Origin of the sequence: Ornithinibacillus caprae (assembly GCF_009728145.1) — a bacterium.
Classification (GTDB): Bacteria; Bacillota; Bacilli; order Bacillales; family Amphibacillaceae; genus Ornithinibacillus; species Ornithinibacillus caprae.
Window position 1 is genome coordinate 1 of the sequence record NZ_WOCA01000012.1, and the last position, 57671, is coordinate 57671.

General features: G+C 35.7%; 57 protein-coding genes and 1 other annotated feature (1 of these 58 running past the window's edge). Of the genes, 4 read left to right on the top strand and 53 right to left on the bottom strand.

The features are described from left to right. Positions 1-192 precede the first annotated feature (192 nt). Positions 193-1854, bottom strand: coding sequence for a DAK2 domain-containing protein (locus tag GMD78_RS14085; RefSeq protein ID WP_343042334.1), 1662 nt, complete (start codon positions 1852-1854; stop codon positions 193-195). A gap of 34 nt (positions 1855-1888) precedes the next feature. Further along, positions 1889-2251 (bottom strand): Asp23/Gls24 family envelope stress response protein, encoded by a 363-nt coding sequence (locus GMD78_RS14090; RefSeq protein ID WP_155669446.1) that lies wholly within the window; start codon positions 2249-2251, stop codon positions 1889-1891. Positions 2252-2551: 300 nt separating this feature from the next. On the opposite strand from GMD78_RS14090, the gene rpmB reads away from it, so the two are divergent. After that, positions 2552-2740: a 50S ribosomal protein L28 gene (gene rpmB, locus GMD78_RS14095; protein WP_072886868.1), complete on the top strand. Its 189-nt coding sequence runs from the start codon at positions 2552-2554 to the stop codon at positions 2738-2740. Between the two features lie 727 nt (positions 2741-3467). Here rpmB and spoVM read toward each other — a convergent pair. From spoVM to GMD78_RS14175, 15 genes are all read right to left on the bottom strand, one after another. Beyond that, positions 3468-3551, bottom strand: coding sequence for a stage V sporulation protein SpoVM (gene spoVM / locus GMD78_RS14100; protein WP_155669575.1), 84 nt, complete (start codon positions 3549-3551; stop codon positions 3468-3470). Between the two features lie 45 nt (positions 3552-3596). After that, positions 3597-4247 carry a thiamine diphosphokinase gene (locus GMD78_RS14105; protein ID WP_155669447.1) on the bottom strand — a complete coding sequence of 217 codons (651 nt, stop codon included), beginning with the start codon at positions 4245-4247 and terminating at the stop codon, positions 3597-3599. Between the two features lie 13 nt (positions 4248-4260). Next, positions 4261-4914, bottom strand: coding sequence for a ribulose-phosphate 3-epimerase (gene rpe / locus GMD78_RS14110; protein WP_155669448.1), 654 nt, complete (start codon positions 4912-4914; stop codon positions 4261-4263). 4 nt (positions 4915-4918) lie between these two features. Next, positions 4919-5800, bottom strand: coding sequence for a ribosome small subunit-dependent GTPase A (gene rsgA, locus GMD78_RS14115; protein ID WP_155669449.1), 882 nt, complete (start codon positions 5798-5800; stop codon positions 4919-4921). Continuing rightward, complete coding sequence (pknB, locus tag GMD78_RS14120; RefSeq protein WP_155669450.1) at positions 5801-7855, bottom strand: Stk1 family PASTA domain-containing Ser/Thr kinase; 2055 nt, start codon at positions 7853-7855, stop codon at positions 5801-5803. It lies immediately after the preceding gene. Then, positions 7855-8613, bottom strand: a complete 759-nt coding sequence (locus tag GMD78_RS14125) for a Stp1/IreP family PP2C-type Ser/Thr phosphatase (RefSeq protein WP_155669451.1) — start codon at positions 8611-8613, stop codon at positions 7855-7857. Before GMD78_RS14125 ends, pknB begins: the two co-directional genes overlap by 1 nt. A gap of 157 nt (positions 8614-8770) precedes the next feature. Beyond that, positions 8771-10120: a 16S rRNA (cytosine(967)-C(5))-methyltransferase RsmB gene (gene rsmB, locus GMD78_RS14130; protein WP_155669452.1), complete on the bottom strand. Its 1350-nt coding sequence runs from the start codon at positions 10118-10120 to the stop codon at positions 8771-8773. Between the two features lies 1 nt (position 10121). Beyond that, positions 10122-11063, bottom strand: coding sequence for a methionyl-tRNA formyltransferase (fmt, locus tag GMD78_RS14135; RefSeq protein WP_155669453.1), 942 nt, complete (start codon positions 11061-11063; stop codon positions 10122-10124). 14 nt (positions 11064-11077) lie between these two features. Further along, positions 11078-13486, bottom strand: a complete 2409-nt coding sequence (gene priA / locus GMD78_RS14140; protein ID WP_343042335.1) for a primosomal protein N' — start codon at positions 13484-13486, stop codon at positions 11078-11080. Next, positions 13483-14691 (bottom strand): bifunctional phosphopantothenoylcysteine decarboxylase/phosphopantothenate--cysteine ligase CoaBC, encoded by a 1209-nt coding sequence (gene coaBC / locus GMD78_RS14145; RefSeq protein ID WP_155669454.1) that lies wholly within the window; start codon positions 14689-14691, stop codon positions 13483-13485. Before coaBC ends, priA begins: the two co-directional genes overlap by 4 nt. Before the next feature lie 454 nt (positions 14692-15145). Further along, complete coding sequence (gene rpoZ / locus GMD78_RS14150) at positions 15146-15346, bottom strand: DNA-directed RNA polymerase subunit omega (RefSeq protein ID WP_155669455.1); 201 nt, start codon at positions 15344-15346, stop codon at positions 15146-15148. After that, positions 15343-15963, bottom strand: a complete 621-nt coding sequence (gene gmk / locus GMD78_RS14155; protein WP_155669456.1) for a guanylate kinase — start codon at positions 15961-15963, stop codon at positions 15343-15345. The genes rpoZ and gmk overlap by 4 nt, the downstream gene beginning before the upstream one ends. A gap of 39 nt (positions 15964-16002) precedes the next feature. After that, entirely contained in the window at positions 16003-16263 is a 261-nt protein-coding gene (gene remA / locus GMD78_RS14160; RefSeq protein WP_155669457.1) for an extracellular matrix/biofilm regulator RemA, read from the bottom strand. 93 nt (positions 16264-16356) lie between these two features. After that, positions 16357-17238, bottom strand: a complete 882-nt coding sequence (locus tag GMD78_RS14165; protein ID WP_155669577.1) for a YicC/YloC family endoribonuclease — start codon at positions 17236-17238, stop codon at positions 16357-16359. Between the two features lie 181 nt (positions 17239-17419). Next, the gene (locus GMD78_RS14175; protein ID WP_343042336.1) at positions 17420-20077 is read right to left on the bottom strand and encodes a calcium-translocating P-type ATPase, SERCA-type; all 2658 of its coding nucleotides are present in this window, start codon (positions 20075-20077) and stop codon (positions 17420-17422) included. A gap of 113 nt (positions 20078-20190) precedes the next feature. Here GMD78_RS14175 and GMD78_RS14180 point away from each other — a divergent pair, with 113 nt between their 5' ends. After that, the gene (locus tag GMD78_RS14180; protein WP_155669458.1) at positions 20191-21894 is read left to right on the top strand and encodes an Rqc2 family fibronectin-binding protein; all 1704 of its coding nucleotides are present in this window, start codon (positions 20191-20193) and stop codon (positions 21892-21894) included. 57 nt (positions 21895-21951) lie between these two features. Here the strand turns inward: GMD78_RS14180 and GMD78_RS14185 are convergent, their stop codons facing one another. The 10 genes from GMD78_RS14185 to GMD78_RS14230 form a co-directional block, all read right to left on the bottom strand. Beyond that, complete coding sequence (locus GMD78_RS14185) at positions 21952-22773, bottom strand: GNAT family N-acetyltransferase (RefSeq protein ID WP_155669459.1); 822 nt, start codon at positions 22771-22773, stop codon at positions 21952-21954. Positions 22774-22819: 46 nt separating this feature from the next. Then, positions 22820-23422: a VanZ family protein gene (locus tag GMD78_RS14190; protein WP_155669460.1), complete on the bottom strand. Its 603-nt coding sequence runs from the start codon at positions 23420-23422 to the stop codon at positions 22820-22822. 247 nt (positions 23423-23669) lie between these two features. After that, positions 23670-23948, bottom strand: a complete 279-nt coding sequence (locus tag GMD78_RS14195; protein WP_196493831.1) for a hypothetical protein — start codon at positions 23946-23948, stop codon at positions 23670-23672. A 227-nt stretch (positions 23949-24175) separates the two neighbouring features. Continuing rightward, positions 24176-24712: a GNAT family N-acetyltransferase gene (locus GMD78_RS14200; RefSeq protein WP_155669462.1), complete on the bottom strand. Its 537-nt coding sequence runs from the start codon at positions 24710-24712 to the stop codon at positions 24176-24178. Between the two features lie 32 nt (positions 24713-24744). After that, positions 24745-25446 carry a Nif3-like dinuclear metal center hexameric protein gene (locus GMD78_RS14205; protein WP_246187667.1) on the bottom strand — a complete coding sequence of 234 codons (702 nt, stop codon included), beginning with the start codon at positions 25444-25446 and terminating at the stop codon, positions 24745-24747. A gap of 87 nt (positions 25447-25533) precedes the next feature. After that, positions 25534-25830 (bottom strand): inner-membrane translocator, encoded by a 297-nt coding sequence (locus tag GMD78_RS14210; protein ID WP_155669463.1) that lies wholly within the window; start codon positions 25828-25830, stop codon positions 25534-25536. Positions 25831-25875: 45 nt separating this feature from the next. Beyond that, positions 25876-26286 (bottom strand): hypothetical protein, encoded by a 411-nt coding sequence (locus GMD78_RS14215; protein ID WP_155669464.1) that lies wholly within the window; start codon positions 26284-26286, stop codon positions 25876-25878. A gap of 60 nt (positions 26287-26346) precedes the next feature. Then, positions 26347-26889, bottom strand: coding sequence for a GNAT family N-acetyltransferase (locus GMD78_RS14220; RefSeq protein WP_155669465.1), 543 nt, complete (start codon positions 26887-26889; stop codon positions 26347-26349). A gap of 17 nt (positions 26890-26906) precedes the next feature. Further along, positions 26907-27788, bottom strand: a complete 882-nt coding sequence (locus GMD78_RS14225) for an aminoglycoside 6-adenylyltransferase (RefSeq protein WP_155669466.1) — start codon at positions 27786-27788, stop codon at positions 26907-26909. 128 nt (positions 27789-27916) lie between these two features. Continuing rightward, entirely contained in the window at positions 27917-28780 is an 864-nt protein-coding gene (locus tag GMD78_RS14230; protein ID WP_155669467.1) for a LysR family transcriptional regulator, read from the bottom strand. 121 nt (positions 28781-28901) lie between these two features. Between GMD78_RS14230 and GMD78_RS14235 the strand changes: the two genes are divergently transcribed. Further along, positions 28902-29669 carry a class I SAM-dependent methyltransferase gene (locus GMD78_RS14235; protein WP_155669468.1) on the top strand — a complete coding sequence of 256 codons (768 nt, stop codon included), beginning with the start codon at positions 28902-28904 and terminating at the stop codon, positions 29667-29669. 16 nt (positions 29670-29685) lie between these two features. Beyond that, complete coding sequence (locus GMD78_RS14240; RefSeq protein WP_155669469.1) at positions 29686-30462, top strand: class I SAM-dependent methyltransferase; 777 nt, start codon at positions 29686-29688, stop codon at positions 30460-30462. Between the two features lie 470 nt (positions 30463-30932). Here GMD78_RS14240 and pyrE read toward each other — a convergent pair whose 3' ends face one another. The 26 genes from pyrE to spoVE form a co-directional block, all read right to left on the bottom strand. Then, on the bottom strand, positions 30933-31547 hold the full coding sequence (gene pyrE / locus GMD78_RS14245) for an orotate phosphoribosyltransferase (RefSeq protein ID WP_155669470.1): 615 nt from the start codon (positions 31545-31547) through the stop codon (positions 30933-30935). Continuing rightward, complete coding sequence (pyrF, locus tag GMD78_RS14250; RefSeq protein ID WP_155669471.1) at positions 31531-32256, bottom strand: orotidine-5'-phosphate decarboxylase; 726 nt, start codon at positions 32254-32256, stop codon at positions 31531-31533. Before pyrF ends, pyrE begins: the two co-directional genes overlap by 17 nt. Beyond that, complete coding sequence (locus tag GMD78_RS14255; RefSeq protein WP_155669472.1) at positions 32253-33167, bottom strand: dihydroorotate dehydrogenase; 915 nt, start codon at positions 33165-33167, stop codon at positions 32253-32255. The genes pyrF and GMD78_RS14255 overlap by 4 nt, the downstream gene beginning before the upstream one ends. Then, positions 33164-33916 (bottom strand): dihydroorotate dehydrogenase electron transfer subunit, encoded by a 753-nt coding sequence (locus GMD78_RS14260; RefSeq protein ID WP_155669473.1) that lies wholly within the window; start codon positions 33914-33916, stop codon positions 33164-33166. The genes GMD78_RS14255 and GMD78_RS14260 overlap by 4 nt, the downstream gene beginning before the upstream one ends. Further along, positions 33916-37113 carry a carbamoyl-phosphate synthase large subunit gene (carB, locus tag GMD78_RS14265; RefSeq protein ID WP_155669474.1) on the bottom strand — a complete coding sequence of 1066 codons (3198 nt, stop codon included), beginning with the start codon at positions 37111-37113 and terminating at the stop codon, positions 33916-33918. Before carB ends, GMD78_RS14260 begins: the two co-directional genes overlap by 1 nt. Further along, a complete protein-coding gene (locus GMD78_RS14270; RefSeq protein WP_155669475.1) occupies positions 37106-38209 on the bottom strand; it encodes a carbamoyl phosphate synthase small subunit in 1104 nt (367 codons plus the stop codon). The genes carB and GMD78_RS14270 overlap by 8 nt, the downstream gene beginning before the upstream one ends. After that, positions 38199-39491, bottom strand: coding sequence for a dihydroorotase (locus tag GMD78_RS14275; RefSeq protein ID WP_155669476.1), 1293 nt, complete (start codon positions 39489-39491; stop codon positions 38199-38201). Before GMD78_RS14275 ends, GMD78_RS14270 begins: the two co-directional genes overlap by 11 nt. Then, positions 39466-40371 (bottom strand): aspartate carbamoyltransferase catalytic subunit, encoded by a 906-nt coding sequence (locus tag GMD78_RS14280; RefSeq protein ID WP_155669477.1) that lies wholly within the window; start codon positions 40369-40371, stop codon positions 39466-39468. Before GMD78_RS14280 ends, GMD78_RS14275 begins: the two co-directional genes overlap by 26 nt. Positions 40372-40515: 144 nt before the next feature. Then, positions 40516-41058, bottom strand: coding sequence for a bifunctional pyr operon transcriptional regulator/uracil phosphoribosyltransferase PyrR (gene pyrR, locus GMD78_RS14285; RefSeq protein ID WP_155669478.1), 543 nt, complete (start codon positions 41056-41058; stop codon positions 40516-40518). 164 nt (positions 41059-41222) lie between these two features. Next, positions 41223-42131, bottom strand: coding sequence for an RluA family pseudouridine synthase (locus GMD78_RS14290; RefSeq protein WP_155669479.1), 909 nt, complete (start codon positions 42129-42131; stop codon positions 41223-41225). Beyond that, positions 42132-42599: a signal peptidase II gene (lspA, locus tag GMD78_RS14295; protein WP_155669480.1), complete on the bottom strand. Its 468-nt coding sequence runs from the start codon at positions 42597-42599 to the stop codon at positions 42132-42134. Positions 42600-42873: 274 nt separating this feature from the next. After that, complete coding sequence (gene ileS, locus GMD78_RS14300; protein ID WP_155669579.1) at positions 42874-45630, bottom strand: isoleucine--tRNA ligase; 2757 nt, start codon at positions 45628-45630, stop codon at positions 42874-42876. Between the two features lie 56 nt (positions 45631-45686). After that, positions 45687-45913 (bottom strand) — a binding site (T-box leader). 57 nt (positions 45914-45970) lie between these two features. Further along, positions 45971-46474 (bottom strand): DivIVA domain-containing protein, encoded by a 504-nt coding sequence (locus GMD78_RS14305; protein WP_343042337.1) that lies wholly within the window; start codon positions 46472-46474, stop codon positions 45971-45973. Between the two features lie 137 nt (positions 46475-46611). Further along, on the bottom strand, positions 46612-47391 hold the full coding sequence (locus tag GMD78_RS14310) for a YlmH family RNA-binding protein (protein ID WP_155669482.1): 780 nt from the start codon (positions 47389-47391) through the stop codon (positions 46612-46614). Between the two features lie 12 nt (positions 47392-47403). After that, the gene (locus GMD78_RS14315) at positions 47404-47670 is read right to left on the bottom strand and encodes a YggT family protein (RefSeq protein WP_155669483.1); all 267 of its coding nucleotides are present in this window, start codon (positions 47668-47670) and stop codon (positions 47404-47406) included. Between the two features lie 3 nt (positions 47671-47673). Then, on the bottom strand, positions 47674-48093 hold the full coding sequence (locus GMD78_RS14320; protein ID WP_155669484.1) for a cell division protein SepF: 420 nt from the start codon (positions 48091-48093) through the stop codon (positions 47674-47676). A 13-nt stretch (positions 48094-48106) separates the two neighbouring features. After that, positions 48107-48784 carry a YggS family pyridoxal phosphate-dependent enzyme gene (locus GMD78_RS14325; protein ID WP_155669581.1) on the bottom strand — a complete coding sequence of 226 codons (678 nt, stop codon included), beginning with the start codon at positions 48782-48784 and terminating at the stop codon, positions 48107-48109. Positions 48785-48805: 21 nt separating this feature from the next. Further along, positions 48806-49618 (bottom strand): peptidoglycan editing factor PgeF, encoded by an 813-nt coding sequence (pgeF, locus tag GMD78_RS14330; RefSeq protein WP_155669485.1) that lies wholly within the window; start codon positions 49616-49618, stop codon positions 48806-48808. A 66-nt stretch (positions 49619-49684) separates the two neighbouring features. Next, on the bottom strand, positions 49685-49939 hold the full coding sequence (locus GMD78_RS14335; RefSeq protein ID WP_155669486.1) for a YlmC/YmxH family sporulation protein: 255 nt from the start codon (positions 49937-49939) through the stop codon (positions 49685-49687). A 592-nt stretch (positions 49940-50531) separates the two neighbouring features. Then, entirely contained in the window at positions 50532-51311 is a 780-nt protein-coding gene (sigG, locus tag GMD78_RS14340) for an RNA polymerase sporulation sigma factor SigG (protein WP_155669487.1), read from the bottom strand. A 121-nt stretch (positions 51312-51432) separates the two neighbouring features. Then, positions 51433-52152: an RNA polymerase sporulation sigma factor SigE gene (sigE, locus tag GMD78_RS14345; RefSeq protein ID WP_155669488.1), complete on the bottom strand. Its 720-nt coding sequence runs from the start codon at positions 52150-52152 to the stop codon at positions 51433-51435. A 98-nt stretch (positions 52153-52250) separates the two neighbouring features. Beyond that, positions 52251-53171, bottom strand: coding sequence for a sigma-E processing peptidase SpoIIGA (gene spoIIGA, locus GMD78_RS14350; protein WP_155669489.1), 921 nt, complete (start codon positions 53169-53171; stop codon positions 52251-52253). A gap of 755 nt (positions 53172-53926) precedes the next feature. Then, positions 53927-55057, bottom strand: coding sequence for a cell division protein FtsZ (gene ftsZ, locus GMD78_RS14355; protein WP_155669490.1), 1131 nt, complete (start codon positions 55055-55057; stop codon positions 53927-53929). 67 nt (positions 55058-55124) lie between these two features. Next, the gene (gene ftsA / locus GMD78_RS14360; RefSeq protein WP_155669491.1) at positions 55125-56414 is read right to left on the bottom strand and encodes a cell division protein FtsA; all 1290 of its coding nucleotides are present in this window, start codon (positions 56412-56414) and stop codon (positions 55125-55127) included. A 224-nt stretch (positions 56415-56638) separates the two neighbouring features. Then, positions 56639-57490 (bottom strand): cell division protein FtsQ/DivIB, encoded by an 852-nt coding sequence (locus tag GMD78_RS14365; protein WP_155669492.1) that lies wholly within the window; start codon positions 57488-57490, stop codon positions 56639-56641. A 154-nt stretch (positions 57491-57644) separates the two neighbouring features. Continuing rightward, positions 57645-57671: the 3' end of a stage V sporulation protein E gene (gene spoVE, locus GMD78_RS14370; RefSeq protein ID WP_425495059.1), read on the bottom strand. It continues 1074 nt past the right edge of the window; 27 of the gene's 1101 nt are visible here — the last part of the coding sequence; the start codon falls outside the window, past its right edge — the gene reads right to left on this strand; its stop codon occupies positions 57645-57647.

Sequence of the window (57671 nt, forward strand, 5' to 3'; positions counted from 1 at the left end):
TTCTATACTTACAAATTCCACTTCATTTTGAGTATTATTTCTAGTATGAAACACAGTTACCACCGCCTTGTATTGTTACTTATATTATAACAAATTAACGCGGTGAATTGTTAAAGTATTCTAAATAGAAACAGGCTGTCGAGGGTTTTTCGACAGCCTGAGAATCGCCTTTCACTTGAAAGGCGATTCTTTTTATTCTACTGAGAAAATATACGAGTAAATTGGTTGATTACCATTATGAACTTCAATTTCAACATCTTCAAATGTATCTTCAACATAAGCTACAAGCTCTTCCACTTCTTTATCGCTTACGTCTTCACCTTGTAGGATTGTTAAAATTTCATCATCTTCCGTAATTAATTCATTTAATAATAATTTAACAGCTTCTGCTTTATCCTGATGAGTTGCAACAATTTTCCCATCTGCAAGGCCCATGAAATTGCCATTCTCAATGGTGATACCATCAATCTGTGTATCACGTACAGCATAGGTAACTTGTCCAGTTTTCACCTGAGAGCTTGCTTCTTCCATAGTATTCTTATTAGCAGAAATGTTTTCTTCAGGATGGAATGCTAATAACGCACTAATCCCTTGTGGAATGGTTTTTGTAGGGACAACTGCAACATTTTCCTCTGAAAGCTCTGCTGCCTGTTCTGCTGCCATAATAATGTTTTTGTTATTAGGCAAGATCAAGACATTTTTCGCGTTAGCCTTTTGAACCGCTTCAGCGATATCTTGCGTACTTGGATTCATCGTTTGTCCGCCTTCAATAACAACAGAAGCACCGAGGCTCTCAAATAACGTCTTTAATCCTGAACCCATTGCAACTGTTACAATTGCATACGGGACTTTCTCATTTGGTGCAGGAGCCTTTTCTTTATCTCCAACAATTGCTGTATGCTGTTCTCGCATATTTTCTATTTTCATATTAATCAAGCTACCGAAGCGTTGGCCAATCGACAACACATCTCCTGGATACTCTGCATGTACATGAACTTTAACAATTTCATCATCAGAAACAACTAATAATGAATCTCCATGCTCACTCAATTCATTGCGAAATGCTTCTTCATCAAATGGATTTTCTTTCGTTTTTTCTTCTTCGAATTTCACCATGAATTCAGTACAATAACCAAACTCAATTTCAGATGTATCCATGAAATCTTGAGCAGATTTATGGTGTTCGGCGTTAACCATTTCTTCCATTTCTACCGTGTCAACACTTTCAGGAAGTTCTTCACCCTTTAACGCAGCCAAAAACCCTTCATAGACGGTGACAAGACCTTGTCCACCTGAATCGACTACTCCTACTTCCTTTAACACTGGAAGTAGGTCTGGTGTGCGTTTTAGGGATGCTTTAGCTTCTGCTAAAACTTTTTCCATAAGCACTATAATATCTTTTTCCGCTTTAGAAACTTCTACTGCTTCTTTTGCTGCATCTTTAGCTACGGTTAAAATCGTTCCCTCAACAGGTTTCATAACAGCTTTATACGCTGTTTGTACACCACTGTCAAAGGCAGTTGCTAAATCTTTTGCTGTTAACGATTGCTTCTTATCCATTCCCTTAGCAAAACCTCGGAAAATTTGCGATAAAATAACACCTGAGTTACCTCTTGCTCCCATAAGTAACCCTTTCGAAAAGCTTTGAGCAACTTCAGATATATTTTCAGATTTTATTTTCTTTACTTCGTTTGCACCAGATGTCATCGATAAATTCATGTTTGTTCCTGTATCACCATCGGGCACCGGAAATACATTTAATGCATCAATTTTTTTGGCATTATTCGTTAAATGGTGAGCTCCAGAGAGTACCATTTGCGAAAAAGTTATGCCATCTAACTTTTGAACCGTCACTATACTTCCTCCTCTTAACTCATGGCCAGCAATATTAGTCTTTTGCTACGCGTACTCCTTGTATGTAAATATTTACTGAATCAATGGACAATCCTAATGATTTATTTAATGTATATTTAACCTGTGATTGTACGTTATGTGCTACCTCAGATATTTTCGTACCATAACTAACAATAATATACATATCAACATGCAAATGATTATCCTCTTGTCTTACCACAACTCCACGAGAATAGTTTTCTTTTCTTAGGATCTCAGCAATCCCGTCACGAATTTGACTTTTAGAAGCCATCCCTACTATTCCATAACATTCTACTGCTGCTCCACCCGCTATGGTAGCAATCACTTCATTGGTAATTGTAACATGACCATCATTTGTATTAAGTTCTATGGACATCATAATCCTCCTTTAATACTTTTATCATATGTTTATTTTACTACAAGCTAAACAATTATGAAAGAATCCTTGCTATCTTGACGGTTAAGAAAGGAAAACTTTCTTAACTAGCATAAGTGCGAATAAGGCTTTCGACATTAAGTTCATTATTTCTATCAGACTAATTTGCCCCTTATTACAATGAACGATTCATGTTAATCTGTCAAGATATTTTTCTTTATACATATATTGCAATTACTCTCAAGTTGTGATAAATTGTATAAGTATGAAATGATACTTGTTAGAGTAGGAGTGATTAACATGGCAAGAAAATGTGTTGTAACTGGCCGTAAAACTCGCAGTGGAAACCAACGTTCTCACGCTATGAATTCCAACAAACGTAATTGGAAAGCTAATGTGCAAAAAGTTCGTATTATGGTAGATGGTAAGCCTAAACGTGTTTATGTTTCTGCACGCGCCCTTAAATCAGGTAAAGTTGAGCGCGTATAATATACCTGTAGAATTACAGCTTTACATTAGTTGAAAAGCACCCATTATAGGTGCTTTTTTTCATTTCCCACAAATACATAGTTCCTCTTGAGTATCCGTCTTTAAGAAGGTTCTTTTTGATTAGTTTGATAGACAATAGATGTAGAATGCGCAGTCACGTAATGCTCCTAACACCGCTCCAAAAATACACTTCGCTTTCCGCGGGCGGCTGGTGAGCTTCCTCGTGCTGTCGCACTGCGGGATCTCACCTATGCCTTTCCTCCCGCAGGAGTCTTCGTGTATTTTCTCCGCTATGTTGTACTGCAATTCTATAAATCTCTCTTGTTTCTTTTGATGTAAAGTACTTATCATATATATCAGGGGATTAAGCGTTACAATAATTAGAGTACCACCACCAGCGTAGGTAGAATACGTAGACTCCTCGAAAATAAAAACCAATTTTCTTCGTGCGATGTAATACTGTCGAAGCATTCCTTGTCCTGCGGGACCAGCACGTGTCCGAAGATCCCGCTGGAAGGTGGTTTTGCTTCCGAGGAAGCTGAGGCCGTGCCCGCGGAAAGCGAAGTATTCTGCTGTAGCGGTGTTATCGCAGTCGTTTCAAAGGAACGGATGTAAGATAATTTAAACGCCAAGATATGTCGCACTTTACTTCAATTATGATGCAAAACAGCTTGTATGAAAAAAAAGAGCTTCTGTCAATAATTATTGACAAAAGCATACTTTTTTACTACTTATCTTTCTTAAATACACCGATCACAACACGAACAAAACCACCGAGAAATCTTGGGAGCTTAATAGTATAAAATTTCATAAGTTCGCCCTCCTCCGTTTACAAACAAAACTACATGTGAATCGTTTATGTTAAATCACGACTCTTTATAAATAATAGTATGCCTTCACTGTACGAAAAAGTACCATTATTTAAAAGAAGCTTGTTTGAAATGCAACGAGTTGAGCCAAAGAATATTGTTTCATCAGTCAATGGATAGTAGAAACCAGTTAGTGTTAAGCCTTTTACCCGATCAGTAATTGGCAAAAAAGATATATTTGGATATTCATCATCCTTTTCCACCACATACTTTCCTGGTAATGTTAATTCCACTTGATTTTGTTGATCTATAATTACTGCATCAATCTTTCTATTTTTTATAGACATTAATAATTGTATATTTGCTAGTGTATGATCTAACCTTCCACCCGTAACTGCAAATAGCATAATTTTAGTTGGTTTTAGCTCATAAGCTTGTAATAATGCGAGTTCAATATCTGTTTCATCTTTCTCTGCTGTAAATTCCTTGAAATTGCTTGCAGCACGTCGGATTTTTTCTTTTTCATCCATGGTAATGGAATCAAAATCACCAATGGCAAAATCTATATTAATATTGTTTTCAAGTAAGGTATAAGCACCACGATCGGCACCAATCCAATAGTCTACCTTACTTTGATATTCAACAAATTTGGGTAATATGTCAGTAGGTCCACTACCTACGATTCCTACGATCGTCATAGCAAAAACTCCATTATTTGGTTGCTTCTAAAATATCCTGGATAGCTTGCTTTCTGTCCTCTTGATTGAACACGGCACTTCCAGCAACTAATACATCAGCACCTGCATCTGTACATAACTTAGCAGTCTTCATATTCACTCCACCATCTACTTCAATTTCAAAATTCAAACTTAATTCTTCACGCCATTTAGCAACTTGTTCTATTTTACCAAGTGTATTATGGATAAATGATTGACCACCAAAACCTGGATTCACTGTCATAATTAATACTAGATCTACATCGGGTAAAATATCTCGAATCATTTCTACAGGTGTAGCAGGATTAATAACAACTCCCGCTTTAACTCCAGTACTCTTAATGAGTTGAATGGTTCGATGCAAGTGTACACTTGCTTCTTGATGTACAGAAATAATAGAAGCACCAGCGCTGGCAAATGCTTCAATATAAGAATCTGGATTTTCGATCATAAGATGTACATCTAGTGGCAAATTCGTCACTGGTTTAATCGCATCAACAATTAAGGGTCCTATTGTGATGTTTGGAACAAAATGACCGTCCATAACATCGACATGAATATATTCTGCTCCTCCGCTTTCTACTTCTTTTATTTCCTGTCCAAGCTTTGCAAAATCAGCTGATAATATTGATGGTGCAATTTTCGTCATGATATTAATACCTCGGCTTTCTGGATTGAATTTCTTCTACAAAGTTTGCATAGTGTTCATATCTATAGGAGGAGATCTCTCCTGCATCAACAGCTTGTTTCACAGCACACTTAGGCTCTTTCAAATGCATACATCCACGAAACTTACATTGGTCGATTCTCTCTCTCATTTCTGGAAAACAAAGTGGAAGATCTTCTAATTCAATTTCATCAAAATCTAGCGCACTGAATCCTGGGGTGTCCGCAACTAATCCATCTCCTACTTCCACTAACTCGACATGTCGTGTAGTATGTTTCCCTCTACCCAAGCTTTTGGATATATCTGCTGTTTTCAATAGAAGTTGGGGATTTAACGTGTTTAAAAGTGAAGATTTACCAACACCTGACTGTCCCGCAATAACCGATACATTCTCTGAGAAATAATGTTTAATTCGTTCTAAATCGGTCGGCAGTTTAGTAGAGAGTAACTCTACTGTATAGCCAATCGATTCATACTCTCTTTTATAAGTTTTGATTTCCTGTAATCCCTCTTTGTCAATTGCGTCTATTTTCGTGATAAAAATAATTGGTTGGATTCCTTTTGATTCAATTAAAACTAAGAAACGATCCAATAACGTTGTACTAAAGTCTGGCATGGTGGCAGAACTAACGATAATCGCTTGATTAATATTTGCAATTGGTGGACGTACTAATTCAGTTGTCCTAGGTTTTATTTCCGAAATATAACCTTCATCGTTGTCATCAATATCAAATGTAACAAAATCACCTACTAGAGGCGTAATTTTCTTTTTTCGAAAAACGCCTCTACCTTTACATTGATAAATCCCATCATCTGTTTGTACATAGTAAAATCCACTTAAAGCCTTTATAATTCTGCCATCAGCCATTTAGTCACCCTCTTCATACGGTATTGTTTCATTAAATATCTCTTCTCCGTCACGTGTAACCCTGTAAGATGCTGAAGACCCCGGTTCTATTAAAAGCGTAATCGTAAATCGAGTATCCTGCGTGATCATTTCTTCTCTTGCTGGTGTATCCATACTGTTATCCATGTCATCGATATAAATCAACACCTGCTGTTCCTTAGGTTCGTCAGTGGATTCATCAGGATTTTCTTCATCATCTTCTCCAGTTCCTGACTCCTCGAAATAAGGAACAGTGAAAGTGACAGAATGTGATCTAGGAGGTATTTCCTCTGGTCCCGTAGATATATAAACATCCACTTCTTCACCTTTTTCTAAAGAAGCATTTGCATCTGGGCTATGACGGATAACTTGACCTTCAGGTACACTATCAGAGTTTTCTTCATGCCGCTTCATTTTGAGACCAACTGAATCTAAATAATCCTCTGCTTCTGCTTCTGTTAGGCCTCTTAAATTATTTAGCTCTACTAGTTCTGGCCCTATACTCACTTCGAAAATTACAGTTGTTTCACTTGGAACTACTTCGCTTCCTGGATAAGGATCAACATGTGCAATGATTTCACCTTCAGGTTTATCAGAATGTTTTTCTTGAGATTCTACTTCTTTGTATCCTTTTTGTTCTAATAGTCGTTTTACTTGGCTATAATCTCTTCCTACATAATCCTCGAATTCTTCTTTTTCTTTTCCTTGACTTACAAATACAGTAACAGTTGAATTTTCTAGTGCAGACCTACCAGCTCTAGGATCTGTTTTTACAACATAACCTTCTTCAATGTCCTCAGAAAAAATTTCTTCTTGTTCAACGTTTAAATTTAAACTTTCCAACTCATCAACTGCATCTTCATACTCCCACTCTGTGACATCAGGAATAGTTACTTCTTTAGGCTTCATGATTCCTGGTATAATGAACAATGCTGCTACAATTGAAGCAAGTAGAATAAATAGAATAATGGACGTAATAATCCATTTCTTTTTTCTACTTTTTTTCTTGTTCTTATCCTTTTTCTTCTTCGGCTTATTTCCTTTTTCCTTTTTATGAGGTTTTTCATCTTCTACTTTTTTCGTGTCCCCATTTGTTTGGTGTACAATTGTATCTTGATGCTCATGATTGAGTAGTTGATTATCAGTAATAATTGGAATAGCCTTTGTTTCTTCTCCAACTTCAGAAGGAGGAGCATATCGGTCTTCGTTAAGTTTACTTGGATCTAATGCAGACTCTAGACTGGTTTCCATGTCGTAAACTGTATTGAAGCGATGAAACGGATCCTTTGCTGTTGCACGTAAAACAATGTTCTCGACACTTTGTGGAACCTCTTGATTAAAACGCCTGACAGAAGGTGTTTCGCTTTGTAAATGTTTTAACGCAATTGACACTGGGGATTGACCAGAAAATGGCAAGCGTCCAGTTAATAACTCAAAAAATACTATCCCCAGTGAATATATATCTGATTTCTTTGTAGCTAAACCACCCCTTGCCTGTTCTGGTGACAAGTAGTGGACTGACCCTAAGACAGAATTTGTTTGTGTAAGTGAGGTCGCACTTAATGCCATAGCAATACCGAAATCTGTAACTTTGATATGTCCATATGTATCAATCAAAATATTTTGGGGTTTAATATCACGATGAACGATTTCATTTTCATGGGCGTGAGCAATAGCAGAAGTTATTTGCTTCATAATGTCAATTGCTTCGGGGACATCAATTGGCCCATATCGTTGTATGTATTCCTTTAACGTCATACCATCCACATATTCCATGGCCATAAATAGAATTTTATCTTCTTCACCTACATCATATATGCTTACGATATTAGGATGTGAAAGACTTGTTGCCGATTGAGCTTCCCTGTCAAAACGGGCTATAAATTCCTCATCATTGGCATATTCCATTCGTAAAACTTTAATTGCTACATCTCGATCTAAAATAATATCCTTTGCCAAATAAACATCTGCCATACCACCGCCACCGATGGTATCTTTTATTCGGTAACGATCATTTAATAGGTGACCTTTTAACATTAATTTTCACCTACTTTCACAGACATTTCATGCTTTACAATTATAAGAGAAACATTATCTTCTCCACCACGGTCATTAGCTAAATCAACCAATTGCTGCCCAATTTCTTCGATTCCTTGTGTTACATCTTTCAGATATTCAAGGATTTCATCATCTAACACTTTATCTGTTAAACCATCGGAGCACAATAATAGCTTGTCTCCTTCTTCCCAGCTAATTGTTTGAATATCTGATTCTACACTTGCTTCTGTTCCTAATGCCTTTAAAACAACATTTTTTCTGGGGTGATGGTTAGCTTCTTCTTTTGTTATTTGTCCAGATTGTACTAGCGCATTAACTAAAGAATGGTCTTCTGTTAATTGTTTAAACTCGTTTTGATCATAAAGATAGCATCTACTATCTCCGATATGGGCTACTGTAATATATTCAGAGGTACACACAGCAGCTACAAGTGTCGTACCCATTCCTTGACATTCTTCTTTTTCTAGCGAATGCTTATAAATGGTGTCATTCACTTCTTCAATGACTTGTCCGAGCCATTCTTCTACTTGTTCTGGTGAGGAAAAACTGTCTTTTTGTTGCCATTTCTCTTCAATAAATGTAGTAGCCATTTCACTAGCCACATCGCCTGCTTGATGTCCCCCCATCCCATCGGCAATGATCGCTAGTAACTGACCAGCATCGTTGAAAAAGACTCCACCAGAATCTTCATTATGACTTCTCACTTTTCCCCGGTCACTTAAAAAATGTCCTATCATTCTTCCACCCCTTTATAAAAAACCAGCACTAATTTACTACTATAAGTATTACACAAAAAACTCTATAAGAATATTAGAATATAGTTAAAAGCATATTTTTTTGTATCTTATCATACTATACAACTTCATTAGTAGGAATTTCAATTATTGCCCAAAATTAGGTTGTACGAATGAAACGGGTCAGAAAAAATCCATCTGTCTGAAAAGTTTGCGGAAAGAGTTGTAACCCTAATTCTGTAACTCCTGGTGAATCTTGTATCCCTTGCGGAAGGTCATTAAAAAATGACTTGTCCACAAGATAGTCGGTATTCTGTTGTAAAAATTTCTTTACTACTTCTTCATTTTCTTCAGGATCTACCGTACAAGTACTATAAATAAGTACGCCATCCTTTTTTAATAATGGTGAAACACTATTCAAAATTGCTAACTGAATGGTAGCTAAATTAGTTATATCTGATATTTTTTTATTATATTTAATGTCAGGTTTTCCACGTATAACGCCAAGCCCAGAACAAGGCGCATCAACTAGGATACGGTCAAATGAGTTTTCCTCATATAGTTCTTGTAAATGTCTAGCATCAGCTTTTTTGGCATCGATAATCGTTAGCTCTAGCTCTGATGCTTTCTGATCAATTAATTTTATTTTTTTCGCATGGAGATCATGAGCATCAATCCAGCCCTTATTCTCCATTTTTTCAGCAATATGTGTTACTTTCCCGCCTGGGGCACTACATGCATCTAACACTTGCATGCCTGGTTTTGGCTGTAACATTTCTCCAACCAACATAGAGCTTTGATCTTGAATCGTGACGTATCCGTTTTTAAATAACGCTGATTTTAAAATATTTCCTTTATCAATAATAATACCTTGCTCAGAGAAAATGGACGGTCTAACCTCATATCCTTCGTTAATTAATTGCTCCATCGCCTCATCTCGAGAGATTTTTAACGGTTGAACACGAATTGAATGCGCTTTTTGCGTTAAATTTGCTTCACACATTTGTTTCGTCATTTCATCTCCATAATGCTTAATCCAGCGTTTTACTAGCCAGGTAGGATGACTTGTTTCAACAGCTAGCCGTTCCACTTCATCCTCAATCAATGAGGTGCTTGGTACCCCATTACGTTGTACATTTCGAAGTACTCCGTTTACAAGTGAAGAAATACCTTTATGACCTCTTCTTTTAGCGATTTCGACCGCTTCATGAATAATTGCATGGTCTGGCACCTTATTTAGATAAATCATTTGGTAAAAAGACATACGTAATAGCATGATAACCCATGGTTCCATTTTTTTCTTCGCCTTAACAAAATGATTAATATAATAGTCTAATGTGATTTTACGGTTAATTGTTCCATAAACAATTTCCGTTAATAGTCCTTCATCTTTCGGTGATATATGTTGTTTTTTTATTTCTTTGTCTATTAATAAATGACTATAGCCACTATCTTGTTCAATACGCAGCAATAGGTCAATAATGGTATTTCTAAGTATAAACTTCTCCATTTTAATCACCCAATTTGGTTCCTATTTTGATTCGATCACTTGATCCTTGTAAAAACTGTTTCACTGCCATCCTTTTTTTACCAGCAGGCTGGATTTCAGTAACTTTAAATCCTTTTTTATTGCCACAAACAACAATAAAAGCTTCATCATTTGGCTTATCTACAATACTTCCAGGATCTTCATCATATTCCTGATTTACAGGCTGCCCCCACCAGATCTTCATTACGTTTCCTTCATAAGTAGTAAAGGCAACCGGCCATGGATGTAGTCCTCTTACTTGATTGTAGATCGCTTCATTCGATAGCGACCAATCAATTTTTTCTTGATCCCGTTTTATATTTGAAGCAAAGGTAGCCTTGGACTCATCTTGTTGAATTGGTTCCAGTTCACCTGCAAACAATTTCGGTAACGTTTCCTTTAATAATTCTGCACCCAATACGGAAAGTTTATCATGTATGCTACCTACGTGGTCATCACGCTCGATCGGTATACTTCGTTGCGTCAAAATATCACCTGCATCTAATTTTTCAGCCATATACATAATGGTAATGCCTGTTTCACGCTTCCCTTCTATGATCGCATAATGAATTGGAGCACCGCCTCTTAATTCTGGTAAAAGAGATGCATGAACATTAATGCATCCATGTGATGGTGTTTCCAATAATTCATTAGGAAGAAGCTGACCATAAGCAGCAGTAACAATAATATCTGGTTTATAGCTTAAGATTTTTTCATATTCATTTTTTAATTTCTCTGGTTGAAATACAGGGATACCTTGTCTCTCAGCCTCTACTTTCACAGGTGGTGGTGTCAATATTTTTTTCCGTCCTTTTGGTCGATCAGGTTGTGTTACTACTAACACTACTTCATAATCAGAATCTGTTAGCATTTTTAATACTGGCACCGAAAAATCTGGTGTTCCCATAAATACAATACGTTTCATGCTTAACCTTCTTTCTACATAAGATGATATGGTTGCATATCAACTGTTATTAATAAATCTTCTTTTCGAACTTCATCCTGAAATTGCTCAAGTATCTGTTGAATATATAACCGTAATTGTGGTTCGTTTCTATATTTTATCATGCACTGATAACGATATCTATCCTTCATCCGTGTAATTGGTGATGGCGTTGGACCTAACACCACTGTTTCATTATTCACTTGTGAAAGTAATGTTTGTACAATGTTCTGTGTCACTTGTACAACCTTTACTTGATTCGTATGTGATACAGTAATGAGTGCTAAAAAGAAATAAGGAGGATAGTGGAATGTTCGACGCATCTTCATTTCCTGTTTAAAAAACTCACTAAAATCATACTTACTAGCAAGTTCTATACTATAATGATCTGGAGTATACGTTTGAACAACAACTTCTCCAGTTAATTCATGTCTTCCTGCGCGGCCACTAACTTGAGTTAGTAACTGAAATGTTTTTTCACTTGATCTAAAATCTGGTAAGTGAAGCATGGAATCTGCTGTTAATACACCTACTAACGTGACATTTTCAAAATCTAGTCCTTTAGCAATCATTTGGGTACCTAGTAAGATATCTGCTTCCTTATCAGCAAACTGCTTTAATAGTTTCTCATGAGCACCTTTTCTTCTTGTCGTGTCCACATCCATTCGGATCACACGAGCCTCAGGTAATAATTGTGTCAAGGCTTCTTCAACCCGTTGTGTTCCCGTACCAAAATATCGAATTAAATCACTTGTACAGGATGGACATTCTGTAGGCATTCTTTCCTCGTAGGAACAATAATGACATTTAAGTAGGTTACTATTCTTATGATAGGTTAGTGCAATGTCACAATGTGGGCACTCGGTAACATGACCACAATCCCTACACATAACAAACGTAGAATATCCACGCCTATTTAGTAATAGAACTATTTGTTCCCCGCGACTAATTGCTTGTTCCATTTTTTCCTTTAACGCTCTAGAAAACATCGTTCGATTGCCTGCGTGAAGTTCTTCGCGCATATCAACTATAGAAACCTCTGGCATGTCCTGATTATTTGTACGTTTATCTAAAGTAGCAAGTTCATAGACACCTTTTTTAGCTCGTGCAAACGATTCTAGTGTTGGAGTAGCACTTCCTAAAACAACCGGACAATTATAATATTGCCCGCGCTTGATTGCTACGTCTCTAGCATGGTAGCGTGGTTGATCCTCCTGCTTATAGGTGGTTTCATGCTCTTCATCGATAATAATGATTCCAATGTTTTCGAATGGGGCAAATATCGCTGATCTAGCTCCAACAACTACTTTAACTTCCTTCCGGTGAATTTTTCTCCATTCATCATATTTCTCGCCGTTAGATAATGCACTATGCATAACAGCGACATTAGCTCCAAACCTTCCTTTAAATCGTTTAACCATTTGTGGAGTCAGAGCTATTTCCGGAACTAGTAAAATAGCTTCCTTTCCTTTTTCAATAACATCCTGTATTGCCTGCAAATACACTTCTGTTTTACCGCTACCAGTTATCCCATGTAGGAGAACGACATTATGCTTTTCTTGTGCAATATTTTCTTTAATAGGAGCAATAGCTTGTTTTTGTTGATCTGTTAAATCCAATGGATATGTTTTTTCAAATGCATCATCATTATATGGGTTGCGATAAACTTCTGATTTAAAAGCAGTTAATAGCCCTTTATCCAGTAACGGCTTTAACGTTGACCTTGTTGTACCTAATAAGTTGAGTAGTTTACTTTGCTCAATTTCTTTAGGATGTTGAATAAAATACGCTAATAATTCACGCTGTTTGTTAGCTTGTTTAGGCATTTCCAAGTATGCTTCCTCTAATAAATGCTCTTCTTTCGCTGGACGTATCATTGAAATTTGCTTTTTGGTTATTTTTGATTTAACGATATAATTCACACTAATACTGCCAACTTGAATCGCCTTTTGTAGCTGTGAATAACGAATCGTTGAATGTTCAAATTCCTCATAAGCAATAATATCTCTACCAGCAAAAAGATGTTCCAATTCCGGTGGCAATTCCGCACCTTCTGTACGTATTAATTCTTTCTTATATTGAGATTTTAACACCTGTGGTAGCATTGCTTGATAAGCTGTAATGTATAAAGTCAACGTATCCTCAGCTACCCACTTTCCTAATTGTAATAATTCACCTGTCAACACCGGTGTTAAATCTAAAACATCAACAATTTCCTTTAAATTACTAAAAGATGAACTAGAAGCTTTCCCAACCACAAAGCCAGAAATCTTCCTTGGGCCAAAAGGAACTATAACACGCATACCTAAAGATAAAATATCTTTGAACCTATCTGGAATTAAATAATCAAATGTTTGATTGATTTCCTTTGCCTGGACATCTACAATTACTTTCGCAATATTCACGGTGTTTCATCCTTCATATCCCGAATGATAAAGGACAGAATTTTTTGTGCAACATTATATTTGGAGGCTAATTCAATTTCTTCTTGTTGTAATTGCTTATTTACATATGTAGCAATATTTGTATCTCCTCCAAAACCAGCACCCTCGATCGCAACATTATTAATGACAATAGCATCTAAATTTTTCTTCTTAAGCTTTTTAATCCCATAGTCTAAGGGGTTCGTTGTCTCTGCAGCAAACCCAACAAGAAATTGCGTCGTTTTTTTCTCTCCTAAGGACTGTAAGATGTCCTTTGTGCGCTCCATCTCAATATGTAAATTACCATCTTGCTTTTTCATTTTTTCTTCAAATGTAACTTTCGGTCGATAATCTGCAACTGCAGCTGATTTAATTACAATATCATGTTCAAAAAATTTTTGATGCATGATTTGGTACATTTCTTCAGAAGTAGTGACATCTATTCGTTCAATTCGGCTAGTACTAGTTTCAAGGGCAACAGGGCCAGTAACTAAAGTAACCTCTGCCCCCATATTTGCCGCAGCTTCAGCCAAAGAAAACCCCATTTTACCTGTAGATCTATTTGTGAAAAAACGTACTGGGTCTATTTTTTCTCTAGTGGGACCAGCGGAAATTAGTACCTTTTTCCCTATTAAAACGGTAGATTTCGATTGATGTTGAATAATTACATCGATAATGCTCTCTGGCTCTTCTAGTCTACCTTTTCCAATCCAACCACAAGCAAGATATCCTGCTCCTGGCTCTATAAAATGGTATCCCCAAGTTTCTAATTGCTTCATATTACGAACTACGGCAGGATGATCGTACATATTAACATTCATGGCAGGAGCGATATAAATAGTTGCTTTTGTAGCAAGAAGTGTAGTTGTTAGCATATCATCTGCAATACCAACTGCCATTTTCCCGATCACATTTGCTGTTGCAGGAGCAACAATTATAATATCAGCCCAATCCGCTAAGTCAATATGTGCAATTTTTTCAGGATCCTTCTCATCAAATGTATCTGTATATACTGGATTTCGAGAAAGAGCTTGAAAAGTTAAAGGGGATACAAATTGAGTAGCACTTTCAGTCATGATCACCCTTACATTTGCTCCTTGCTGCGTCAATTTACTTGTTAGTGCACAAGCTTTATAGGCAGCAATACCTCCAGAGACACCTAAAACGATATTTTTATTTTGTAACATAAGGTATACCCCTCTCTATCAACGTTCAATATTCTACCATAGTCTATTTATACCATAAAAACGATCAGAATCTAATTATGTCGTTTTGAAGAATATAGTTTAATTACTTGTTTTAAATAGTTGGTTACTATTTATGTAAAATGCACAGTAACTTATAAGTACGTGTATTTTCTTCGTTGTTCTGGAAGTGAAAGCGAAGTATTCTGCCGTAGCTGTGTTATCGCACTCGTTTCGAAGGGCGGATGTAAGCTAAAATTTACGACAAAGTTTCTGCGTATTTCTATCTATTTGTGCATGCGACGGAATAAGGATCAGCTCCATTGAATCTTTCGGCTCCTCGTTCCGTTATTTAAATGAATTTACAAGTTATGATTTCTCCTTTTTAAAACTTTGCAACCTTATAGAAAACTGTCAAAATATAAAACCCTCGCACCATATTGAGCGAGGGATAAACTTAATTATTCTCTTCTAATTTTAATTCACCAGCTTGAATTTCTTCAAGAGCCATACCAACAAACTTATCAGACTTCGGATTTTCAATTTTTAGGTTATCTACTTCGCGAAGCTGTCTAGCTCGCTTAGCTGACAATGTAACTAATGTATACTTTGATTTTATAATTTCTTGTAATTTATCAATTGATGGCTCTAACATCATAAGATATCATCCTCCAGTATTTTCTTGTATTGCTTAGCGATTCGCTCACGTTTACAATGCTCACTTTGAATAATCGATTGAATTTTCGTTACTGCATGATCTATATCATCATTTACAACAACATAATCATAAGCGTCCATCAATTCAATTTCTTTACGAGCTTCTTTTAAACGATTTAAGATTAATTCCTCTGATTCCGTACCTCGGTTAACAATTCGATTCTTCAATTCCTCTAAACTTGGTGGGAATAAAAAGATAAATACACCCTCTGGAAAATTCTTTTTCACTTGAAGTGCACCTTGAACCTCAATTTCTAGAAATACATCATATCCTTCAGCTAAAGTTTTTTCGACGTATTCCCTAGGTGTGCCGTAATAATTATTAACAAATTGAGCATATTCTAACAGTTTATTTTGTTTTATTAACGACTCAAATTCTTCTTTCGACTTATAAAAATAATCTACACCATCTTTTTCACCCGGTCTAATATCTCTCGTTGTCATAGATATAGAGTATTTCAAGTCCGTTTTCCGATCAAAAAGTTCTTTTCTCACGGTACCCTTTCCTACACCTGATGGACCGGAAAGAATAAATAGTATACCTTTTTCTTCAATCAAAATGTTTCCTCCTAAGTATATGAAAAATGTAGCAACGAGCTACTCATCCGTCATTTCATCATGACTTAACACACGCTGTCCAACGGTTTCGGGTTGAACTGCTGATAAGATAACATGATCACTATCAGCAATGATTACTGCTCTTGTCCGTCTTCCATAAGTAGCATCTACTAATTTATTGTTCTCTCTTGCTACAGTAATGATACGTTTAATAGGAGCTGATTCTGGTGAGACAATAGAAATCACCCTATTTGCAGAAACCACATTACCGAATCCTATATTAATTAATTGTAAGCCCAATTTAGCTCCCCCTTAATATCTCTACATCTTACTGAACTGCTTTTTAATTGTAAATCAATTATAAGAAATAATCGAGAAAAATTACAACTAAAATCATTCAATGTTTTGTATCTGTTCTTTAATCTTTTCGATATCACTTTTTAATGAGACTGTCCACTCACCTATTTGACTATCCGTAGATTTTGAACCAATTGTATTTGTTTCACGATGCATTTCCTGTAGAATAAAATCTAATTTTCTCCCAATTGGTTCATCTGTTTTCATTAATTCTTCAAAATGGTTTAGGTGGCTTAATAATCGTGTTATTTCCTCAGTAATATCACCCTTTTCAGCTAGGATAGCAATTTCTTGATGAATACGGTTTGCATCTACAGTCGGAGACTCATCTATGTATTCTTCAATCCTACTATGAATTCGGGACCTATATTCTTCAATTACTTCACTTCTGCGTGTCTCTAATAATAATACCATACTTCGTATCGTTTTTACTCGTTCCAGTATATCATTCGATAAGAATTGTCCTTCTTCTAATCTTCGCTTATTGACTTGTATACATGCTTTTTCGATACTTTGTATGATCGCTTCCTGTAATCCAGTTGGTTGACTATCATTTTCCTGTAATGTAATTAATTCAGGTATCGAGGTAAGCATGGTGACAGGTATTTCCCCTGATAATTGGTACCTGTTCCTAGCTTCCTGAATATCACTAAAAAATTGATCCATTAACTCCCAATCTGTATGTAATTTCTTTTGAACAAATTTTTCTCCTTCTATACTAATAAAGACTTCTATTCTACCTCTATTAAAATGTGACTGTGCCACTTTCTTAATTTTATCCTCAAGGTACAATAAGGAACGAGGAATTTTAGGGGTAAAATCAAGAAACCGGTGATTAACAGTTCGAATTTCTACGGTAATTGTTGTATTCTCCATTTCAATACTTTCTCTTCCATATCCAGTCATGCTCATTACCATAAACTTCACATCCATTCGTACTTTTATGGTTTGTACTCCTAATAGTATAATTAGAAAACTAGAATTTTGCCACCCATTTATGACTATCCTTTTAACAAGGGCATATCACTTTAAAGATATGAAATATGCTTTATCTTCAAAAAGAAGAACCCTAAAGGATATGTAGGGTTCTTCATCTAAATTATTTTTTTGTAAAACCAAAAAGAACGGTTGGTAAAGAACTTAAGCCCAGGATTAACATCCAATCACGTAATCCTAATGCTGTTGTGTGGAATACTGGCTGTAATGGAGCCCAGTAAATGACAACAAGTAATAAAAGTACAGATGATAAAACAGCAAGAACTAGATACATATTTTCAAATGGATTTCGATCAAATACTGAATTTTCACTACGACAATCAAAAACATGAATTAACTGAGCCATAACTAGTGTTGTAAATGCCATTGTTTGACCGTATATTAAATTGTCTGGGTTATTTTGGTATGCTAGCATAAAGGCGATCAGTGTTACTATTCCAATTAAAAATCCTCGACTTATTATCTTCCAACCTAGCCCTCTAGCAAATATCCCTTCCTTTGGATTACGGGGACCTTTTTTCATGACGTCATCTTCTGGTTTGTCTAGACCTAATGCCATAGCAGGAAGTCCATCCGTAACTAAGTTAACCCATAAGATTTGAACAGGCACTAACGGTAATGGCATAGCAAGTAACATAGCAAATAACATAACTAGAATTTCCCCGACATTTGAAGCCAGTAAATAACGAATAAATTTACGGATATTTTCATAAATATTTCTTCCTTCTTTTATTGCAGCTTTAATGGTTGCAAAATTATCATCCATCAAAACTAAAGAGGAAGCTTCTTTGGTAACGTCTGTACCACTAATCCCCATACTAATGCCAATATCACTTGCTTTTATTGCTGGAGCGTCATTTACTCCATCCCCTGTCATCGCAACGATATGACCTCGTTCTTGAAATGCTTTTACTATTTTCAGTTTATGTTCGGGGGTTACTCTCGCAAATACATAAACATCTTCAATAATATCTTCTAACTCTTCTACTGACATCTGGTTTAACTGGTATCCCTCTAGGACTAGTCCATTGTCAGGCAATAGATTTAAATTTGTAGCGATAGCACGAGCAGTTTTTACATGATCTCCTGTTATCATTACTGTTTTTATACCAGCTTGTCTACATTCTTCAATTGCTGATTTAACTTCTTTACGAGGAGGATCAATCATTCCATATAAGCCAATAAAGGTTAAATTCTTTTCTAAAAATGCCATATCCAATGATTCCTCATTCGATAAAGGACGCATACTAATAGCAATCGTTCGTAAAGCTTTTTCCGCCATTTCATCAATAGCACCTTCTATTTTTTCTTGATCCTTTGGCTTAAGAACTCTTCTTTGCTCGTTATCGAAAAGATACGTACATCTTGGTAATAGTACATCTGGTGCTCCTTTTGTAATCAAAAAGCGTTTATGGTTCTGGTCTTCAACTACAACACTCATTCGTTTACGATCTGAATCAAATGGAATTTCTTTAATTATCTTATAATCCTCACTACTCATAGGAGTTAATCCAATTTTTCTTGCAGCAATAACTAATGCTCCATCAGTAGGATCCCCATCCACATAATACTTACCTTTTTTTACTTGTAGGGAGGCATTATTACATAGCATTCCATATAAAAGCATTTTCTCTAGATTACTATTTTCGCGGTCTACTACCTTTCCATTCAGTAAGTAATCCCCACTAATATTATACCCATCACCGGTAACGTGAAGATTTTGGTCATTTACATAGACTTCTTTTACCGTCATTTGATTTTCTGTCATCGTACCCGTTTTATCTGAGCAAATAACAGAAGCGCAACCTAATGTTTCAACAGCAGATAGTTTTCGGACAATCGCTTTTTTCCGAATCATTCGCTGTACCCCTAATGATAATGCTACGGTAACAATAGCAGGAAGCCCTTCTGGTATCGCAGCGACTGCCAAGGAAACCCCGGCCAAGAACATATTATAAACAGGATGTCCTTGTAATACCCCTAATGCTACAACTAAAACCGTTAAGAATAATGCTACAACAATTAATATTTTTCCAAGTTCGGCTAGCTTTCTTTCTAACGGTGTTGGAACTTTTTTTGTATTTGCCATTAATGAAGCAATTTGTCCCATAACCGTATTCATTCCAGTACCTACAACGATACCTACTCCAGAACCACGAGTGACCAGTGTCCCCATGAACCCCATATTCACTTGGTCCTGAGCATCGAGGTCATTTCTGGAAATAGCTGTAGCGTGTTTCATTACTGGTAATGATTCCCCTGTTAAAGCTGATTCTTCTGTTTCCAAGTTATTCGCTTTAACGATTCGTACATCGGCAGGGATACGATCTCCACTATTCAGTTTAACAATATCACCGACAACAACTTCACGGGAAGAGATTTTTCCCCATTTCTGATCCCTTAAGACATTTGCCATTGGAGCTGATAATTCTTTGAGTTTTTCTAATGACTTTTCTGCCTTTTGTTCTTGAAAATACCCAATAAATCCATTCACAAGAACAATTATCATAATTGCGATCGCATCAATATACTCTCCAAGCATCCCAGCAATTAAAGTTGCTGCGAGGAGCACGATGACCATAAAATCCTGAAACTGCTTTAGAAAGATTAACCATTTTGAGGTATTTTTCTCTGCTTCAAGTGTATTATCTCCATACTGCTTCCTTCGTTGTTCAACTTGTTTTGAAGATAACCCTTTACTAGTTGTCACGTGTAACTGCTGCTCAACCCGTTCTACATCTAACTGATACCATTTCTTCACATCACATTCCTCCACATGTAATCCAAAACATTAAACTTGTCCTTGCTCTCTATAAGAATATCTATGCAGTCTTGTCCGAAAAAATGCTATAATTGAATGTGAGGTGAATTCAAATGCCATTCGATGGAATTGTTACAAAAGCTGTAACAGAAGAACTACAACAACTATTAATTCCAGGAAAGATAAATAAAATATATCAACCAACAGACTCGGAACTAGTATTTACGATTAGAAGTAAGGGGAAAAATCATACCCTATTATTATCAATTCATCCTACATATGCGCGTTTACATATAACAGACGATGTATATCAAAACCCTAAAGAACCACCAATGTTTTGCATGGTTTTAAGGAAGCATTTATCGGGAGCAACTATTGAATCCATAGAGCAGTATGGCATGGAACGCATTGTTACGTTTACCATTAAAACTCGAAATGAAATTGGAGATATTACGAGTAAAAAACTGATCATGGAATTAATGGGAAAGCATAGTAATGTGATGCTTGTGGATGAAGATAAGGGAACGATTATTGATAGTCTGAAACATATTTCCATGTCACAAAATCGATACCGTACCATTTTGCCAGGATCTGACTATGTATTGCCGCCACAGCAAGATAAACTGAATCCTCTTGAAATTGATGAGGATACGTTTATTCGTAAACTGGATTTTAATGCTGGTAAATTAGACAGACAAATTGTTAGCTTACTAGTTGGTGTTTCTCCATTTATTGCAAATGAGCTTGTAAGTAAGGCTAAGCTTGGATCAACAGAAGTATATAGGCAATCATTTATTAAGTTTCAGGAGCAATTGAAAAATAAAGAGTATGTACCAGCCATTTATAAGCATACGAAAGAAGATTTTCATGTATTACCCATTACCTCTTTTAAAGGAAATGTTAAAGAATTTATTTCGACAAACGAGATGCTTGATGAATTTTATTCTGGAAAAGCTGAGCGAGACCGAGTCAAACAACAAGCAAAAGATCTCTATCGATTTATTAAAAATGAAAGAGATAAAAATGAGCGTAAATTAAAGAAGCATGAAAAAACACTAAAAAAAGCCGAAAACGCAGAAGTTTATCAGAAAAAAGGAGAACTATTAACTGCACATATGCATTTAATCTCTCCAGGTGATAACAAAATCTCGGTTGTAGATTACTACGATCCAGATCAGAATGAAATAGAAATAGAATTAAATCCAAATAAGACACCTAGCGAAAATGCACAAAGCTTTTTCAAGACCTATCAAAAGCTAAAAACATCAAAACAAGTAGTTAAACAGGAAATAGTTAAAACAAATGAAGAAATGAGCTATTTAGATCAATTATTACAGCAAATAGATGTAGCGAGTGTAGAGGATATAGAAGAAATACGTGAAGAGCTTCGTGAAGAAGGATACTTGAAAAAGCAAACAAAACACAAAAAGAAAAATAAACCGACGAAACCAAATCCAGAAGAATATGTTTCAACAGACGGCACATTGATTTTGGTTGGGAAAAATAACAAACAAAATGAATATGTTACCATGAAGCTTGCTCACAGGGATGATGTTTGGTTGCATACAAAAGATATTCCTGGGTCACATGTTGTAATACGAGATAAGGATCCTAGTGAAGAAACTATTTTAGAAGCAGCACAACTGGCTGCCTATTTCAGTAAGTCTGGAAGCTCTTCTTCCGTGCCAGTGGACTATACAAAAATTCGCCATGTTAAAAAACCTAATGGTGCGAAGCCTGGTTTTGTGACCTATGAAAATCAGAAAACGTTATTTGTAACACCAGAAAAAGCTGTAGTAGATAAACTTAAAAAATAATACAATCGTAAACCGCCTATGAAGCACACCTAGTTTCATAGGCGTTCCTTTGTTTCATTATAACGTGAATTCATAACCTACATATTGAAAATCTTTGGTAAATCCAATATGTTCTGCAACTGTAATAGAAGGCTTATTTGTTTCCATAACATCCCAATACGGAATAATACCTCGCTCAAAGCATTCTTTAACATAGCGGTATGCTACCTTTTGTGCTAATTTCTTCCCCTGGTGGTTATTGATTGTCTCAATATCTATACAATGTATATTTTCAAAAACAAAGCTGGAAATACAAACGCTAACAATTTCTTGTTGGTGAATGATGCACATTCCAACCCCTTTGCTAAAAAACGCATCTAGTGATGGCCAAGTTTCAAGTATTTTTGAATAAAGATAGTCATTATTTTTGATAGAGTCGTTTTCAAATAGCGATTTATTAATCATAAAAACGGTGTACTCTTTCTCAATTTCAGGATCGATTTTTTCTCTAAAATCTTCTATATTAATCGTATATACTCTTTGATTCCAGCTACCTAACTTACGGTGTTTAAAAATCCTTTCAATCGTCTTATTCCATTGAGGGTGATTCCCAATTCCTTCAAACCAAGCTAGTTCAACTTTCTTTGCTTCTTTTATTATTACAGAATCTATATAACTGTTTAATTCGTGATTAAAGGCATCATTATTTTCATCTCCGATAAAATAAAAGCCGTCATTATTTCCTAACCAAATAAGCCCAGTTGAAGGAAAATTTGGGTGGTCAACAAAAATACGCCCTGGATTAACACCTGAAACAACTGCCTTTACTTCCACAGAACCATTTTCATTAATAATAGATTTACACTTATGAAATTCATCCTTACTTAGTTCAAAAATCATTGTACTGCCTCCATTTGTAATGAGCATTATTGATATTCTATATAAATTAAAATAATTTAATACTATACTTCTTAGCAATTCTAGTTACAACCTTGTAAATAGCGTATCCCAAAATTGCACCTAACACATTAAAAATAATATCGTCTATATCAACTACACGCCCATATTGGCCGAATAAAATTTCTATAAATTGAAGGGATTCGATACTAATTGAAACGGACAGGCTTAAGAGAATAATAGCATTTATAATTCTAAACCTCTTCCAAATCATAGGTGTAAGTAAACCTAAAGGCATAAATAGTAGTATATTTCCTCCTACATTTCTAATAATTAGCCCAACCATAAATAAAGAATCCCCACCATATGCGGTACCTATCATCTTTAAATTATGTATAACATATAATATTGGGACTAAATTTAGACTATTAGAGATATTTTCAAATTTAAAATCGATCCAAAGATGAAGTGGAAAAAGTGTTACGGAAACAACTAATAGCATATATAAAATAAAAAATAATAGAATTACTTCCCTCTTCCTATTAATTTTCTTTCGTTCCCTATTTATCTTTAATCCTCTATATACCAAATATATAAAGGTACCAAGTACGACTAATAAACTACCATCTATTATGTACAAATTTTCTTTCAACTCCCTACTATCTCCATTACTCTACTTAAATGGTCGTCTACTCCTGATCTAGGTCAAAGTTAAAAAACGCGGTACTCCGTTCCTCCCCCAAGGCGAAAGGTAATACTTTTATCTTTTACTAACAGAACTTGAGAATCCTCTGTATTACTATTCCACTTGCTAAATTAAGAGCCATCATGATCCCTCTCCAACTAACTTGTTATCTAAATCCTCTTATTCCATTTTTTTCAGTGATTTTACAATTGCACTAACTTTCTCGTATAAATCTATATGTACATTGATATACCAGACAAGGAAAAAATAATAGACATCCAGATAGAATGATTAAATACCATTTATAATACTTGCTTTTTGTCTTTAATATCAGAATTATATTCATTGCAATCGTAACTACAATAGGTAAACCAGAAATCCATAATTCATTTGCATGATTTATGGATATCAATATACGAAGCGCCTGATTAGTCGTTACTTCCACTTCGTACGTATCTTTTTGAACTAGTCCTTCCTCAATCGTCATTATCATGGATTCCTCATCTAAATGATACTTATAACCAATCAAATTAAAATGAGTTTTATAGGTATACACCATTACAAAGACAAAAATAAAAAAAGCACAATTAAGAAAAATAATTTCCTATTAAACTTAATTTTAATCACTCCTAAACAATCGTTCTTTTGATATACTTATAGTTACAAGTTTTCTAGATAAGGAATCCTGTTATGTAATTGATGAACCATTGAAATAAACCATTACTCTAACTCTATATATTCATCTTTTAATATCCCCATATATATTACATCATGCCATCTCCCTTTTCTGTATAAGGATTGGCGACTCTTTCCTTCTTCTTTAAAGCCTAGCTTGTGATAAACGTGTACCGCAGCTTTATTAAATGAATAAACCCGTAATGACACTCGATGTAGGTTAAGTTCTAAAAAAGCATAGTCTAATAGTATGTTCAAAGCTTCTGTTCCATACCCTTTTCCCCAGTAGTCTTTTTCGCCAATATCAATAATACATTCTGCATTTCTATTTTTCAGATCCAAATTAATTAGTGATGTTATTCCTATCGTTTTTTGACTGTATTTATCCTCTATCATATAACTTTTAGATGAGTTAGAATCCATTAATACATTCTCTACAAAATGCCTCGTTTCATCTATAGAATATAAATCCAATGCTGGGTTTGTAGATGTCATTAGATCTAAATCATTTCTCCAGCGGTGGTATTGCTCTAGATCAGAGCTATGAACTTTACGAAGCTGTAATCTTTGTGACGAAAACATAAGCTTCCTCCCTCTATCAATACATTTGGCCATTAATGGTTTAATTCGAAATGTTCTTCTTTAAGTTGGATTAATCTTATTTCATCATTTGATTCCTTTACTTTATTCGCTAGACTTTCCACACCAAAAATCTCTGTAAACGTATGGCTTCCAACCAGAAGATTAATCCCAGCAAATTGTGCATATTGAATCGTGTATAAAGTAGCTTCTCCAGTAATATATGTATCACACCCATCGTCAACTGCTAACTTGATATGATCTGTGGAGTGGCCTGCTCCAGTTAATACCCCAACTTTCTGCACCCTTTTTTCATTGTTTTTCCAGGCTCTAATTGGTTCATTTAATTTTTGTTTCATTCTACCAACAAGCACGTCCAAATCGATTTGATGGGTAAATTCCACAACTCCTGGTAAATCACCATTATGATATTCAGAGTACTTTTCAATAGTGTCAACCTCGATGACTTTCATTAGCGATGTACAGGATCCGAAATCCACGAAATCTAACGGACCATGAACCCAAAAATGACTTATGTTATTTTCTTTTAATTTATTTTTACAAGCATTCCTTAATCCATGGATAAAATCCCATGCGTCATGATGTGTAATAATTAAGTCAACATTGGACTCGATTGCTTGCTCAATAATCTCGATCGATAGATTCGTAGAATATCCAACAGTTGAAATCTCGTTATTGGATTTATATGTGAACCCAAAAGTCATCTTCAAATTCATCTAACAACTCCTTATGAAAACCTCATTAATCGTTTGTTCGAATGTTTCTAAATTCATTGTATATCCTCCATGTTTATTTTTATTGACCTATTTTTGTTTTGAAGTTATAGAAATTATAATCCATCTAACAACACTAATTAAAATAATTATAAGTCCATTAATTACAGTTAATAGTCCTAAAAAAGCTCCACCGAAGCCAGCTCCCTGTCCCCCTCCAGTAGTATAAAATAAAGAACCACTTATGAAACCAAGGACGGGTGCAACTAGTAGTATAATGATTCCTACTAAAAAGAGAGCAATTTTTCCTTTTTTGTATAATTTATAACATGCAACATTTAGTAAAATAAGTAAAAAAATAAAAAATACTAACAGAAAATCCCCCATTTAATATCCTCCTAGATCTATTTTGCTTCTATAAATAAACATTATCTAATTTGCTAGAATGTTTTTTAGCTTTGTGACATCCTCTTTATTTAGCCCACCGTATCCTTCTTTTTCATAGTCACTTATCAACGTCGCTGTACCACGATCACTGAACCAAATTCTATAAAGATTTTGTTTTTCGATAGTACTGTTGCTGGAGTCATAATAAAGCGATAGTAATATGTCTTCTTTTCTAGCTATTGAAGGCTCCGTATTAGGTTCCCATCTAATGTTTTTAAAAATTCCAATTAGCTCCTCTATCGTTTCTTGATCCGTAATTTGAATAGTATCCCTATAATTTTCTTCGGAATCAACTTCCTGCACTTCTACTCGTGTTAAACTTTTATAATGTTGACCTGAACAAGCTGTTAGAAAAATAAATAGGAAGAGAAAGGATAAACTTATAAAGTTTCTCATTTGCAATACCTCCTATTAGGAGTTTAGGGAATAGCTCAAAGTTCCATCTGACTTTATAGATTAACGATTCCATTCTGAATTTAATATGGAAAAAACAAAAGCGTCGTTAGATTTACCATTCTGATAAAGATATCCTCTTAATAATCCCTCATTCTTAAAACCAAGACGTTTTAATAATTTTATCGATGATTCATTCTGTGGGTATGTGACCGCTCCCATTCTATTTAAACCTAATCCTTCAAAAGAATACCTTAATACTTCCTCTACAGCTTCTGTTGTTATTCCTTTATTCCAATGATTAGGATGTAATTCATAACCAACTTCTGCTCTCTTACTCCAAGTGCTTAAATTATTTAATCCTACAGTTCCTACAAATTCACCTGTTTCTGCCAAAAAAATCCCCCATCTAATACCTCGTCTACTCTCATACGTCTGTTGAAGTGACTCAACTAATTTAGATGCTTCTTCTAGACTTTTTAAGCTATCCATACCATAGTATTTTGTCACTACTTCCCTAGACAAAACATCATAATAACTAGGAATATGTTCCTTTGTAATTTTATCTAATACTAGTCGTTTGGTATTTAATTTTGGAAACTCCATAATATCTCTCCCTTTATCTAATATATTTCCTTCGCATCTGCTGGTAAATCCCTGCCGTGTTTAATAAAGCTTGTCATATTTTCATCATCTTCCAATGGATAGGACCAATTGAAATGTTTGGCAACATCTTGAGATAAAACTCTAAACAAATCGCAGGCAAAAAAGATCGATTGCCACATTTGCTTATAGTCCGAATCAGAATATGTTTTCTTATACATTTCCCAATACGAATCTGGAAGAAAATTCTTATAATATTTTCCTAATTTACCTGTCGACACCTGGTAATTATGTTGAATTCCTACCCACCACTCGAGCATCTTATCCAAACAGTCTCTTGTTGTATATTCAAACATTAGCTTTGCATATGGCAGTTCATCACGCCAGATCCCTTTAGCAACATTTTGCAAACACCACCAAAAATTATTTGTACAACTATCAAACTGTCCTTCGGTTGGTTTCTTTACATGGTAATCTATGTCTGAAGGTGAAGGGATTGATGGTAAAATATGATCTTTATCTAGTAAAGGAATCGTTAACCTATCTTTGCCATACTCTTTTTGCATAGATTCAATGGATTGTAGTGTAAGATCAATCCGGTTTCCATCTGTAAATAACATTAAATAAGCATAGTTGCGGTTAAAATCCTTATTCTGACCTATACCTTTGTCAAGCTTATCTGGTTCTTGAACCATTAGTAACTCTCCAAATATCCGAATCCATCCGGCATCTTCTATGAAACTAAAAGTCTCATTTACGACATAAACAATGTCATAATCCTGAAAGATATCCTTAGGTATGTTAGGATTAGTCCTTGGACCATTCATATAAACAGCTCTAATTCTCTCATCTTCCTGCGCAACTCTAATTATTAACTCAAATATTTCCTGTTCATTTCGCATGCTTCTTCACCTCAATTAGGATAACATTTCCAACAATTACAATAATCTTAACACAGAATAAACTAAAAATACTGCAAAATAAAAAAACACTTACAAATTTAAAATAGATCTGATAAGTGTTTCAATATTTACTGTAAAAACGTTCGCTTCGTTAATACATTAATAAACTCATCTACCTGTGGCAATTTACGAATTCCCTCTTGAAAACAAACCCATGTATCTCTTGTTACAGGCTTATCATCCAATGTTAATGCAATATGTGGGTATTCACTCATCATGGAATCAGACACGCTCTTTGGTAATACAGCCATACCAATCCCCTGCTTCATAAACTGCTTACAGGTTTCAATTTGGTCCACACGGATTGTTTTTTGTGGTTTGATTTCGTCTTGATGGTGGTACAGCCAATTATCTACTAATTCATGCATACTATCATCGCTTTTAAAAGAAATGAGCGGGCGTTCCTTTACCGTATGATCTGGAAAGGCCTCTGTATCAAAGATATACAAAGGGTCTTCAAATAAACGAACACATGTACTTTCTTTTAATTTTTGACCACGAATAATACAAACATGATAATCCTTATGATGACTTTTAATATCCTCACTAATTCCTGTTACTAGGTCGATTGTAACTTTCGGAAAAGCTTGCGTAAACTCCCCTAGTATTGCTGGTAGAAAACGTTGACTGATTAAAGAAGAACACGCTATCGATAATGTACCTTTGACTTCTTTACTAGATTCAGCAAGATTGTTCTTTAATAGCTGTTCCTGCTCCACTACTTTTCTAGCATGCTCTAAAATCATTTCACCACTTGGAGTTAGTACTAGACTTTTAGAGGTCCGAATGAATATTTTCACTCCTAAATATTCTTCAATATATTTTAGCCGTTGTGTAACTGCAGGTTGTGAAATAAGAACAGCTTTTGCGGTTCCACGAATCGTTCCAATCTCATTTAACTTTAATAGTAACTCATAATCTTCTATTTTCATAAAAACTTCCCCATTTGATAACAATTTGTTATTGGATTCGATTAAAAAATGATATTTTACTTATTGCATAAATCATTATAACCTAAAGGTAACAATAAATCTATAGAATGAGGGATGAATAATGAGAATTAAAGATGAGGTTATACAATCTTTCTCTAAAAACCGGGAAGCCTATGTAACAAGTAGTACACATTCCAAAGGAAAGGACTTAAGTCAATTAATCGAATGGATACAACCAAAACCAAATATGATGGTATTAGATATTGCAACTGGTGGAGGTCATGTTGCAAAATCCGTATCTGAACATGTCCATACTGTTTTTGCTACCGATATTACAAAGCAGATGCTGGAAACTGCCTCAAAGTATCTAACAAATTACGATAACATTCATTACATTGTCGCGGATGCAGAAAATCTACCGTTCCTTGATCACACCTTTGATATTGTCACCTGTCGTATAGCTGCCCATCATTTTCCGAATCCAGCTAAATTTATGCAAGAAACTGCCCGTGTATTAAAACTTGGAGGAGTATTCTTGTTCATAGATAATGTTGCACCAGAAAAAGAGAAGTATGATACATTTATTAACCAGTTAGAAAAAATGCGTGATTATAGCCATGTTCGTTCACTTAGAATCTCGGAATGGATGAAGCTGTTTCATAAACATCAATTTACAGTCGTAAAACAAGAAAAAAAGAAGAAAACCCTCCCTTATACGGAATGGATCAATCGAACGCTAGACTCACAAAAAGATAAGGAGAATGTTAAAAACTTTATGCTACATGAAGCAAATGATATTCACTCGTACTTCCACATTGAATCTAATGAAGAAGATATTCAATCATTTACAATTGATGAGTGGATGGTGTTATGTCAGAAAAAACAATAAATCGGAGTGTTATGTCATGGGTATGAATTTTCATCATCAACAAAATAGAATAACCTATTCATCACGAACTGCCGACCCTTCTTGGAAATCAGCCATGCAACAACTAGTTTCTATAAATAATGTTTCTCGAGCAGCTGATATAGGATGTGGTGGGGGGATCTATTCTAAGGCATTATTAGATATGGGCATTCCTTCTGCTACAGCTATAGACTTTTCTGAAACCATTTTAGAAGGTGCTGAAGAGAATTGTAGAGAATACGATAATATATCATTTCATCACGGGGATGCTTATTCTACCGGCCTAAGCAGTAACCAATTTGAATTAGTACTTGAACGAGCATTAATCCATCATCTTTCTGATTTATCTTCTTGTTTCCAAGAAGCACATCGACTACTAAAGGATGGAGGAACCTTTATTATTCAGGATCGCACACCGGAAGACTGTTTATTACCAGGTGATGAATCACATATTCGAGGATATATTTTTGACCTCTTTCCAAGATTATCAACAATAGAAATGAATCGTCGACACGAGAGCAAAGAAGTTTTGGAAAAGCTTTTAGTAAATGGGTTTACAAGTATTCAAGAAGTACAGTTATGGGAAACAAGAAAAACGTATACTAATAAAAAGCAATTGCTCCAAGACCTACGAAAACGAACTGGAAGAAGTATTTTACATGAATTATCCGATCAAGAGTTAGAAGTCTTACTTAATCACGTTGGGCAAGCCATATCAACAGATGGAGATATTATCGAAAAAGATCGGTGGACGATTTGGACAGCAGTTAAATAATTCAAACGTGACGAATTCTCAACTTTGTTTGTGGGACTCATGGCTACTGCTAGTATGAGTTACCGTTTTTTGATTTCTCTACTTCACTTGGGCACTCATCAACGCTTTGAGTTACCGTTTTTCATTTTCTCTGCTTCACTTGGGCACTCATCAACGCTTTGAGTTACCGTTTTTTATTTTCTCTGCTTCATTTGGGCACTCATCACGGCTATGAGTTACCGTTTTTTGATTTCTCTACTTCATTTGGACACTCATCAACGCTTTGAGTTACCTTTTTTCATTTTCTCTGCTTCATTTGGGCACTCATCAACGCTTTGAGTTACCTTTTTTCATTTTCTCTGCTTCATTTGGGCACTCATCAACGCTTTGAGTTACCGTTTTTCATTTTCTCTGCTTCATTTGGGCACTCATGATAATAATAAGAGGTGAAACTAAAACTAATTGTTTACACCTCTTATTATTCATTCCCATTACAATTTTTCACGCCACGAAAGTAAATCAGTTTGTATTTCAGCTGTAATTTCTCCATCCTTAACCATTGCGTCTAATAGTAAGTCAAAGCTTGTGATGGTTTGGAATGGAATGTTTACTGTAGCAAAGTTATCTATTGATTTTTTCATACCATAAGTAAAGATAGCGAAAACGCCAATGATCTCGGCGCCCTCGTCCTGCAATGCTTTTGCAGCATCTATAGACGAACCACCTGTTGAAATCAAATCTTCAATCACGATAACTTTTTGTCCGGCTTTAAATTCTCCTTCGATTAGATTTCCTTTGCCATGACCTTTTGGCTTAGAACGAACATATACCATTGGGAGATTAAGTCGGTCTGCTAACCATGCTGCATGTGGAATACCAGCAGTCGCACATCCGGCAATAACATCTGGTTGATCATCCAATGCTTCTAACATTTCAATGAACGCATTTGTAATTTTTTGACGTACTTCAGGATGACTCATCGTCAATCTGTTATCACAATATATTGGTGTTTTAATTCCAGATGTCCATGTAAAGTAATGTTCTGGATTAATTTGTACTGCTTTAATTGCTAATAAATCTCGCACTAATTCACGACTTAAGTTCATGTTCATTCCCCCATTCTTGTAAAACCTGTAGGTAAGCTTGTTTCGGATTAGTTGCCTGTGTTACACTACGCCCAACAACTAAAATATCAGACCCGTTTTCTCTTGCAAATTGAGGGGTAGCGACTCGCTTTTGATCATTGTTTTCCGTATCCATTAAACGAATTCCAGGTGTCACCGTAAGAAACGATGGACCACAAACAGATTTAATTTGTTTTGCTTCATGTACCGAACAAACCACTCCATCAGCACCATTTTCTGCAGCAAATTGAGCGAAATGAACTGTATTTGCTTGTAAATCTCCAGGAATTAATAATTCCATATTCATTACCGCTTGATCCATTGAAGTTAACATGGTAACAGCAATTAGCTTCGTTTGCCGGCTACTAGAATGAGAGCCAGACAGCAAACCTTCCTTCGCCCCCTGAATCATTTCACTTCCACCTAAAGCATGAACATTAACCATATCTACACCTAATGTAGCTATATTTCTCATCGCTCGCATCACGGTTGTTGGAATGTCATGCAGCTTTAAATCAAGAAATATTTCATGATTATTTTCCTTTAATCGTTCGATTACAGCAGGACCTTCTCGGTAAAAAAGCTCCATTCCAACTTTCACAGGTACCCCTTGTAATCCATTCCTTTCAATAAATAGGTTTGCTTCTTCCCAGGCAGGAAAATCTAGGGCTAAATAGATTGATGGATTCATACGCTAACCCCCTTACCAATTACATCAGTAATTGACTCATAACCATACTTCGATAGTACATGTGGTAATTCATCAATTATTTCAACACATACAAAAGGATTTTGAAAATTTGCCGTACCTACTGCAACAGCACTTGCACCAGCTAATAAAAATTCAAGTACATCTTCTGCAGTTGTTATTCCGCCCATTCCAATGATGGGGATAGATACTTCTTGGCTTACTTCGTAAATCATTCGGATTGCAACAGGTTTAATAGCAGGACCAGATAAGCCGCCGGTTTTATTGGCCAATAGTGGCTTTCCTGATGGAAGGTGAATCTGCATGCCTGTAATCGTGTTAATCATAGACAACCCATCTGCTCCAGCATCCTCTACCGCTTTTGCCATCGATAAAATATCCGATACATTTGGGGACAGTTTGACATAGACTGGTAAATTGCTAGCACGTTTTACTGCTTCTGTCACACGCGCTGCCATTTCTGGATCAGTTCCAAACTGAATACCACCTTCTTTTACATTCGGACAAGAGATATTCAATTCAAGTGCATGGACATGTTCGGTGTCATTAAAAGCTGCTGCAACATGCTCGTATTCTTCTAATGTACTCCCTGCTACGTTGGCAATAACCGATGTATTGTAATTTGCTAGAAACGGTACTTCATGCTTGATTATGTTTTCTACACCGGGATTTTGTAATCCGATTGCATTTAACATCCCAGAGGCTGTTTCCGCTACCCTTGGTGTACGATTTCCAAAACGTTCTGATCCAGTTGCAGCCTTCATTATAATTGCTCCTAGTTTACTTAAATCATAAAACTCACTATATTCCCGGCCAAATCCAAAACATCCAGAGGCTGGCATAATAGGATTTTTCAAATTAAGCCCAGGAAGGTTTACTGCTAACTGACTCATAACGTTACCTCCTTAGCAGAAAATACTGGTCCGTCCTTACATATTTTTCGGTAACCAGCTTCATCTGCAGTTGGAATTACACAAGCAAAGCAAGCACCAACGCCACATCCCATACGTTCTTCTAAGGAAATATACCCCTTTTGATTAGGAACGATAGCTGTAATTGCTTGTAGCATTGGTAATGGACCACATGAGTAATAGCAATCATACTGACCTAGGGAATCCATCACATCCGTTACAAATCCTTGTTCTCCAAACGATCCATCATTTGTAACAATAATCGTTTCCCCTAATGCTTTAAATTCTTGCTCATAAAATACGTGTTGTTTCGATTGAAAACCAAGAACAGATATTATTTTTCGTCCCTGCTTTGCAAGTGTTTTTCCGAGAAAATACAAGGGTGGAACACCAATTCCACCTCCAATAAGTAGCACCGTGGAATCATTACTATCTATATAAAAGCCATTTCCACTGGGACCTAATACGTCAAGCACCATCCCAGGTTGATAGGTTGCTATTTTCTGTGTACCTGCTCCCATTCGTTTAAACAACACAGTAATCGTTTCTTGTTCGGGATCAACGTTAGCAATAGAAATTGGCCTCCTTAACGTATGACCCTCAACATAAATATGCAAAAATTGACCTGGCTTCGCATGCTGACTAATATAATGATTATTCAGTACCATTTCAAATGTATCTAAAGCAATCGTTTTAGATGATAGAATCGTTACTTGTTCTTTATTAATCATTAGACAACAACCTCTGGATTTGACATTGGTTTTGCACTAAATGTTGTTGAATCAATTACATTCAAAATGGCATTTGCAGTATCTAAGTTAGTGAGACACGCGATACCATGTTCAACCGATAATCGGCGAATCATGAACCCATCTGAACGTGGTTGTTTACCTGAAGTTAACGTATTAATAACAAATTGTACTTGCCCTTTTTCAATAATGGATAATACGTTTGGTTCACTAGACCCAACCTTGGCAACTTCTGTAACAGGCATTCCTAAACCTCTCACAAGACGGGCAGTACCTTCTGTTGCATACAGTTGAAAACCTAATTGATGAAAACGTTCCGCTATTTCAAGCATCTCCTGTTTATCCTTATCTGCCACGGTTAATAATACAGCACCTTCATGTGGTATGGATAATCCGGATGCGATTAACCCCTTATATAAAGCTTTTTCTAATGTTTTGTCATACCCGATCGCTTCCCCTGTAGATTTCATCTCGGGTCCTAAAATCGTATCCACACTGCGTAGCTTCTCAAAGGAAAATACAGGTACTTTGACCGAAACTTGACTATCCTCTGGTAGAATCCCAGAGTCATAGCCTAAATCAGCCAGCTTTGTGCCTAATATACACTTTGTAGCAAGTTTAGCCATCGTTACTCCGGTAATTTTACTTAAAAATGGTATCGTTCTACTAGCTCTTGGATTTACTTCAAGTACATAAACATTATCATCATAAACAATAAACTGAATATTGATCAGTCCTTTTAGCTGAAGTGCCTCCGCTATTTTTAATGATGCATCCTTACATTTTTGCTTAATTGTTTCAGAAATTCGTTGTGGTGGATAAACAGCAATCGAATCACCCGAGTGTACACCAGAACGTTCGATATGTTCCATTATTCCCGGAATGATCGTTGTTTCTCCATCACTAATTGCATCAACCTCTACTTCGATTCCAGTAATGTACTTATCAATTAAAATAGGATGTTCATTCGATAAATTTGTTGTTTTCTCCAAATATGTCTGTAATTCCTCGTTACTATAAACGATCTCCATTCTGCTTCCACCGATAACATATGATGGTCGTACTAGAACGGGATAACCAATGTCGTTTGCTACTTTCATAGCATTATCCAGTTTTAATACTGCTTTACCCTTAGGTCGTAACAAATTTAATTCATCGAGTAATAGTTCAAATTTATCTCGATCCTCTGCACGGTCAATTGCTTCTAAATTCGTCCCTAAGATAGTTACACCACGGCGTTCCAGCCCAGCTGCTAAATTAATGGCTGTCTGACCACCAAACTGTACGATAACGCCCTCTGGCTTCTCGAGTTCAATTACATGCATGACATCCTCTAGTGTCAATGGTTCAAAATACAATTTGTCTGAAATACTAAAATCTGTGGAAACCGTCTCCGGATTGTTATTCATGATGATTGCTTCATATCCCATTTCTTTAATAGCTAATACCGAATGGACAGTTGCATAATCGAATTCAATCCCCTGCCCGATACGAATAGGTCCAGAGCCTAGAACAAGTACTTTTTTGCGATTAGATGATATAGATTCATTTTCATCTTCATACGTACTATAAAAATAAGGGGTTTGTGATTCAAACTCTGCTGCACATGTATCAACCATCTTATAAACTGGTGAAATATCTTCCTTCATGCGGAACGTATATACGTCATCAATACTTACATTCCAAATTCTAGCTACTTGGGAATCGGAAAATCCTTTTTCTTTAGCTATTTTAAGTAGCTGGGCTGAATGTTTATGTTGCTTTAACTCATTTTCTAATTCGATAAGTTTTTGCAATTTGATCAGGAAAAACCGGTCAATCTTCGTTACTTCAAATAGGTCATCAATTGACATGTTGCGTCGAAGCATCTCTGCAAGTACAAAAATCCGCTCATCATCCGCTTTTTCCAGTCGATGAATAAGTTGTTCATCTTCTACCATTTCAAGAGATTTTAGCCACATATCTTCTGTTCCTATATCAAGGGAGCGAACCCCTTTTAAAATGGATTCTTCAAACGTTCGACCAATCGCCATGATTTCGCCAGTTGCTTTCATCTGGGTTCCAAGTTTCCGATCACCAGTAACGAACTTATCAAATGGGAAACGAGGAATTTTGGTAACCACATAATCTAATGCTGGTTCAAACATCGCATAGGTTGTACCTGTTATTGGATTGACGATTTCATCTAATGTTAATCCAACAGCAATTTTTGCGGCCATTTTTGCAATCGGATAACCAGTAGCTTTAGATGCCAGTGCTGATGAACGACTAACACGTGGATTCACCTCAATGATATAATAATCAAAGCTAGTCGGGTCGAGGGCTAACTGAACATTACAACCACCTTCGATTTTTAATGCGCGTATTATTTTTAATGATGCATTTCGTAGCATTTGATATTCACGGTCGCTTAATGTTTGAGATGGTGCAACGACTATGGAATCACCCGTATGAATTCCTACTGGATCCACATTTTCCATGTTACATACAACTATTGCTTGGTCATTTTGATCGCGCATTACTTCATACTCAATTTCTTTAAACCCTGCTATATTTCGTTCAATTAAACATTGATTTACAGGAGATAATGCTAATCCGTTTCTAGTTATTTCACGAAGTTCCCTCTCGTTATAGCACATCCCACCACCAGTTCCTCCTAGGGTGTATGCTGGCCGAACAATGAGTGGATAACCAATTTCTCCGGCAAAGTCAATTGCCTCGTTTACAGAATGAACAATCTGACTTTCAGGTACTGGTTCATTAATTTCCTGCATCAATGAGCGGAATTTCTCACGGTCTTCTGCTTTTTGAATAGCTTCCAATGATGTTCCTAATAAGGTTACATCGTTTTCTCCTAAAATACCGGTTTGCTCCAAAGCAACAGCTAAGTTCAATCCAGTTTGACCACCAAGTGTTGGAAGTAATGCATCAGGCTGTTCCTTACGAATAATCTTGGTTAAAAACTCTACCGTTAATGGTTCCATATACACTTTATCTGCAACTGTTTGGTCAGTCATAATTGTTGCTGGATTTGAGTTAGCTAAAATAACAGTAAATCCTTCTTCACGAAGTGCTTGACATGCTTGTGTGCCAGAATAGTCAAACTCAGCTGCTTGACCAATAACAATTGGTCCTGATCCAATAACTAGAATTTTCTCGATGTCAGTACGTTTAGGCATATATGATCTCCTCACTTCGTTTTTGATAGTTTTTAATCATAGTTAAAAAATCATCAAATAAATAATTCGTATCTTCTGGTCCCGGCGAGCTTTCAGGATGGTATTGTACTGAAAAAGCTGGATACGTTAGATGTCTAATTCCTTCAACGGTTTGATCATTAAGGGCTACTTGCGTTAATTGCAATCCTGTGTTTGCTAATGACTGTTTTACAACTGCATATCCATGATTTTGTGATGTTAAATACGTTTTTCCATTTTCTAAATCTTTCACAGGATGATTTCCACCACGATGGCCAAACTTTAACTTTTCCGTTTCCGCTCCACAGGCAAGTGCTAAAAGCTGATGCCCAAGACAAATGCCAAAAATCGGTATCGTACCTATCACTTCTTTAATCATTTCTATTGCTTCTGGAACATCTTTTGGATCCCCTGGTCCATTCGTTAACATAATGCCATCCGGCTTTAGACGTAAAATATTCTCAGCTCCGTAGTTATACGGAACAACTGTTACATGGGAATTTCGTTTCGTTAACTCACGAAGAATTCCGTGCTTCATTCCAAAATCAACTAGTACAATTCGTAATCCTCTACCAGGAACAATATATGGCTTAACCGTTGATGTTTGTTTTACTTGGTCATTTCTTAACGGAGTCTGTTTTAGTTTCTGAAGAATAGAATCTAATGGTTGATCCGAATTGGTAATGTATCCTTTCATCGTCCCGTAGTTACGTATAATTCTTGTAAGTTTTCTTGTATCTATGCCAGAAAGTCCCGGTATATCATGTGCTCTTAAAAAGTTATCTAAATTTTCATCACTTCGGAAATTAGATGGATACTCACTCATTTCACGCACAATTAGTCCGTTAATAAATGGAGCAACCGTCTCAAAATCATCACGATTGACTCCGTAGTTTCCAATTAACGGATACGTAAGTGTTACAATCTGACCACAATAGGAAGGGTCCGTAATAATTTCCTGATATCCAGTCATACTTGTATTAAATACCACTTCCCCACTAATACTTCGATCACTGCCAAATCCATCCCCGACAAAAATTGTTCCATCTTCTAGCACTAATTGACGTTTAAATAACATGTGGACACTCCTCATAGACGATTTTCCCTTCCACTATCGTAACGACTGGTAAACCTGAAACTTCCCAGTTATGAAAAGGGGTATTTTTTCCTTTTGAATAAAATGAATTTTTATCAAGTTTGATACCACCGGTTAGGTCTACTAAGGTTAAATCAGCAATTTCTCCTTCTGCTAATCTTCCATATGGTAAATTAAATACCGTTGCAGGTTTAATAGTTAACCAATCTACTAATTGATTTAATGTCACTTTTCCTGGTTCTACGAGATACGTATAAAGTAATGAAAAGGCTGTTTCTAGTCCAACAATACCAAATGGAGCATCATGCATTCCTACTTCTTTTTCACCTTCTGTATGTGGTGCATGATCGGTTGCAATAAAATCAATGGTTCCATCGAGTAATCCTTCTAATAATGCTTCTTGATCCGCTTTACTCCGTAATGGTGGGTTCATTTTATAATTGGCATTGTTCTCAGTAATAAACTCTTCATTTAACAGTAAATGATGTGGCGTTACTTCAGCTGTTACGTGAATCCCTGCTTTTTTTGCATCCCTTATTACACGCACAGATTCCTTCGTACTTACGTGACATACATGGTAATGGCACCCTGCTGCTTCAGCCAGTAGAACATCTCTAGCAATTTGTACTGATTCACTAAGTGATGGAATTCCTGGTAAATTTAATCGTTTACTTACTTCACCGTCATGGACGACTCCACCATATACGATAGAATTATCTTCACAATGAGCCACGATTGCTTTGTTACATGCGGCCGCTTCTTTCATAGCTCGCAACATGTGATCAGCAGTTTGAATACCTACCCCATCATCTGTAAAAGCAAAAACTTGATCAATTTCAGCAATTTCTTTAATATGAGTAAGTTCTTCTCCTTTTAAGTTCTTCGTAATGGAAGCATAAGGTAGTACTCGAACTACTGCATTTTCTTTAATTTTTTCTAATAAATGACGTACCTTTTCTGGTTGGTCCGGAACTGGATTGGTATTTGGCATTGCGCACACTGTAGTAAATCCTCCACGAGCAGCTGCTTTCGTTCCAGTGACGATTGTTTCTTTATGTTCACCACCTGGTTCACGCAAATGGATATGAACGTCTATAAACCCTGGTAGTACCAATAATTTATCATTTCCATCTATAACCTGATCTACCAAATTCGTAATAGATGAACTAATTTCTTTTACCTTTCCTTCTTCAATCAACACATCGCATGATTCCATTTTTTCATTTGGTAATAAACGTTTAACATTTTTCAAGAGTATATTCATTTGTAATCCCCCATTCGTTTAACATAAGTGCTATGATTGCCATTCTGATATAAACCCCGTTGTTCATTTGTTTAAAGATTCTGGAGCGATCACATTCTACTAAATCAGAATCGATCTCTACTCCTCGGTTAACTGGGGCAGGATGTAAGATAATGGCATGTTGTTTCATCTCTTTCTCACGATCCTTTGTTAAACCGAATTTGGTTAGATAATTGGTTGTGGTCAACTGATGCTCATGTCTCTCATGTTGAATTCTTAAAAGCATCACAACATCACATATCCTAGCTGCTTCATCCATTGAAATATAAGGAAAATCCAGTTCTTCATCTACGTAGCCTGGAGCCGCACTTAAGTAAACCTTTGCCCCTAATCGTTGTAAAGCAAATGCATTTGATTTTGCAACTCTACTATGTTTAATATCCCCGACGATCACGATTTGTAAATCTTCAAACCTGCCAAATTCTTGGTAAATCGTTAGCAAATCTAGCAAACATTGTGTTGGGTGTTCTGCTTTTCCAGCTCCTGCATTAATGATCGGAACAGAGACTTTCTGATCCAATTGTTGGAACCAGTCATCCGCTTCATGACGAATCACTATGAGATCAGCTCCAATTGCCTCAAAAGTTTTAGCAGTATCATATAATGATTCCCCTTTTCTAACACTGGATGCTTCTACATGAAAATCGAGTATATCCATCCCTAACTTTCGTTCTGCAACAGCAAAGCTCATTTTGGTTCTCGTACTATTCTCAAAAAATAAATTTGCAGCAAAAAGCTTTTCCTTGAGTGGAATTCTTCCCATACGATATGCTTCAGCAAGGTCCAAACAATCATATATTTCTTGATTGGTTAATTGAGTGAGCGAAATAAAATGTCTCATAATACCCTCCTAATCACGTTAATTTTTGCTATAAAAAAACCTCTTTGCGGTTTTTGGTCGCAAAGAGGTATACGTGTAGTGTGGATACACGTCTTCCATACGACCTTGTAAACCTCTCTGGATTTACGTTAAAGGTCTCGCTATTTACTTTTCATAGATGGACACTTGATCGATTTCATCTATTTCATCAAGCTGAACAACAATTATCTCCCTGTCAGAAGTTGGAATATTTTTCCCTACATAGTCGGCACGTATCGGTAACTCCCTATGGCCGCGATCGACTAAGACTCCTAATTGAATTTGTGATGGTCTACCAATATCCATTACTGCATCCATTGCAGCTCGAACAGTTCTTCCTGTGTAAAGTACATCATCAATCAAAATGACTTTTTTATTGGTAACATCTACTTCAATATTCGTATCCTTTAATTCGGGTTCGCTGGCATCAACTGCTTTTTCTAAATCATCACGGTATAATGTGATATCTAGTTCACCAATTGGAACCTCTAAATCCTCAATCATTTTTATTTTTTCTTGTAATCGTTTAGCTAGAGGAACTCCTCTTGTTTTTATTCCAACAATTACTAATTCTGCTCCACCTTTGTTTTTCTCTAGTATTTCATGAGCAATTCGCGTAAGTGCACGGTTCATTGCTTTATTGTCTAATACTTCCGTTTTTTTCTTCATTTAATCACCTCAGTAAGAAAAACCCTTTTTTCCATGAGGAAAAAAGGGTTTTGGATACACGTATCTCTAGTACGAGCATATTCCGTTTCCTTTTTAGCCTCACGGGACTATAATTAAAGGATCGCTATTCATTTCATTTATTATTTCAAACAACTAGAAATCTGTCAATACATTTTTTCAATCGTAGAAAGAACTTCTTGAAAATAAGTTGGTAGTTCTGCTTCAAAACGAAGCTGTTCTCCAGTGGTGGGATGTGTAAATCCAAGAACTTTGGCATGTAAAACTTGTCCTTTAGTGTCCATGGTTTTTCTTGGACCATATTTAGGGTCCCCTACCAATGGAAACCCAATATATCTCATGTGTACACGAATTTGATGTGTTCTTCCCGTTTCCAGTTGACACTCAATATGTGTAAAATCTTTAAATCGTTTAAGCACCTGGAAATGGGTAACTGCATTTTTTCCATTTTCTACAATTCCCATTCGCTGTCTATCTTTAGGGTCCCTTCCAATAGGTGCATCAATCATACCAGTATCATGATCAATGACACCATGTACAACTGCTTCATACTTTCTTTCAATATCTTTAGAAGCAAGCTGTTCTGCTAAACTTGCATGTGCTTTATCATTCTTTGCAACAACTAATAAGCCACTTGTATCTTTATCAATTCGATGAACAATTCCAGGGCGCTCTACTCCATTAATTCCAGAGAGGTCATTACAATGATGAAGTAGAGCATTTACCAATGTTCCACCTTGATGTCCTGCTGAAGGATGTACAACCATCCCCTTTGGTTTATTCACTACTAACAAATCAGGATCTTCATACACGATATCTAATGGGATATTTTCTGCTTCAACAGCTAATGGCTTTACTTCAGGAATAGTCCACCGAACTACATCTCCAACCTGACACTTATAATTCGCTTTCACTACTTGATCATTTACCGTAACCAAATCCTCATTGATCCATGCTTGAACCTGTGACCTGGATTGATCCGGATTAATCATAGCCATTAGTTTATCAATTCTAGTTTTTCCTTCTGATTCTGTAACAACATGCTCTAAAGTCATTTAAGCATTTCCTTTCTTTTTCTTCTCATCCAGAAATGTTGCAATTATCACTAACCCTACCCCTACAACAAGAGCAGAATCCGCAACATTAAAAATAGGGAAGTCATAGCCAAAAAAAATAAAATCAAAAAAGTCAACAACCTCTTGATGTAAGACGCGATCAATAAAGTTTCCAATTGCTCCGCCTAGGATAAAGCTTAACGCCACAGCTAAGAGCTTGCTTTCTTTTGCAAATTTTTGCATGTAATAAATAACACCTATTATTACAATCACCGTAATGATATAAAAGAATACCATTTTCCCAGCTAAAATCCCCCACGCAGCACCACTATTTCGGTGAGACGTAAGGTAAAAAAAGTTCTCCATAATTGTAATTTGTTCATACAGTTCCATGTTTTTAACAACGAGCCATTTGGTAAATTGATCAATTCCTATAATGATTGCTGCAATTATGTAATACCAATACATTGTACGTCCTCCGATTCCATATTCTCTCAGACATCTTCTAATAATAAATACTTTATATATCTTATACTTTAATCCTGTATTTTTCAATGTTAGAAAACTTGACTTTTGTAAAAGGTATTCTTGAAAAGAGTTCTATAGCTTTTTTAGAAACCCTTATACACTTACGTATAAGTTTATGGCAAAAGCCTTCATTGCACCTATAAAGCATAGGAGAGTTTTCGTATTTTCTAAAAGAAAGCCCTCTATCTCTAGAGGGCTCCTGATTAATCAATCATTATGCAGTATAGTGTTCTTTTACTACGTCAGCACAACGCGCACATAATGTAGGATGGTCCGTATCTTCTCCTACAGTGTCTGATGCAACCCAACAACGTTCACATTTTTCACCAGAATGTTTTTCAACTTGAACGTCAACATACTTATACGCTTTCGCGTTCGGTTCACTATCACTAATAACCGCTTCGGAAACAATGAATAATTGATGTACATCTTGGATAGATGTTAACATTTTTTTCGTTTGTTCATCTTTTGGTACGACGGTAATTTTAGCTTCTAATGACTTCCCAATTACTTTTTCATTTCTCGCTTCTTCTAACGCTTTATACACATCATCACGAACAGCCATGAATTGATTCCATTTTTCTTCTAACCCTTCGAAATTAGTAATTTCTCTTGGTTCAGGAATATCGGTTAATTGAACACTTTCCTCCTCTACTCCAGGAATGTATTCCCATACCTCATCTGCTGTATGAGGAATAATTGGAGTTAAAAGTTTTACTAATGTTGTTAAAATTTCGTAATAACCTGTTTGAATACTTCTACGACGATGGTTGTCCTTTGCTTCAATATATAGAATATCTTTTGCAAAATCTAAGTAGAACGAGCTTAGATCGTCTGCACAGAAGTTATGAATACGATGAAAAATAGGTGAAAACTCATATTTATCATAGCTTTCACGTACATCTTTTAGAAGTTGTTGTAAGCGATGAAGCATATAACGATCAACTTCTTGCATTTCTGCTTCTGGTACTCGGTCCGTTTCCGGATTGAAGTCAGATAGGTTAGCTAACATAAAACGGAATGTGTTTCTAATTTTACGATATGCTTCTGATGTTTGTTTTAAAATATCATCGGAAATGCGTACATCTGCTTGATAATCAACAGAAGATACCCATAGTCGTAAAATATCTGCACCAAGCTGTTTTAATACTTTGCTCGGTAAAATAACATTACCTAATGACTTACTCATTTTACGACCATTACCATCTAATACGAATCCATGACTAATAATGTTTTTATAAGGTGCTTTACCAGTAACAGCAACAGATGTTGATAAAGAAGAATTGAACCAACCACGATATTGGTCACTACCTTCTAAGTAAATATCAGCAGGACGTCTATGATCATCACGCTCTAGTAATACTCCTGCGTGTGAAGAACCAGAGTCGAACCATACGTCCATAATATCCGTTTCTTTAGTGAATTTACCATTTGGGCTATGATTAGATGTAAACCCTTTAGGCAATAAGTCTTTTGCATCTTTTTCAAACCAAATATTTGATCCATGCTCAGCAAATAATTTTGATACGTGATCAATTGTCTCATCTGTAATTATTGGTGTTCCATCTTCACCATAGAATACTGGAATTGGAACTCCCCATGTACGCTGACGAGAAATACACCAATCCTCACGATCGCGAACCATGTTATATAACCTAGTTTCTCCCCAAGATGGATACCAGTTTACACGTTTGATTTCATCTAGGATATCTTGGCGGAAATCTTTGATGGATGCAAACCATTGGGAAGTAGCTCGGAAAATGGTCGGCTTTTTCGTTCTCCAGTCGTGCGGATAAGAGTGCGTAATAAATGTCAGCTTTATTAAAGCTCCAACTTCTTCAAGTTTTTCAGTTATTTCTTTATTTGCTTTATCATAGAACATTCCTTCAAATCCAGGTGCTTGCGCAGTAAATACACCTTTTTCATCAACTGGACATAATACGTCAATACCATATTTTTTCGAAACGTAGAAGTCATCTTCCCCGTGGCCTGGTGCTGTATGAACACATCCTGTACCAGCTTCTGTTGTTACATGCTCACCTAATACCACTAACGAATCGCGATCATAGAATGGATGTCTTGCAACCACCTTGTCCGCATCTTTTCCTTTAAATGTTTTCACCACTTTTGGGTTATCCCACTCTAACTCCGTTGTAACTGTCTCAAGTAACTCTTCAGCAATAACATACCGATCACCGTTAACTTCTACAACAACATAATTCAAAGCTGGATGTAATGCGATCGCAAGGTTTGCTGGAATTGTCCATGGTGTAGTAGTCCAAATGATAATTTTATCACCTTGATCTAATACTCCTTTCCCGTCTGAAACCTCGAAGGCAACATAAATGGAAGGTGAACGCTTATCCTGATATTCAATTTCTGCTTCTGCTAGTGCTGACTCAGATGAAGGAGACCAATATACAGGTTTTAACCCTTTATAAATGTAGCCTTTTTTAGCCATTTCTCCAAAGACTTTAATCTGTGCAGCCTCATAACCCTTTGTTAAGGTGATATATGGGTTATCCCATTCACCTCGAACACCTAGTTGCTTAAATTGTGTACGTTGATTATTTAATTGCCCCATTGCATATTCAGCACATTTTTGTCTGAATTCAGCAACACTCATTTTTTTGCGGTCTACCTTTTTATTTTTTGTTAATGCTGTTTCGATAGGTAACCCGTGTGTATCCCAACCTGGAACATATGGTGCGTGATATCCAGTCATTGATTTGTAGCGTGTAATAAAATCCTTTAAAATTTTATTCAACGCATGTCCGATGTGTAGGTCCCCATTTGCATATGGAGGTCCATCATGTAAAATAAACAACGGTCTTTCTTTTGTTCGATCCTGTTGTCTTTCATATAGGTTCATATCTTCCCATTTTTCTTGTCGTTTTGGTTCTTTATTTGGCAAATTCCCACGCATTGGAAATTCCGTTTTTGGCATGAGTAACGTATCTTTGTATTCCATACTTAACATTTCCTCCTTCATAGATCTAACAAAATTAAAAAAAGCCTTCAAATCCCAAAAGGGACGAGAAGACTCGCGGTACCACCCTTATAAATTTAAAATGTTGCATTTTAAATTCACTTGATATTCGTAACGTGAACTATCCGTCCAATTCTACTAGATGGTCTTTCGAATGGATACTCAAGAGTGATTTTCTAAAAGCACTGCTGTATCAGGCTTACACCATCCCTGACTCGCTAAAACAGATAAATTGCTTTTATACTTTCTCTATCCTTGTATTTTTACTAGTATTAACTTTACGTGTATGAATTATATGTAAAAATCCAAAAAACGTCAAGATTTAAGACTCATTATTGATCAATTCAAGCTCTTCGCCCATTTCGACATCAAATAATTCATCCCAGTCATCCGTTTCGATCATATCCAACTGAGCCTCCACTAGCATTTTTAGTCGTGTTCTAAATACTTTAGCTTGTTTCTTTAACTCTTCCACTTCTAAAGAAATACGTCGCGATTTCGTTAACGCTTCGTTAATAATCCGATCCGCATTTTTCTCTGCTTCTTTAATGATTAATTTCGATTCTTTTGACGCATTACCTTTTAATTCTTCAGCAGTTTCCTGAGCTATTAAAATAGATTTATTAAGTGTACCTTCAATATTGGTAAAATGACTTAGTTTTTCATTGAGCTGCTCTACTTTTTCTTTTAATTCTTTCTTTTCTCGTATTACCATTTCATAATCTTTTATAACCTGATCTAAAAATTCATTAACCTCATCTTCATCATACCCTCTAAAACCTCTTGTAAACTCTTTGTTATGAATATCTAGTGGTGATAATGGCACAGAGGCCACCTCCTTACAATATTTGATCATTCTATGTTAATAATAAAAATTTATAAACGTTATAATAGCTTATTTCGACAAAAACCTCTAAAGTCCTGCAAAAATAGTGAAATATATTTTAAAAATAATGTTTTACGTTAATCACGTAAAACAGCTGTAGTAATTCTTATTTTATCTTTTTTGGTTTGACCATTTATACGTACAAGCATACTTCTACCTTTTCCACGTAATGATATAAGGTCATTTTCTTGTAGTAGAAATTTCCCATCCTCTACTAGCTTATAATTTACTTTTACATACTTCTTTTCAATATATTCTGAAGCAACCTTACGAGAAATATGATAAATTTCTTTTAAAACATTATCTAGCCGTAATGAGGAAACAGTTTGATCTGTTTCTACCCAATTTGGAGCAATTTCAAGAAGATTTTCGAGTGGTTGTTCCTCTAATTTGATCGTTGCCTTTTTGAAAGAGGATAGGTTAGTCAATACATACATTGCGATGTCATTCGTCGTAATAAGTTGAATGAGACCGTCTTTAACAACAATATCCCCTAGTTTCTTACGCTTAATTCCTAATGATAAAAAGGAACCCATTACATCTCGATGGGATAAGGTAATAAACTTCTCTTGGTAGGATGCCTGTAAACATGTTAACTCAAAATCTTCTTGTGCTATTTCTTCATAGTAAGGAGCAATAATTACTCGTTTCCGTTCCGAATACTTTCCCCCACCAAATTGTTGAACTTGAATTTCATCATTGCTTGTCCCAACTAACATATCAACAATTTGTTGTTCACGCGGGTCAAGAAAGTCGGTCAATTTCCGCTGATAAGATCGTTCTACCTCATTAATCCAAGACAATACTTGATCAATAAAGTCATGTTCTTCTTTTCTAAAGTGCTGATAAATATCCATTTTTACAATCCTTTAAAAAGCAATAAAACGATATAGTTCCCATATACCTGTTCTTGCTAAATGTAATACTAGAATAGCTACAATTGGAGAAAGATCAATCATTCCAAGTGGCGGTATAATTTTACGAAATGGCTCTAAATAAGGCTCACAGATCTTAGTTAGAAAGCTACCAAATGCTGATTCACGTGCACCCGGAAACCATGACATAAAAATATAAATAATTAACCCAAAACTATATATGTATAGTGCAGTATCCAATAAACTAAAAATTTGATACATCAATTACCATCCTTTATTAATTTCTTCTTCTAATAGTGAATCGGAAATGGATCCAGTTACATCTACATTATCTGGAACACATAAAAATGTTTGTGACCCTAGCTTTTGCATTTTACCATTTAGTGCATATACAGTGCCACTTAAGAAGTCTATTATATGTTTTGCCTGCTGATGATCTGTACGTTGCAAGTTAATAACTACTGCTCTACGATTTATAATATTATCAGCAATATCTTGTACCTCATTATATGTTCGTGGTTCACAAAGTACCACCCTAGAATTTGTTTTTTCGATACTCTTTAACGTAACAACATTATCTCTTTTTATATTTCTTTCAGGCTCTGAGTACTCTACTGATTCCTCAATATATTCATATTCGTCATCCATCGCAAAAAAGTTTTTAATTTTATTTCTAATACTCATTGTTTCACCTCACTTATCCTTTAGACCCTACTAGTTTCGATCCAATACGAATATGTGTTGCACCTTCCTCAATAGCAACCTGATAATCATTACTCATCCCCATAGATAGGTAATTACAAGGTGCATAAGTAATTTTTTGATCTCTTATCGAATCCCTTAGCGTTACTAACTCTCGGAAAATACGACGTAAACGTTGTTCATCATCAATATGTGGTGCCATTGTCATTAATCCAACAACACGGATATTCGAATATGGAGCAAGATCCTCCACAAATCTCTGAACATCATCAGGGTGAAGCCCATGCTTGGATGCTTCACCACTCACATTTACTTGAATAAAACATTCCATGGGTTGTTCTGTACGCTTGTCTATTTCTTTTGCCAATGATAGCCGGTCTAACGAGTGAATTACATCCACTTTATCGACAATCTCTTTAACCTTTCTCGATTGTAACGTACCGATAAAATGCCATTTCGCTCGTTTACCAAAATAATTATACTTTTCTAGGAATCCTTCTAGACGATTTTCGCCAAGATTAGAAATCCCTGCCTGTATTGTTTCTTCTGTTCGTTCTATTGTAACATATTTTGTCACACCGATTATGGTAATTTCCTCAGGATTTCGATTATTTTTGCTACAAGACTGTTTTATATTAGATGAAATTGTGTCCAAATTTGCTGCTACGTCCATTATTGCCAATTCTCCTCTCCTTTAGAATCTCCTATAACCAATATATCCTAACATTCGCCCAGTTTTTCCCTGATCTCTTCTATGGGAGAAAAATAGCGATTGATCAGTATACGTGCAATAATTTGTTACATCTATATTATTACGAATAACACCACATTGTAAAAGAATTTCAACGTTTAATTGCTTTAAATCTAATAAAAATTTCCCCTCACCTGATTGTAATATGGTATTTTCCCTAAGTACTGGGTCAATATGTTGAAGAACATGATCATTAACTTCATATTTTTCTTGTGAGATACACGGACCAATGGCAACTAGTAGATTCTTAACATCAACACCTATTGACTGAAGTTTGTTTACCATTTTTTCTGCAATTCGATTTACAGTCCCTTTCCAACCAGCATGAGCAATCCCTATATATCCGGTATGAGGATCATAAAAATATAAAGGGACACAATCAGCAAAAAAAGCAGTACACAATACACCGGATTCGTTTGTAATTAATCCATCGGTTCCTTGAATAGAGCTTTCATAACTAGTTGAGCCTTTCCCCCTGTCATCTAGTGTTACCATATGCACATTGGAATGATGTACTTGTTCACCGGATACCCAGTTTTCTAATGGAAAACCCAATTGTTCAGCTAATATTTTACGATTAGAAATAATTCTTTCTTTATCATCTGCAACATGTAACCCTAAATTAAGTGAGTCGAATGGGGATTTACTTTCTCCACCATTTCTAGTTGTAAAACCTGCAATTAAATGAGGATGTTTTTGCTGCCATTTTTGTATCGATAAAAAGGATTCTGTTTCTGGTAGAAAAGTTTCTGCCATGTTACTCCCCCCTATTCTATAACTCCCCTTATTTTAACACATCTTACATAATTTTTTGAGAAAGTTTCACTCAATAAGTAAGCGTTGACTTTGTGCATCTCTAACTAATATCACATCCATACCAATCGTGACGATTTGATCCCAGTATATAATTAGTTCATCTGCTTTTCCAAATAATCCTCCCTTGTCTTTTAAATATATTACCAGTGCAATTATCCGCCCACGATTTGGGTCAATTTCTAAATCAGATATGTGACCGAGTCTTTTCCCATCATTAATAACAATAACTTCCTTTGTTTGAAGTTCTGATAATGTGACCATCTAAATCACCCCACCTTACCAAAATATATATGCATGACCTATTTAATTTATCCTTCACGTACAAAAGAGCCTTCCCATCTTTGCTTAATAAAATGTCATAAAAAAAGAACAGGCCACAATGTCCTGTTCTTGATCTAAGTATTTACTTATTTCACATAAATTTCGTTGGTTATTAAATTTCCCAGTTGATATAGAATTCATTCATGGATTTACTTTCTACCTCACCTTCGAAACAAGTGCCATAACACCGCTACGGCAGAATATTTCGTTTTCACTTCCAGCACAAGGGCGACATCTGTTCAAGCTCCTTTCAGTCACTTTCACAGTGTCCACTTTGCCCTTGTGCCTAGGAACTATGCTTCGAAGTGATGCAAGAAGACGTAGGCGCATTTGCGGGGTCTTCAGAAACGTACTGTGCTGTTTGTTCCCGCAGGAGTCTACATATTTAGCCTACGCAAGCTAGTGTTCTAATTAAATATGTTTTAAGAACGATACTTTATACGAAAGGAGTATACACTTCTCAGAGCATTTTCATAGAAATAAGTTACTGCTCATTCTATATCCTTTATGATATAAACCTCCATGAATTATGTTATTCGAACATTTGCTTATTCATTTGGCTGATGGCTGCTTTTTCTAAGCGAGACACCTGAGCTTGGGAGATTCCAATCTCATCTGCAACCTCCATTTGTGTTTTCCCTTGAAAAAACCGCTTATTTAAAATCATCTTTTCTCGTTCATTTAATTGATACATTCCTTCTTTCAATGAAAGCTTGTCAACCCATGTTTCATCCTTATCCTTATCGTCACTAATTTGGTCCATCACGTATATTGGATCTCCACCATCATTATAGATAGGTTCAAATAGAGAAACAGGATCCTGTATTGCATCCATAGCAAATACTATATCCGAGTGTGGTACGCCCATTTCTTCGGCAATTTCCATAGGTGTTGGTTCTTTTGATGTCTTGTTAATTAATTTTTCACGTACTTGTAATGCCTTATAGGCAATGTCTCGGAGAGATCTAGATACACGTATTGGATTATTATCACGCAAGTATCTTCTAATCTCCCCGATAATCATCGGAACTGCGTACGTAGAAAATCGAACATTGTGACTTAAATCAAAATTATCAATAGATTTCATCAGTCCAATACAACCAACTTGAAATAGATCGTCTACATACTCTCCACGATTATTAAATCGTTGAATTACACTCAATACTAGACGCAAGTTTCCGTTTACTAGTTCCTCTCTTGCTGAAATATCTCCATCTTGCATCTTAATGAAAAGTTCTCGCATTTCTTCATTTGTTAATACCGGTAATTTTGAAGTGTCTACACCACAAATTACTACCTTATGTCTAGTCATTCTGTACCCTCCCAGTTGGAGATGCTGTTCATGGACAGTATCTCCTCTAGGAAGGGTTTTTATGCAAAGCATTTTTTGTTGAAATGGCTAAAAAAATGTCGGATTACTTATCATATCTAGGCTAAACCATTTTATTAAATTCTTTTTTTAATCGCCTAATAATTTTCTTCTCTAATCGTGAAATGTATGATTGAGAAATCCCTAACATGTCGGCAACATCCTTCTGCGTCTTTTCTTCTTCTCCAACTAAACCAAAGCGTAATTCCATAATTTGTTTTTCCCTGGCATTTAATTGAGATAGAGCATTTTGAAGTAAGTGTTTATCAACTTTTGTCTCTAGGTTTTTAGTAATAATATCTTCTTCAGTTCCTAAAACATCAGAAAGTAACAACTCATTCCCATCCCAATCAATATTTAAAGGTTCATCAAATGAGATTTCGGATTTTAGTTTATTATTCCTTCTTAAGTACATAAGAATTTCGTTCTCTATGCATCTTGATGCATATGTAGCTAATTTAATTTTCTTCTCCGGATTAAACGTATTAACGGCTTTAATTAAACCAATTGTTCCAATACTAATTAAATCCTCAATATTAATTCCAGTGTTTTCAAATTTTCGAGCGATATATACAACTAAACGTAAATTACGCTCGATCAAAACAGCGCGAGCTGATTTATCTCCTTTAGGAAGTAATTCTAAAAGTTCACTTTCTTCTTCTTTTGACAACGGTGGTGGTAATGCTTCACTACCACCTATATAATATATCTCTTCAGACTTAATACCTAATTTAATAAGGATTTTATACCACCATAAACGCATCCTTAACTTCAATAGTTTCAAAATTATCTCTCCTTTTTTGACTGATAAGAAAGTATACACTTTCATACCCTGCAATTGTGTAACTTAAGCATTTATCATAAAGCTAGGTATTCAAAAAATCATGCTGAATGTACAGTAGACAATTTAAATATTTGTGGATGGAGTAAACAATGATATTGATGATCCTTTGTGAGATCTCCAAATTGAATACCAATTACTATTTTATTTGTTATAATTTTATTTTCATCGTAGTACACTATTAATTGTTCAGGTTTAATTGCAAATAAAAATCTACTACGTCCTTCCACACCATGATAAGGAATAATTTGCATATATTTCTCCCAACTTTTTGGGATGTTCTCTATATCAAGTGTTTCATAAGCTTCCTTTAGACTTTTCCATTCATCCTCGGTAAACCATTGTTTTAGAAAGGATTCATCACAGATAATGACGGGCCGTTTAGTTAGTGGATCAACAAGCTGATTTCCACTATCAATATAGCCAGTTGTTGAGAAACTTTTATTTTTCAATGAAATTGTAACAGGATACAATTGATCATAGCGGATCTTTTCTACTGCGTGCTTGTCCATACGGATCTTCGTAAACCACCATGCAATTGGAAAGCCAATAATAACAAATATCCAACTAACCGGATCCCCATAACCACTATCAAACGTTAGAAAACCTCCTTGAGTTAAACCGATTGGACTTTGGAAGAGAAAGTGTGCTGCTATTAAACCACCTCCAACTGAGAAAGACGTAAAATAAAATAATAAAAGTAATTTAATGGTTCGATAGATGGAGTAAAAATGAAAACTACTTAAAATAATGAGTACAGAGTAAAGTAGTTTCCCTAGTAAACTAGTAAAAAATGAGTCTGGGAAATATAGCGTAATTGGAACTAGCAATGAAGCTACAAATGCGCCGATAAAAAGACGATATTTTTTTACATTCTCTCTTGCCAATGCTTGTGTCAGTAACAGGAGCATCATATCCAAGAAAAAATTTAATGCCCAGACAACATCAAGGTAAATGGTCAACTTGCTCTTCCTTTCTAGGCATATAGGAAAGTATAAACTTTCCTATCCTGCATAAATGCAACTAAGGGCTTCACCATAAAGGCTTGGCGAATGCCAAGTTTTCTAATCAGATAGAAACACGGAAACCTTATAGACTATAATGATTACGGGATATGGAAAGAGTCTAACTGTAGACAAAGTATAGCTTACTTCTTCAGCGAAGTCTGTCACTTCTTGTATGCATATTATCGCTAATTTCAACTAGTTATTGGGGAGTTTGTCGGAGGATTGAAAGTAAAAGAAATGCTTTATATGATAAACGATAATAAGATCACATCATAGTCTAGTGAAGATTAGATGTAAAAAGCACAGTAACTAATGGTATGAAACTAGGATAAAATTTAAGAAGTAATGTACTGGTCTTGACATCCGAAAATACTTTTCACTTCCAATACCAGTACAAGGGCGACATCTGTTCAAGCTCCTTTTAGTCACTATCACTAGCGTAGGCAGAATACCTAGACTCCTGCTGGAAAGCACGTGTCCGAAGAATCCCGCAGGAAGGTGGTTTTGCTTCCGAGGAAGCTGAGGCCGTGCCCGCGGAAAGCGAAGTATTCTGCCGGAGCGGTGTTATAGCACTAGATTCGTAAGGAGCGAAAGAAAGTAAATCTAAGCGAAAGTTACTGCGCATTTTATATCTTCTTTACTTAAAACACAAAAACGCAAAGGAAAAAATCCCTTTGCGTTTTCAATCATTTTTACATATTTATATAACTTTATCGTCTATCCCTATTACGATTTCTTAAGAAGGTTGGAATATCTAATGTATCTTCTTCTTGTTTCGGACGATTCTGTTGCACTGGCTCTCTTGGAATATCGTCATTTGCTTTTGTAGCAGCATGTTGATGATGATTCACAACCGGTCGTTGTCTTGGAGTCTGCTCCTGCTTCTTCGATTCGTCAAAACCAGTAGCAATTACAGTAACCACAATTTCATCCTTAAGATCTTCATTAATAACCGATCCAAAGATTACATTTACCTCTTCATCTGCTGCGTTTGTAACTAAATCAGCTGCTTCTTGTACTTCATACAAGCTTAAGTTCGTTCCACCTGTGATGTTCATTAAAATACCATGTGCACCATCAATAGAAGTTTCTAATAAAGGTGATGAAATAGCCTTCTTAGCAGCTTCAGTTGCACGGCTTTCTCCTGTTGATACACCAATACCCATTAAGGCAGAACCTTTATCGTACATGATTGTTTTAACGTCAGCAAAATCAACATTAATCAACCCTGGTTTAGCAATTAAATCAGATATACCTTGTACACCTTGACGTAAAACATTATCTGCTTCACGGAATGCTTCCAACATTGGTGTATTTTTATCAACGATTTCAAGTAAGCGATCATTAGGAATAACAATCAATGTATCAACACTATTTTTTAATGCCTCAATACCTGAAACAGCTTGGGTAGAACGTCTTCTACCTTCAAATGAAAATGGTCGAGTAACAACCCCTACAGTTAATGCACCTAGGTCTTTAGCGATTTGTGCAATAGTTGGAGCTGCTCCTGTTCCAGTTCCACCACCCATACCGGCAGTTACAAAAATCATGTCCGCGCCTTGTAGTACTTCTTCAATTTGTTCTCTACTTTCTTCAGCAGCTTTCTTTCCTACTTCAGGATTCGCACCGGCACCTAATCCGCGAGTAAGTTTTCCGCCGATCTGAAGTTTAATTTCAGCTTTTGATAGATTTAAAGCTTGTGCATCCGTGTTAACAGCTATAAATTCAACACCTTCAACACCATGCTCAATCATACGGTTAACAGCGTTATTTCCACCGCCGCCAACACCAATAACTTTAATGGAAGCAAGTTGGTCCATATTTGTATCAAACTCTAACATTTTTTCGTTCCTCCTAATATGCAAATTACAAGATTTCTAGAAGCTAATTTTCGTATGGGAACGCTGTTTAATCGAAGAAATACTTGAATAAATTAGCAATTCCAGATTCTTTTTTGTTCTTCTCTTCTTTTGTATCATTCGATTTTGTTTGTTGTTTTTTTACTCTTTTTGGTGGTTTTGGTTCTTCCATTGCTGTTTGTACAGCTGGGTATAGCTCTTTCCCTTGAATTTTTGCATTGTAGTATGCAAATTGAAGTATTCCAACCCCTGCAGTAAATTGTGCTTCTCTAACACCTATGTAGTCAGGTATAGCTATACGTACATTAGCTCGGAACAAATCCTGTGCAAGTTCAAGAACTCCAGGCATCTTCATTGTACCACCTGTTAACACATATCCACCTGGTAATTCGTGGTAACCCATTTTTCTGATTTCTCTTTCAGCGAAAGCATAAATTTCCTCTAATCTCGCTTCAATCATATCAGAGATTTGTAATTGATTATAGGTTTCCGTCTTATTACTTCCTATGATTGTTGCTTGGAATGTTTCATCTTCTTGTGCTTCATCATAAAAAGCATGTCCGTAATTCAATTTAATATCTTCTGCTTCTTCTGTCGTTGTTCTAAGTCCAATAGATAGATCTTTTGTAATATTATCTCCACCTAGTGGAACAACGCTAGTTGAAACTAGATGATCATTTTCAAATACAGATACGGTCGTACAACCGCCACCTACATCAATCAAGGCCACTCCGAGGTTTTTTTCATCTTTTGATAATGCTATGGTTCCTGCAGATAATGGTTGTAAGCATATATCGGAAACTTGAAGATTAGCACGTTCTACACATTTTAATATATTATGTAAAACGGTTTTAGAACAAGTAATAATTGTCCCTTCCATTTCTAATCTTACTCCGATCATCCCTCTAGGATCTGTAATTTCATCTAGTCCGTCTACGATAAATTGTTTTGGAATTACATCAATAATTTCGCGTTCTGGTGGGATAGAAATTACTTGTGCTCCATCAATTACTCTTTTAACGTCCTCATCACTTATTTCACGATTTTCACTTTGAACAGCAACTACACCATGACAAGGCTGCAGCTGAATATGATTTCCACTGATACCAACTACAACACTATCAACTTGCATACCAACCATACGTTCAGCCTGTTCAACAGCTGTTTTGATTGATTGAACAGTTTGATCAATATCAACTATGGCACCTTTTTTCATACCATTCGATTTAGCTGTACCTACACCAATAATATTCAGTGAGTCATTCATTACCTCGCCAATAATTACTTTAATTTTTGCTGTACCTATATCAAGACTAACTAGTATATCACTGTTGTTCAACGAAAGGCACCTCCCAATTCAGAAGCATCTAACAAACGCTATGTCTAATCAGATGATTTTCCATTTAACCTTATTCTATTAATTATACTATAATCTATTATTTTAAAGGAAATAGAATAAAAAAGAAATATATAATAGTTAATTCAATAAAAAACTGCTGATTCCTTTTTAATTATCCTATTTTTTTTCAAAATTGTACACAGATTTACTAAAAAAAGTAAAAATTATTCTTCATCAAGTTCATTTTCTATTTCTTCTTCTGTCTCTTCATTATTTTCATTATCTATTTCTTCACTTGGAACTTCATCAAATTCCGCTTCTTCGGTCACTTGATTAAACGATTCGAAATACGCACCAACACCTATATGTATAATACCCATTTCGTCTGGGTCCAATTGTGACACAATAGAAGGATAGACTTTCATTTTATTTGAGAAATCACGTATGGTTCCATCTACTAAAAAACCATCATTCATATAAAGCATAATCTTATGCTTATTTTCAGTCGTTGGACTCCAGTGTACCTCTGAAATTAGATTTAAAATACTATCTGGTAGTTCGCTCAATTCCTGAGCTAGTTTATGTAGATATTCTTCCTCCGTAAAGCCAACTAAAAGTGGAGCATCACCATTATGTAATTCCTGTCCATGTTCTGTTAGCACTGCACCATTACTTAAAATAGGAAAATAAAGGTTTTCATCCTTCATATAACCGATCCGCTGATGCTCTGATACGTGAATATCCACTGTCCAAGGTAATTTGCGTTGTACATCTACAGAATCAATGATTGGATTACCCTTCAAGGCTAATATAACCTCTTCCTTATTCACAGACCAAATACTAGTATTAATAGATACATTACTCTGCTCAATGATTGATTCATCCGTAAAGTATGAATTACCTTTAACATTAATTGTTTTAACATGGCTTAAAGGTGATTGAAGATAAACAATGATAGATATTAAGAAGAAAAAAATGGAAAGGTAAAACACTAATCGCCTGTTGGCTTTTTTCTTACGGGCTTGTTTCAATTTAGGGATTCGATCCTCAATCGAAACAATCTTCTTTTCACTCATTGCTACTTCTTCCTTTTATTCAAAATTAACAGAATGAAACGGCATTATAATGCCGTTTCAACCGTTACGTAAATTATAACATATTAATAGTATAAACATATAGTAAACTTTCACTAGATTCATATTATTAATTATCAATACGTAATCTAGGAAACTATACCTTTGTATATCTACTAATATT

What these genes read in the sequence shown, in the direction of transcription:
- GMD78_RS14275 (WP_155669476.1), bottom strand. Translation starts at nt 39,491, where the DNA reads ATGAATATACTCTTGAAAAATGTTAAACGTTTATTACCAAATGAAAAA.
- rpoZ (WP_155669455.1), bottom strand. Translation starts at nt 15,346, where the DNA reads ATGATGTTAGAGCCATCAATTGATAAATTACAAGAAATTATAAAATCA.
- GMD78_RS14320 (WP_155669484.1), bottom strand. Translation starts at nt 48,093, where the DNA reads ATGAGTATTAGAAATAAAATTAAAAACTTTTTTGCGATGGATGACGAA.
- GMD78_RS14260 (WP_155669473.1), bottom strand. Translation starts at nt 33,916, where the DNA reads ATGATTAATAAAGAACAAGTAACGATTCTATCATCTAAAACGATTGCT.
- carB (WP_155669474.1), bottom strand. Translation starts at nt 37,113, where the DNA reads ATGCCTAAACGTACTGACATCGAGAAAATTCTAGTTATTGGATCAGGA.
- pgeF (WP_155669485.1), bottom strand. Translation starts at nt 49,618, where the DNA reads ATGGCAGAAACTTTTCTACCAGAAACAGAATCCTTTTTATCGATACAA.
- GMD78_RS14105 (WP_155669447.1), bottom strand. Translation starts at nt 4,247, where the DNA reads ATGACGATCGTAGGAATCGTAGGTAGTGGACCTACTGACATATTACCC.
- GMD78_RS14165 (WP_155669577.1), bottom strand. Translation starts at nt 17,238, where the DNA reads ATGGTAATGAGCATGACTGGATATGGAAGAGAAAGTATTGAAATGGAG.
- GMD78_RS14185 (WP_155669459.1), bottom strand. Translation starts at nt 22,773, where the DNA reads ATGATTTTTGAACTAAGTAAGGATGAATTTCATAAGTGTAAATCTATT.
- GMD78_RS14125 (WP_155669451.1), bottom strand. Translation starts at nt 8,613, where the DNA reads ATGATAGGACATTTTTTAAGTGACCGGGGAAAAGTGAGAAGTCATAAT.
- GMD78_RS14200 (WP_155669462.1), bottom strand. Translation starts at nt 24,712, where the DNA reads ATGTTTTCGTCACAAAGATTACAGCTTCGTAAAGTTCATAGCTCTGAT.
- pyrF (WP_155669471.1), bottom strand. Translation starts at nt 32,256, where the DNA reads ATGAATCCATCAATCTATTTAGCCCTAGATTTTCCTGCCTGGGAAGAA.
- GMD78_RS14310 (WP_155669482.1), bottom strand. Translation starts at nt 47,391, where the DNA reads ATGGATATTTATCAGCACTTTAGAAAAGAAGAACATGACTTTATTGAT.
- GMD78_RS14225 (WP_155669466.1), bottom strand. Translation starts at nt 27,788, where the DNA reads ATGCGAAATGAACAGGAAATATTTGAGTTAATAATTAGAGTTGCGCAG.
- GMD78_RS14365 (WP_155669492.1), bottom strand. Translation starts at nt 57,490, where the DNA reads ATGAGTGAAAAGAAGATTGTTTCGATTGAGGATCGAATCCCTAAATTG.
- GMD78_RS14270 (WP_155669475.1), bottom strand. Translation starts at nt 38,209, where the DNA reads ATGTTATTTAAACGTCAATTAGTGCTAGAAGATGGAACAATTTTTGTC.
- GMD78_RS14195 (WP_196493831.1), bottom strand. Translation starts at nt 23,948, where the DNA reads ATGATAATGACGATTGAGGAAGGACTAGTTCAAAAAGATACGTACGAA.
- GMD78_RS14230 (WP_155669467.1), bottom strand. Translation starts at nt 28,780, where the DNA reads ATGAAAATAGAAGATTATGAGTTACTATTAAAGTTAAATGAGATTGGA.
- GMD78_RS14315 (WP_155669483.1), bottom strand. Translation starts at nt 47,670, where the DNA reads ATGTATCAAATTTTTAGTTTATTGGATACTGCACTATACATATATAGT.
- GMD78_RS14240 (WP_155669469.1), top strand. Translation starts at nt 29,686, where the DNA reads ATGGGTATGAATTTTCATCATCAACAAAATAGAATAACCTATTCATCA.
- pyrE (WP_155669470.1), bottom strand. Translation starts at nt 31,547, where the DNA reads ATGAACTTAAGTCGTGAATTAGTGCGAGATTTATTAGCAATTAAAGCA.
- pyrR (WP_155669478.1), bottom strand. Translation starts at nt 41,058, where the DNA reads ATGAAGAAAAAAACGGAAGTATTAGACAATAAAGCAATGAACCGTGCA.
- GMD78_RS14235 (WP_155669468.1), top strand. Translation starts at nt 28,902, where the DNA reads ATGAGAATTAAAGATGAGGTTATACAATCTTTCTCTAAAAACCGGGAA.
- GMD78_RS14090 (WP_155669446.1), bottom strand. Translation starts at nt 2,251, where the DNA reads ATGTCCATAGAACTTAATACAAATGATGGTCATGTTACAATTACCAAT.
- GMD78_RS14210 (WP_155669463.1), bottom strand. Translation starts at nt 25,830, where the DNA reads ATGGGGGATTTTCTGTTAGTATTTTTTATTTTTTTACTTATTTTACTA.
- lspA (WP_155669480.1), bottom strand. Translation starts at nt 42,599, where the DNA reads ATGTATTGGTATTACATAATTGCAGCAATCATTATAGGAATTGATCAA.
- rpe (WP_155669448.1), bottom strand. Translation starts at nt 4,914, where the DNA reads ATGACGAAAATTGCACCATCAATATTATCAGCTGATTTTGCAAAGCTT.
- GMD78_RS14215 (WP_155669464.1), bottom strand. Translation starts at nt 26,286, where the DNA reads ATGAGAAACTTTATAAGTTTATCCTTTCTCTTCCTATTTATTTTTCTA.
- fmt (WP_155669453.1), bottom strand. Translation starts at nt 11,063, where the DNA reads ATGAAACGTATTGTATTTATGGGAACACCAGATTTTTCGGTGCCAGTA.
- GMD78_RS14290 (WP_155669479.1), bottom strand. Translation starts at nt 42,131, where the DNA reads ATGACTTTAGAGCATGTTGTTACAGAATCAGAAGGAAAAACTAGAATT.
- sigG (WP_155669487.1), bottom strand. Translation starts at nt 51,311, where the DNA reads ATGACTAGACATAAGGTAGTAATTTGTGGTGTAGACACTTCAAAATTA.
- coaBC (WP_155669454.1), bottom strand. Translation starts at nt 14,691, where the DNA reads ATGTTACAAAATAAAAATATCGTTTTAGGTGTCTCTGGAGGTATTGCT.
- rpmB (WP_072886868.1), top strand. Translation starts at nt 2,552, where the DNA reads ATGGCAAGAAAATGTGTTGTAACTGGCCGTAAAACTCGCAGTGGAAAC.
- GMD78_RS14220 (WP_155669465.1), bottom strand. Translation starts at nt 26,889, where the DNA reads ATGGAGTTTCCAAAATTAAATACCAAACGACTAGTATTAGATAAAATT.
- spoVM (WP_155669575.1), bottom strand. Translation starts at nt 3,551, where the DNA reads ATGAAATTTTATACTATTAAGCTCCCAAGATTTCTCGGTGGTTTTGTT.
- pknB (WP_155669450.1), bottom strand. Translation starts at nt 7,855, where the DNA reads ATGTTAAAAGGTCACCTATTAAATGATCGTTACCGAATAAAAGATACC.
- GMD78_RS14325 (WP_155669581.1), bottom strand. Translation starts at nt 48,784, where the DNA reads ATGGACGTAGCAGCAAATTTGGACACAATTTCATCTAATATAAAACAG.
- rsgA (WP_155669449.1), bottom strand. Translation starts at nt 5,800, where the DNA reads ATGGCTGATGGCAGAATTATAAAGGCTTTAAGTGGATTTTACTATGTA.
- ileS (WP_155669579.1), bottom strand. Translation starts at nt 45,630, where the DNA reads ATGGAATACAAAGATACGTTACTCATGCCAAAAACGGAATTTCCAATG.
- GMD78_RS14205 (WP_246187667.1), bottom strand. Translation starts at nt 25,446, where the DNA reads ATGAATTTGAAGATGACTTTTGGGTTCACATATAAATCCAATAACGAG.
- GMD78_RS14280 (WP_155669477.1), bottom strand. Translation starts at nt 40,371, where the DNA reads ATGAGACATTTTATTTCGCTCACTCAATTAACCAATCAAGAAATATAT.
- rsmB (WP_155669452.1), bottom strand. Translation starts at nt 10,120, where the DNA reads ATGGAGAAGTTTATACTTAGAAATACCATTATTGACCTATTGCTGCGT.
- GMD78_RS14335 (WP_155669486.1), bottom strand. Translation starts at nt 49,939, where the DNA reads ATGGTCACATTATCAGAACTTCAAACAAAGGAAGTTATTGTTATTAAT.
- ftsZ (WP_155669490.1), bottom strand. Translation starts at nt 55,057, where the DNA reads ATGTTAGAGTTTGATACAAATATGGACCAACTTGCTTCCATTAAAGTT.
- GMD78_RS14180 (WP_155669458.1), top strand. Translation starts at nt 20,191, where the DNA reads ATGCCATTCGATGGAATTGTTACAAAAGCTGTAACAGAAGAACTACAA.
- GMD78_RS14255 (WP_155669472.1), bottom strand. Translation starts at nt 33,167, where the DNA reads ATGAGTCAGTTAGCAGTAAACCTTCCTGGGCTTAATTTGAAAAATCCT.